This window comes from Streptomyces sp. NPDC088733 (assembly GCF_044751185.1).
GTDB lineage: Bacteria > Actinomycetota > Actinomycetes > Streptomycetales > Streptomycetaceae > Actinacidiphila.
Genome location: NZ_JBIVLH010000030.1, coordinates 56913 through 113979 on the forward strand (window position 1 = coordinate 56913; position 57067 = coordinate 113979).

49 protein-coding genes and 2 pseudogenes (2 of these 51 only partly in view) are annotated in these 57067 nt (G+C 71.5%); 25 read left to right on the plus strand and 26 right to left on the minus strand.

All coding sequences use genetic code 11. The annotated features are described in order from the left end of the window. Both ACIP64_RS36125 and murQ read left to right on the plus strand, forming a co-directional pair. Window positions 1-686, plus strand: the 3' portion of a protein-coding gene (locus ACIP64_RS36125) for a MurR/RpiR family transcriptional regulator (RefSeq protein ID WP_401595565.1). It extends 274 nt beyond the left edge of the window; only the last 686 of its 960 coding nucleotides appear in the window; its start codon lies off the left edge, out of view; the stop codon is at window positions 684-686. A 58-nt stretch (window positions 687-744) separates the two neighbouring features. Then, window positions 745-1650 (plus strand): N-acetylmuramic acid 6-phosphate etherase, encoded by a 906-nt coding sequence (gene murQ, locus ACIP64_RS36130; protein ID WP_401595568.1) that lies wholly within the window; start codon window positions 745-747, stop codon window positions 1648-1650. A gap of 97 nt (window positions 1651-1747) precedes the next feature. On the opposite strand, the gene ACIP64_RS36135 is transcribed toward murQ, so the two are convergent. Next, window positions 1748-2602, minus strand: a complete 855-nt coding sequence (locus ACIP64_RS36135) for a hypothetical protein (protein ID WP_401595571.1) — start codon at window positions 2600-2602, stop codon at window positions 1748-1750. 138 nt (window positions 2603-2740) lie between these two features. After that, window positions 2741-3712, minus strand: coding sequence for a TIGR03557 family F420-dependent LLM class oxidoreductase (locus ACIP64_RS36140; RefSeq protein WP_401595574.1), 972 nt, complete (start codon window positions 3710-3712; stop codon window positions 2741-2743). Window positions 3713-3999: 287 nt separating this feature from the next. Between ACIP64_RS36140 and ACIP64_RS36145 the strand changes: the two genes are divergently transcribed. Next, the gene (locus ACIP64_RS36145) at window positions 4000-4173 is read left to right on the plus strand and encodes a CsbD family protein (RefSeq protein WP_360903657.1); all 174 of its coding nucleotides are present in this window, start codon (window positions 4000-4002) and stop codon (window positions 4171-4173) included. Window positions 4174-4496: 323 nt separating this feature from the next. Here the strand turns inward: ACIP64_RS36145 and ACIP64_RS36150 are convergent, their stop codons facing one another. Next, window positions 4497-5495, minus strand: a complete 999-nt coding sequence (locus ACIP64_RS36150; RefSeq protein WP_401595578.1) for an alpha/beta fold hydrolase — start codon at window positions 5493-5495, stop codon at window positions 4497-4499. A gap of 318 nt (window positions 5496-5813) precedes the next feature. Between ACIP64_RS36150 and rph the strand changes: the two genes are divergently transcribed. Further along, window positions 5814-8444 carry a rifamycin-inactivating phosphotransferase gene (rph, locus tag ACIP64_RS36155; protein ID WP_401595580.1) on the plus strand — a complete coding sequence of 877 codons (2631 nt, stop codon included), beginning with the start codon at window positions 5814-5816 and terminating at the stop codon, window positions 8442-8444. Window positions 8445-8483: 39 nt separating this feature from the next. Here rph and ACIP64_RS36160 read toward each other — a convergent pair whose 3' ends face one another. Continuing rightward, window positions 8484-9581, minus strand: a complete 1098-nt coding sequence (locus ACIP64_RS36160) for a hypothetical protein (RefSeq protein ID WP_401595582.1) — start codon at window positions 9579-9581, stop codon at window positions 8484-8486. 77 nt (window positions 9582-9658) lie between these two features. Between ACIP64_RS36160 and ACIP64_RS36165 the strand changes: the two genes are divergently transcribed. Beyond that, complete coding sequence (locus ACIP64_RS36165; protein ID WP_401595584.1) at window positions 9659-10081, plus strand: MarR family winged helix-turn-helix transcriptional regulator; 423 nt, start codon at window positions 9659-9661, stop codon at window positions 10079-10081. Between the two features lie 130 nt (window positions 10082-10211). Here the strand turns inward: ACIP64_RS36165 and ACIP64_RS36170 are convergent, their stop codons facing one another. Then, the gene (locus ACIP64_RS36170) at window positions 10212-10838 is read right to left on the minus strand and encodes a class I SAM-dependent methyltransferase (RefSeq protein ID WP_401595587.1); all 627 of its coding nucleotides are present in this window, start codon (window positions 10836-10838) and stop codon (window positions 10212-10214) included. A 62-nt stretch (window positions 10839-10900) separates the two neighbouring features. Between ACIP64_RS36170 and ACIP64_RS36175 the strand changes: the two genes are divergently transcribed. Together ACIP64_RS36175 and ACIP64_RS36180 are read left to right on the plus strand one after the other, a co-directional pair. Next, the gene (locus tag ACIP64_RS36175; RefSeq protein WP_401595589.1) at window positions 10901-11563 is read left to right on the plus strand and encodes a TetR/AcrR family transcriptional regulator; all 663 of its coding nucleotides are present in this window, start codon (window positions 10901-10903) and stop codon (window positions 11561-11563) included. Window positions 11564-11790: 227 nt separating this feature from the next. Continuing rightward, window positions 11791-14154 carry a glycosyl hydrolase family 95 catalytic domain-containing protein gene (locus ACIP64_RS36180; RefSeq protein WP_401595591.1) on the plus strand — a complete coding sequence of 788 codons (2364 nt, stop codon included), beginning with the start codon at window positions 11791-11793 and terminating at the stop codon, window positions 14152-14154. Between the two features lie 82 nt (window positions 14155-14236). Here the strand turns inward: ACIP64_RS36180 and ACIP64_RS36185 are convergent, their stop codons facing one another. From ACIP64_RS36185 to ACIP64_RS36205, 5 genes and pseudogenes are all read right to left on the minus strand, one after another. After that, the gene (locus tag ACIP64_RS36185; RefSeq protein ID WP_401595593.1) at window positions 14237-14584 is read right to left on the minus strand and encodes a hypothetical protein; all 348 of its coding nucleotides are present in this window, start codon (window positions 14582-14584) and stop codon (window positions 14237-14239) included. Then, window positions 14574-15032: a hypothetical protein gene (locus ACIP64_RS36190; protein ID WP_401595596.1), complete on the minus strand. Its 459-nt coding sequence runs from the start codon at window positions 15030-15032 to the stop codon at window positions 14574-14576. The genes ACIP64_RS36185 and ACIP64_RS36190 overlap by 11 nt, the downstream gene beginning before the upstream one ends. A gap of 128 nt (window positions 15033-15160) precedes the next feature. Then, window positions 15161-16087 carry a phosphotransferase gene (locus ACIP64_RS36195; RefSeq protein WP_401595599.1) on the minus strand — a complete coding sequence of 309 codons (927 nt, stop codon included), beginning with the start codon at window positions 16085-16087 and terminating at the stop codon, window positions 15161-15163. A gap of 209 nt (window positions 16088-16296) precedes the next feature. Further along, a pseudogene (locus tag ACIP64_RS36200) lies at window positions 16297-16544 on the minus strand (transposase); the annotation flags it as partial. Between the two features lie 26 nt (window positions 16545-16570). Beyond that, the gene (locus ACIP64_RS36205) at window positions 16571-17290 is read right to left on the minus strand and encodes a DinB family protein (RefSeq protein ID WP_401595601.1); all 720 of its coding nucleotides are present in this window, start codon (window positions 17288-17290) and stop codon (window positions 16571-16573) included. A 677-nt stretch (window positions 17291-17967) separates the two neighbouring features. On the opposite strand from ACIP64_RS36205, the gene ACIP64_RS36210 reads away from it, so the two are divergent. After that, entirely contained in the window at window positions 17968-18228 is a 261-nt protein-coding gene (locus ACIP64_RS36210; RefSeq protein WP_401595604.1) for an Imm51 family immunity protein, read from the plus strand. A gap of 11 nt (window positions 18229-18239) precedes the next feature. Here the strand turns inward: ACIP64_RS36210 and ACIP64_RS36215 are convergent, their stop codons facing one another. Further along, window positions 18240-18779 (minus strand): hypothetical protein, encoded by a 540-nt coding sequence (locus ACIP64_RS36215; protein ID WP_401595606.1) that lies wholly within the window; start codon window positions 18777-18779, stop codon window positions 18240-18242. A gap of 482 nt (window positions 18780-19261) precedes the next feature. Here ACIP64_RS36215 and ACIP64_RS36220 point away from each other — a divergent pair, with 482 nt between their 5' ends. The 5 genes from ACIP64_RS36220 to ACIP64_RS36240 all read left to right on the plus strand — a co-directional run bounded on the left by ACIP64_RS36220 (window position 19262) and on the right by ACIP64_RS36240 (window position 25620). Continuing rightward, window positions 19262-20599, plus strand: coding sequence for an FAD-binding oxidoreductase (locus ACIP64_RS36220; RefSeq protein WP_401595608.1), 1338 nt, complete (start codon window positions 19262-19264; stop codon window positions 20597-20599). 360 nt (window positions 20600-20959) lie between these two features. Beyond that, complete coding sequence (locus ACIP64_RS36225; RefSeq protein ID WP_401595611.1) at window positions 20960-22501, plus strand: alkaline phosphatase D family protein; 1542 nt, start codon at window positions 20960-20962, stop codon at window positions 22499-22501. Further along, window positions 22494-23756 carry a hypothetical protein gene (locus tag ACIP64_RS36230; RefSeq protein ID WP_401595613.1) on the plus strand — a complete coding sequence of 421 codons (1263 nt, stop codon included), beginning with the start codon at window positions 22494-22496 and terminating at the stop codon, window positions 23754-23756. Before ACIP64_RS36225 ends, ACIP64_RS36230 begins: the two co-directional genes overlap by 8 nt. Window positions 23757-23933: 177 nt before the next feature. Beyond that, a complete protein-coding gene (locus tag ACIP64_RS36235; protein ID WP_401595687.1) occupies window positions 23934-24716 on the plus strand; it encodes a maleylpyruvate isomerase N-terminal domain-containing protein in 783 nt (260 codons plus the stop codon). A 244-nt stretch (window positions 24717-24960) separates the two neighbouring features. Beyond that, the gene (locus tag ACIP64_RS36240) at window positions 24961-25620 is read left to right on the plus strand and encodes a hemerythrin domain-containing protein (protein WP_401595615.1); all 660 of its coding nucleotides are present in this window, start codon (window positions 24961-24963) and stop codon (window positions 25618-25620) included. Between the two features lie 100 nt (window positions 25621-25720). Here ACIP64_RS36240 and ACIP64_RS36245 read toward each other — a convergent pair. Together ACIP64_RS36245 and ACIP64_RS36250 are read right to left on the minus strand one after the other, a co-directional pair. After that, window positions 25721-26071 (minus strand): annotated as a pseudogene (locus tag ACIP64_RS36245) (transposase); the annotation flags it as partial. Then, window positions 26059-26298: a hypothetical protein gene (locus tag ACIP64_RS36250; protein WP_401595617.1), complete on the minus strand. Its 240-nt coding sequence runs from the start codon at window positions 26296-26298 to the stop codon at window positions 26059-26061. The gene ACIP64_RS36250 and the pseudogene ACIP64_RS36245, both read right to left, overlap by 13 nt. 487 nt (window positions 26299-26785) lie before the next feature. Between ACIP64_RS36250 and ACIP64_RS36255 the strand changes: the two genes are divergently transcribed. After that, window positions 26786-27568 carry an IclR family transcriptional regulator gene (locus ACIP64_RS36255; protein WP_401595620.1) on the plus strand — a complete coding sequence of 261 codons (783 nt, stop codon included), beginning with the start codon at window positions 26786-26788 and terminating at the stop codon, window positions 27566-27568. A 135-nt stretch (window positions 27569-27703) separates the two neighbouring features. Here the strand turns inward: ACIP64_RS36255 and ACIP64_RS36260 are convergent, their stop codons facing one another. From ACIP64_RS36260 to ACIP64_RS36270, 3 genes are all read right to left on the minus strand, one after another. Then, window positions 27704-28783: a PP2C family protein-serine/threonine phosphatase gene (locus tag ACIP64_RS36260; RefSeq protein ID WP_401595622.1), complete on the minus strand. Its 1080-nt coding sequence runs from the start codon at window positions 28781-28783 to the stop codon at window positions 27704-27706. A 181-nt stretch (window positions 28784-28964) separates the two neighbouring features. Further along, window positions 28965-31736 carry an AAA family ATPase gene (locus ACIP64_RS36265; RefSeq protein ID WP_401595624.1) on the minus strand — a complete coding sequence of 924 codons (2772 nt, stop codon included), beginning with the start codon at window positions 31734-31736 and terminating at the stop codon, window positions 28965-28967. A gap of 139 nt (window positions 31737-31875) precedes the next feature. Continuing rightward, the gene (locus ACIP64_RS36270; RefSeq protein WP_401595627.1) at window positions 31876-32487 is read right to left on the minus strand and encodes a PadR family transcriptional regulator; all 612 of its coding nucleotides are present in this window, start codon (window positions 32485-32487) and stop codon (window positions 31876-31878) included. Between the two features lie 70 nt (window positions 32488-32557). Here ACIP64_RS36270 and ACIP64_RS36275 point away from each other — a divergent pair, with 70 nt between their 5' ends. From ACIP64_RS36275 to lepB, 3 genes are all read left to right on the plus strand, one after another. Further along, window positions 32558-33256 carry an ABC transporter ATP-binding protein gene (locus ACIP64_RS36275; RefSeq protein WP_401595629.1) on the plus strand — a complete coding sequence of 233 codons (699 nt, stop codon included), beginning with the start codon at window positions 32558-32560 and terminating at the stop codon, window positions 33254-33256. Window positions 33257-33261: 5 nt separating this feature from the next. After that, entirely contained in the window at window positions 33262-36063 is a 2802-nt protein-coding gene (locus tag ACIP64_RS36280) for an FtsX-like permease family protein (protein WP_401595690.1), read from the plus strand. An 87-nt stretch (window positions 36064-36150) separates the two neighbouring features. After that, on the plus strand, window positions 36151-36903 hold the full coding sequence (gene lepB, locus ACIP64_RS36285) for a signal peptidase I (protein ID WP_401595631.1): 753 nt from the start codon (window positions 36151-36153) through the stop codon (window positions 36901-36903). Between the two features lie 21 nt (window positions 36904-36924). On the opposite strand, the gene ACIP64_RS36290 is transcribed toward lepB, so the two are convergent. Further along, entirely contained in the window at window positions 36925-39348 is a 2424-nt protein-coding gene (locus ACIP64_RS36290) for a SpoIIE family protein phosphatase (protein ID WP_401595633.1), read from the minus strand. A 490-nt stretch (window positions 39349-39838) separates the two neighbouring features. On the opposite strand from ACIP64_RS36290, the gene ACIP64_RS36295 reads away from it, so the two are divergent. Both ACIP64_RS36295 and ACIP64_RS36300 read left to right on the plus strand, forming a co-directional pair. Further along, on the plus strand, window positions 39839-40522 hold the full coding sequence (locus ACIP64_RS36295) for a hemerythrin domain-containing protein (RefSeq protein WP_401595635.1): 684 nt from the start codon (window positions 39839-39841) through the stop codon (window positions 40520-40522). Window positions 40523-40751: 229 nt separating this feature from the next. Next, window positions 40752-41747, plus strand: coding sequence for a helix-turn-helix domain-containing protein (locus ACIP64_RS36300; protein ID WP_401595638.1), 996 nt, complete (start codon window positions 40752-40754; stop codon window positions 41745-41747). Window positions 41748-41754: 7 nt separating this feature from the next. Here the strand turns inward: ACIP64_RS36300 and ACIP64_RS36305 are convergent, their stop codons facing one another. The 3 genes from ACIP64_RS36305 to ACIP64_RS36315 all read right to left on the minus strand — a co-directional run bounded on the left by ACIP64_RS36305 (window position 41755) and on the right by ACIP64_RS36315 (window position 44731). Further along, window positions 41755-42543 (minus strand): alpha/beta hydrolase family protein, encoded by a 789-nt coding sequence (locus ACIP64_RS36305; protein ID WP_401595640.1) that lies wholly within the window; start codon window positions 42541-42543, stop codon window positions 41755-41757. Between the two features lie 322 nt (window positions 42544-42865). Continuing rightward, the gene (locus ACIP64_RS36310; RefSeq protein WP_401595642.1) at window positions 42866-43459 is read right to left on the minus strand and encodes a GNAT family N-acetyltransferase; all 594 of its coding nucleotides are present in this window, start codon (window positions 43457-43459) and stop codon (window positions 42866-42868) included. Window positions 43460-43486: 27 nt separating this feature from the next. After that, complete coding sequence (locus ACIP64_RS36315) at window positions 43487-44731, minus strand: MFS transporter (RefSeq protein ID WP_401595644.1); 1245 nt, start codon at window positions 44729-44731, stop codon at window positions 43487-43489. Between the two features lie 134 nt (window positions 44732-44865). On the opposite strand from ACIP64_RS36315, the gene ACIP64_RS36320 reads away from it, so the two are divergent. Next, on the plus strand, window positions 44866-45828 hold the full coding sequence (locus ACIP64_RS36320) for a LysR family transcriptional regulator (protein WP_401595646.1): 963 nt from the start codon (window positions 44866-44868) through the stop codon (window positions 45826-45828). A 12-nt stretch (window positions 45829-45840) separates the two neighbouring features. Here ACIP64_RS36320 and ACIP64_RS36325 read toward each other — a convergent pair whose 3' ends face one another. Continuing rightward, window positions 45841-46050: a hypothetical protein gene (locus ACIP64_RS36325; RefSeq protein ID WP_401595648.1), complete on the minus strand. Its 210-nt coding sequence runs from the start codon at window positions 46048-46050 to the stop codon at window positions 45841-45843. Window positions 46051-46374: 324 nt separating this feature from the next. Here ACIP64_RS36325 and ACIP64_RS36330 point away from each other — a divergent pair, with 324 nt between their 5' ends. Together ACIP64_RS36330 and ACIP64_RS36335 are read left to right on the plus strand one after the other, a co-directional pair. Next, window positions 46375-47037, plus strand: a complete 663-nt coding sequence (locus ACIP64_RS36330) for a class I SAM-dependent DNA methyltransferase (RefSeq protein WP_401595651.1) — start codon at window positions 46375-46377, stop codon at window positions 47035-47037. A 185-nt stretch (window positions 47038-47222) separates the two neighbouring features. After that, the gene (locus ACIP64_RS36335; protein WP_401595654.1) at window positions 47223-48389 is read left to right on the plus strand and encodes a CapA family protein; all 1167 of its coding nucleotides are present in this window, start codon (window positions 47223-47225) and stop codon (window positions 48387-48389) included. 6 nt (window positions 48390-48395) lie between these two features. Here ACIP64_RS36335 and ACIP64_RS36340 read toward each other — a convergent pair whose 3' ends face one another. From ACIP64_RS36340 to ACIP64_RS36350, 3 genes are all read right to left on the minus strand, one after another. Next, window positions 48396-49355: a GNAT family N-acetyltransferase gene (locus ACIP64_RS36340; protein WP_401595657.1), complete on the minus strand. Its 960-nt coding sequence runs from the start codon at window positions 49353-49355 to the stop codon at window positions 48396-48398. A 58-nt stretch (window positions 49356-49413) separates the two neighbouring features. Then, window positions 49414-50499: a hypothetical protein gene (locus ACIP64_RS36345; protein ID WP_401595659.1), complete on the minus strand. Its 1086-nt coding sequence runs from the start codon at window positions 50497-50499 to the stop codon at window positions 49414-49416. Between the two features lie 99 nt (window positions 50500-50598). Then, window positions 50599-51381, minus strand: coding sequence for a DUF899 domain-containing protein (locus ACIP64_RS36350; RefSeq protein ID WP_401595662.1), 783 nt, complete (start codon window positions 51379-51381; stop codon window positions 50599-50601). Between the two features lie 467 nt (window positions 51382-51848). Between ACIP64_RS36350 and ACIP64_RS36355 the strand changes: the two genes are divergently transcribed. The 3 genes from ACIP64_RS36355 (at window position 51849) to ACIP64_RS36365 (ending at window position 55668) form a co-directional block, all read left to right on the plus strand. Beyond that, on the plus strand, window positions 51849-53879 hold the full coding sequence (locus tag ACIP64_RS36355; protein WP_401595664.1) for an ABC transporter ATP-binding protein: 2031 nt from the start codon (window positions 51849-51851) through the stop codon (window positions 53877-53879). A 104-nt stretch (window positions 53880-53983) separates the two neighbouring features. Continuing rightward, window positions 53984-55135 carry a bifunctional class I SAM-dependent methyltransferase/NUDIX hydrolase gene (locus ACIP64_RS36360; RefSeq protein WP_401595666.1) on the plus strand — a complete coding sequence of 384 codons (1152 nt, stop codon included), beginning with the start codon at window positions 53984-53986 and terminating at the stop codon, window positions 55133-55135. Window positions 55136-55173: 38 nt separating this feature from the next. Further along, window positions 55174-55668, plus strand: a complete 495-nt coding sequence (locus ACIP64_RS36365) for an NUDIX domain-containing protein (RefSeq protein WP_401595667.1) — start codon at window positions 55174-55176, stop codon at window positions 55666-55668. Window positions 55669-56322: 654 nt separating this feature from the next. Here ACIP64_RS36365 and ACIP64_RS36370 read toward each other — a convergent pair. After that, entirely contained in the window at window positions 56323-56769 is a 447-nt protein-coding gene (locus ACIP64_RS36370; RefSeq protein ID WP_401595670.1) for a nitroreductase family deazaflavin-dependent oxidoreductase, read from the minus strand. Window positions 56770-56925: 156 nt separating this feature from the next. Next, window positions 56926-57067: the final stretch of a hemolysin family protein gene (locus ACIP64_RS36375; protein WP_401595673.1), read on the minus strand. It continues 887 nt past the right edge of the window; 142 of the gene's 1029 nt are visible here — the last part of the coding sequence; its start codon lies off the right edge, out of view; it ends in the stop codon at window positions 56926-56928.

Here is a 57067-nt window from a genome sequence, read left to right on the forward strand (position 1 = left end):
CGCTGGCCGCGGCCGCCGCCCGCGAGGACGCGCTCGGCGGCGAACGCCCGGCACCGGGCACCGACATCAGCGCCACCGACACGCTCGACCAGATCGTCAGCAAGATCGTCTACAACGAGATCCGCGCCCTGGAGGACTCCGGCGCCGAACTCGACATCGAGGTGCTGGGCCGCGCGGTCGACGCCGTCGCGGGCGCCCGCCGGGTCGACATCTTCGGAATCGGCGCCAGCGCGTTCGTCGGCCAGGACCTGCACCAGAAGCTGCACCGCATCGGCCACATGGCCTTCATCTGGACCGACCGGCACGCCGCCCTCACCGCGACCGCCCTGCTCGGCCCCGGTGACGTGGCCCTGGCCATCTCCCACTCCGGGGAGACCGAGGACACCGTCGAGCCGCTCCAGGCCGCCGCCGAACGCGGTGCCACCACCATCGCCCTGACCAACGTCGCGCGCTCCTCCCTCGCGGAGAGCGCCGACCTCGTGCTGACGACATGCGCCCGGGAGACCCCCTTCCGGTCCGGCGCGACCGTCAGCCGGATCGCCCAACTCGCGCTCATCGACTGCCTGTTCGTCGGCGTGGCCCAGCGTTCCTACGACGCCACGACCGCCGCGCTGCAGAAGACCTACGGGGCGGTCCAGCGCCGTAAACGCCCTCAGCCGCCGCGCCGCACCCCGGCCGCCGACTGACCGCCGGCCCTCCCCCAGCACCACCCCTGAGCACCACCCCTGAAAGGACGACCGCGCCGTGGACCTCAGCACACTCGGCACCCTCGGTACCGAGATCCGCAACGACCGGACCGCCGAACTGGACCGCATGCCGGTCTCCGAACTGCTCTCGGTCATGAACGCCGAGGACCAGACCGTCGCCCTTGCGGTGCGCGACGCGCTGGCGCAGATCGGTGACGCCGTCGAGGCGATCACGCACTCCCTGCGGCGCGGCGGCCGGCTGATCTACATCGGCGCCGGCACCAGCGGCCGGATCGGCCTGCTCGACGCGGTCGAGTGCCCGCCCACCTTCGGCACCCCGCCCGAGCAGGTCATAGGTCTGCTCGCGGGTGGCCCGGGGGCGTTCATCGTCGCCGTCGAGGGAGCCGAGGACGAGCCCGCGCGGGCGGTCGCGGACCTCGAGGAGATCGGCGTGAACGAGCGGGACACGGTCGTCGGCCTCGCCGCGAGCGGCCGCACCCCGTACGTGGTCGGCGGACTCCAGCACGCCGCCGCCGCGGGCGCCGTCACGGTGTCGGTGGCCTGCAACCGCGACGCTCTCGTCAGCCGCTACGCCGACATCCCCATCGAGGTCGTCACCGGCCCCGAGGTCCTCACCGGCTCCACCCGCCTCAAGGGCGGCACCGCCGAGAAGATGGTCTGCAACATGCTCTCGACCGCCTCGATGGTGCGTCTGGGCAAGGTCTACGGGAACCTCATGGTCGACATGCGGGCGACCAACGGCAAGCTCGTCGACCGGGCCCGCCGCATGGTGTCCCAGGCCACCGGCGCCGACGCGGACTCCGTCGCCCGGGCCCTCGACGCCGCGGGCGGCCACGCCAAGACCGCCATCGTCATGCTCCTCGCCGGCTTCACCGCCGAGGAGGCCGCCCAGCGTCTCGCCCAGGCGGAGGGCGACACGCGGACGGCCGTCGGGCACTCCTGACGTACCTGACACGCCAGGAGCGGCACGCCGTGCGGGCGTCCCCGCAAGCCGGGGCGCCCGCACGGTCGTGCACCGCGGCGCGCCGCGATACGGAACGTCACCGACCCGACGCGCGCACGTCCGTGACGGCCCGCAGGACCTCGGCGCGCCGGGCGTGCGCACGTTCGTAGCCCTCGATCCACGCCAGTTCCGTCGGCGACAGGCCGCGCAGCCGGCCGGCGATCTCCCCCGTGGACAACCGGCCGTAGCGGGCGATGGGCAGCGCCTCCTCCCGGCTCGCGGCGCCCTGCGCGTTGTCGGCCGCCTGGCGCACCCCGGCCAGGCCCGCCACCACCCAGTCCCCGGTCGCGCGGTTCCACAGGGCCGTGGCCTTGCGGGCCACCGCGCCCAGAACGCCTCCGAGCGGCGCCTTGCCGCCGCCGTCGGCGAGGGCCGCGGCGTGTTCGGTGAGACTGGCCCCCAGGATCTGCAGGACCTGCTGGTTCTCGCGGCGCAGGGAGGCGAACAGCTCCAGCGCGACGTCGTCGTGGGCGCGGGCGGCGACGGTCTCCCCCGCCTGGCTGCCGGCCAGAGCGCGGGCGGTGATGCCGTACTCGTCGGCCGTGTTCTTCAGCAGGCGCCTCTCGTCGGCCGGCCCGCGCCCGCGCAGCACGGCCGCGCCCATCCGCGAGGCCATGACCAGGGGCATCCGTCCCACCAGGGCGGCGTCCTGAGCGATCCGCCGGGCGGGGCCCAGCAGGTCCGTCCGCATCCGGCGCCCCCGCAGCCGCTGGAGGCAGCCGTCCATCACCGCCATGCAGGCCTGCGCGTAGGCCACATGGTCCTCCAGCACCTGCCGGTGCGGCCCCGCCGGGGTGACCGCCAGATCCGCCACGAAACGCTCGATCACGGCGGAATGGGCCCGCCGGGCATCCTCCAGCACGGACGTGAGGGCATCGGTCGTTGCAGCCATCGCAGGTCCTCGAATGCGTCGTGAGGCGGGCCGTCGGCACACCGGCCGCCGCCCCGAGGGGCCCGCGCTGCCGGCTTCGCTCCATCCTGCGGGCAGCCATGGCAATCCGCGCGGCGAGCGCGCGGACGGCTCGCGGCGTCAGTCGACGGACATGCCGTCCCGCAGCCGGGGAAGCACCTCCGCGCGGTAGAAGTCGAAGAACTGCTTCTGGTCGGGGCCGATCTGTTGGACGTAGACCTCGTCGAAACCGGCCTCGGAGTAGGCCCTGACCGCTGCGACATGGTCCCCGGTGGCATCGCCGCAGACGACCGCGTCGGCGACCATGTCCTCGGTGACCAGGCCGGCCGCCTGCTCGAAGTGCTCCGGGGTGGGGAGGATCTGGGCCAGTTCACCCGGAAGCTGCTCGCTGGGCCACAGCCGGTGCGCGGTCTTCACCCCGCGCGCCCGGTCGGTGTCCCAGCACACCTTCAGTCCGCCGATGACCGGCTTGCCCCCGCCGCCGGCCCGCCGGAACTGCTCCACCAGGGTCGCGTCGGGAGTCATCGTCACGAAACCGTCCCCGATACGGCCGGCCAGCGCCGCGGCCTCGGGCCCGAAGCCCGAGACGTACAGCGGGACCGGCTCCGCGGGGAGGGTGTACAGGCGGGCGTTCTGCACGGTGTAGTGCGTGCCGTGGTGGGTGACGCGCTCCCCGGTGGAGAGCTTCCTGATGACCTGTACGGCCTCTTCGAGCATCTGGAGGCGCTCCGCGGCCTCGGGCCAGGCGCCGCCGAGGATGTGCTCGTTGAGGGCCTCACCGCTCCCCAGGCCGAAGCGGAACCGGCCACCGGTCAGCACGGCCGCCGTCGCGGCGGCCTGGGCGTTGATCGCCGGATGCACGCGGACCGTGGGGCAGGTGACCAGTGTGGTGATCGGCAGCGACGTCACCTGGGACAGGGCTCCGATCATGGACCAGACGAACGGGCTCTGCCCCTGCTCGTCGTTCCACGGGTGGAAGTGGTCGGAGACGGCCAGCCCCTCAAAACCGGCCTGCTCGGCCATGCGGGCCTGGTCGAGCAGTTCCGCTGGGGTGAACTCCTCGGAGGAGAGGAAGTATCCGTAGGCGGTCATGCGTGTCCCTTCCGGCAGGTTGAAGATCAGACAAGACCGGGTCGGCGAGAGTGCTCCCCCACGGGCGCCCGAGTGCGCCGCTTCCGTGGCCCCACCCGATTCTCCCCACGGGGCGTGCTCGCGGGCGCAGGCACGCTACGCGCGCGGTCCGGTTACGCCGCAGGGGTCAGGGACGGCCGCCCGCGACCCCCACCCCCCTCCGAGCGCCATCTCCCCATGTTTGCGGAGGCTTTCAGCGGTCAGACGAACCCACAGCACACGACGTCGACGCCAGGGAAGGTGACAGCATGGCCGGCAACGAGAAGGCCAGGGCCAAGACCGAGCAGACCGTCGGCAAGGTCAAGAAGACCGCCGGTGAGGCCGTGGGCAACGAACGGCTGACGGCCGAGGGCCGCGCCGAGGAGGCCATCGGCGACGCCCGTGAGGCCAAGGAGAAGATCAAGGACATCGGCCGGCACTGACCGCCGGTACACGGAGTCCATCGCGTTGGGGGCGGCCCCCGCAGGGAGCCGCCCCCACGCGTGCCGGGATTCCGGCGCCTGCGCGGCGCGAGGTGCCGCCGATGGGGTGAAAGCGCGGGGCGGCCCGCCGCGCCATGTGGGCACGTCACCCCTGGTCGACTTCAGTGGAGGCAGCGCACCGGTGTCATCGTCGCTGTCGGTGCGCATCGCGGAGCCCGTCAGGCCGTCACAACCCCGAGCGGGCTCCGCGCCTGATCACCGCTCCCCGGAGCGCGCACCGTGCGTACGGCAACGGCGCCCGCCCGCTCCGGCCCCCGGGGACGCTACTTCTGCAGGAAGCCCCGCAGCAGGGCGGTCACTTCCCTCGGCTTCTCCTCGGTCACCCAGTGCCCCGAACCCGGGACGACGCGTCCCTCGACGTTCGCGGCGTACTGCCGCCACTGCTGCGCGATGCTGTCGCCGAACGATGCCTGGGCGCCGATCGCCAGGACGGGCATCGTGAGTTTGCCCTGGGCCGCGAACTTCTCGTTCTGGGCGACGTCGTCGCGGAGCCGGCGCCACACGCGCATCCAGGCCGCGGTGCGGCCGGGCTGCTTCAGGTAGTGGGCGTAGAAGTCGTAGTCGGCCGGGCTGAACGCGGACCGGACCACCAGATGCTGCGCGATGAAGCCCTGGATGAAGGTGCGCTCGTGATCGGCGATGAGCTCCTCGGCGAGAGGCGTCTGGAAGAAGCCGAAGTGCCAGACCGACGGGGTCTTCGGGCTGGCCGGCAGAGCCGGCAGGCTGTAGATGCTCCGGTCCGGGATGTGACCCTCCAGCACCGCCATGCGGCGCACCTCCGACGGCCACTGGGCCGCGTAGGCGTAGGCGACGTACAGGCCGACGTCGTGGCCGACGACCTGGACGCCGTCGTTCAGCCCCAACTGCTTCAGCAACTGGTGAACGTCGTCGGCCATCCGGGCGGTCCCGTAGCCGCTCGTGGGGATCCCGGAGTCGCCGATGCCCCGCAGGTCGACGGCGATCACGGTGTGGTCCTCGGAGAGCGGGCCCATCTGCGGCCGCCACTCGGCCCATGTCTGGGGGAAGCCGTGGATCAGCACCACCGGTGAGCCCTTGCCGCCCTTCACGTAGTGCATCCGGAAGCCGTTCACCGTCGCGTACTTGGACTGGAAGCCGGGGGGCGGTGCCGCCTGCGGCCACTGCTCGGCGGCGGCACCGGGACCGCCCGGACCACCGCTCCAGGCGGCGAAACTCACGACGCCGGAGATCGTCAGAACGGCCACCAACGCCGCCATGAGTGCGATCAGCTCATTGCTTTTCACTCGTCGAACGCCCACGTTGCACCAATCCGGGACCGATGTGTGGTCATGCGAGTCCGCCGCAGCGCGGAGCGATTCGTGCGCGCACTCGGTACCGGCGGTCAATCGACGCTAAATCGGCCCCCGGTGCGGTGCAACTTCGTGCCGCCAGGGGGGGGCTGCCCGTCCGGGAGTGGCACGGAACGGTGCGGCAAAAGCAAAGGCAAGGAGAGAGCTCTCCTTGCCACTCTCAACTTATAGCGCACTGGGGGGCTTGCGGCAAGGCCCCGGTCGTGCCGCAGAATCGTCGGCCGATGTCAGAACGTGCGGAAATGAGGGTGCGTGCGGGATCAGCAGGGCGACAAGGCAAGCAGGGACGAGTACGTGCTGGGGCTTCAGGAGGTCGACGAGACGCAGGTCGCGGTCGTCGGCGGCAAGGGAGCGCACCTGGGCGGGCTGTCGCGGATCGAGGGCGTCCGCGTGCCCGACGGCTTCTGCGTGACAACGGCCGCTTTCCGGCGGGTCATGGCGGACGTACCGTCGTTCGGCGACCGGCTCGACGAGCTGTCGCGCGTGGACCCGGACGACCGGGCGGCGATCAGGACGCTCAGCGCGGCGATCCGCCGGGCCGTCGAGGAGACCGCCGTCCCGGACGGTCTCGCGGCGGCGATCACCGGCGTGGTCGCCGGGCTGGGTGAGCGGGCCGCGTACGCCGTCCGGTCCAGTGCGACGGCGGAGGACCTGCCGACGGCCTCCTTCGCCGGCCAGCAGGACACGTATCTGAACGTCGTGGGGCCGGCGGAGATCCTGCGGCACGTCAGCCGCTGCTGGGCCTCGCTGTTCACCGAGCGGGCCGTGACCTACCGCCGGCGCAACGGCATCGACCACCGCACGGTCCACATGGCCGTGGTGGTGCAGCGGATGGTCTTCCCGGATGCGGCCGGCGTTCTGTTCACAGCCGATCCCGTCACCGGCAACCGGAAGGCCGCTACCGTGGACGCGGGCTTCGGTCTCGGGGAGGCCCTGGTCTCCGGACTGGTCGACCCGGACGTCTTCACGGTACGGAACGGCGAGGTCGTCGCCAGGACGATCGCCGCCAAGGAGCGTGTCGTGCAGCCCCTTCCGGCGGGCGGTACGCGGGAAGTCGCGATCGACGCGCGGCGGCGGGAGCAGCCGGCGCTGACGGACGCGCAAGTGGTGCGGCTCGTGGAGCTCGGGCGGCGGATCGAGACCCACTTCGGCCGCCCGCAGGACATCGAGTGGTGCCTGGTCGACGACGGCTTCCGGATCGTCCAGAGCCGGCCGATCACGACGCTGTTCCCCGTTCCGGAAGCCGGCGACGAGGAGAACCATGTCTACGTCTCCGTCGGCCACCAGCAGATGATGACCGACCCCATGAAGGCCCTGGGGTACTCCATGTGGCAGCTGACGGCCATGGCGCCGATGCACGAGGCCGGCGGGAGGCTGTTCGTCGACGCCACCCGGCGCCTGGCCTCCCCCGCGAGCCGCGCCGCCCTCCTGGACATCATGGGGAAGGGGGATCCCCTGGTCAGGGATGCACTGGAAACCGTCCTCGACCGGGGCGACTTCGTCCCGTCGCTCCCGGACCCGGCCCCGGCTCCCGGCGGGCCGCCGGCCGGGGGCGCGCCCGAGCCGATCGGGAACGATCCGGCCGTCGTCACCGAGCTGATCGAGCGCAGCCGGGCGTCGGTCGCCGCCCTGGAGCGCGACATCCGGGCGAAGACCGGTCCGGCGCTGTTCGACTTCCTGCTGGAGGCCTTCGCCGAGCACAAGCGGGCCCTCGGTGATCCCTTGAGCATGCAGGCGATCATGGCGGGGATGGAGGCCACCTGGTGGCTCAACGACAGGCTGCGGGAGTGGCTGGGCGAGAAGAACGCGGCCGACACGCTCACACTGTCCGCCCCCGACAACATCACGTCGGAGATGGGGCTGGCGCTGCTCGACGTCGCGGACGTCGTCCGCCCGCGCGCCGAGGTGGTGGCGTTCCTCCAGGGCGCCTTGGACGAGGGCTTCCTGGACGAACTGCCCAAGGTCCCCGGCGGGACGGAGGCGCGCGACGCCATCGAGGCCTACCTCGACCGGTACGGCATGCGCTGCGTCGGCGAGATCGACATCACCAGGCCGCGGTGGCGCGAACGCCCCACCGCGCTCGTGCCCGTGATCCTCGACAACGTCAGGAACTCCGGGCCCGGCGCGGCCGGGCGGCGCTTCGAGGAGGGGCGACGGAAGGCGGAGGAGAAGGAACGGGACGTGCTGTCGCGTCTGCGGGCCCTGCCGGACGGGGAGCGGAAGGCCGGCGAGGCGAAGTGGATGATCGACCGGGTCCGTACCTTCATCGGCTACCGGGAGTACCCGAAGTACGGCATCGTCAGCCGCTACTTCGTCTACAAGCGGGCCCTGATGGGCGAGGCCGAGCGCCTCGTGCGGGACGGTGTGCTGCCGGAGCAGGAGGACGTCTTCCACCTGACGTTCCAGGAGTTCCACGAGGCGGTGCGCTCCCGGCGGGTGGACGGCGGGCTCATCCGGCAGCGCAAGGAGGCGTTCCGCTCGTACGCCGCGCTCACACCGCCCCGGGTGCTCACCTCGGACGGTGAGGCCCTGAACGGGGCCTACCGGCGCGACGACGTGCCGGCCGGCGCCCTCACCGGTCTGCCGGTGTCGGCCGGGACCGTCGAGGGCAGGGCCCGTGTCGTCCTCGACATCGGGGACGCCGACCTCGCGGCGGGCGACATCCTGGTCACCACGTTCACGGACCCGAGCTGGTCGCCGCTGTTCGTCGGCATCGCGGGCCTGGTGACGGAGGTGGGCGGCCTGATGACGCACGGCGCGGTGATCGCCCGGGAGTACGGCCTGCCGGCCGTCGTGGGCGTGGAGAGCGCCACCCGGCTGATCCGGGACGGGCAGCGGATCCGCGTGCACGGGACCGACGGGTTCGTCGAGATCCTGTCCTGACCGGCGGCGCAGGCAGTGGCCGGGGTCGGGGTCCGGGCGTCAGACGGCCACGGCCTCGCCGATCTCCTCCTCGGCCTCCCGTTCCACCGGGGGCAGCGCGGCGGGCGGCGCACCGGCCCGGCGGGTGCGTCGTTCCGCCGCGTCCGCAGCGGCCAGGGCGATGAGTCCGGCACCGAGCCAGAGGACCAGCGAGGTGACCCGGCCGGCCAGGCCGGCGCCGGAGGGGAAGTAGAGGATGCTGCGGACGCCCTCGACGAAGCCCGCGCCGTTCCAGAAGGCGTGGAGGGCGCCGAAGAAGCCGTTCTGGAGTTCGGGGCGGAAGATGCCGCCCGAGGTGGTGAAGTTGAGCATGACGAAGAGGGTCATCATCGTCAGGGTGGTCCACCGCTTGAGGAAGGTGTGCAGGCCGACACCGATGGCGATGATGCCCGCCGAGTAGAGCCAGGCCATGGCCCACACGGCGGCGAGGTCGTGATCGACGATGTCGAACACCGGCCCCGCGAGCACGGTGCCGATGACGCTCACCACCAGTGAGGTCGCCAGGCCGATGGCGGCGCGGGTCCACAGCCGCAGCGCGGCGCCGGCCGCGCCGATCGCGGCCACGCTGGCGTAGGAGCCGATGCTGATGGTGACCAGGACGAAGAAGAGGCCCTGCCCTGTCGGGTCGCCGTGCGAGGTGGGCGCGACGTCCGTGACGTCCAGGGCGGTACCCGTGCGGTCGGCCACCAGGCGGAAGACGGTCTCGGCGGCCGTCGCGGTGGTGTCGGAGTTGGCCTTGGCGACCAGCAGGCGCGGATGGTCCGCGGACGGCAGGTAGGCACCGGCCAGGTCGCGGTCCATCAGCTGGTGCACGGCGGCGCCACGCGTGGGGACGGTCGTGACGTCCAGCGCGTCGCCGGCCTTGTCCTTGAGGGTCTGCGCGAGGACCTGCGCGCGCGGTCCGGTCCCGACAACCGCCACCTTCATCCCGTGCGGCTCGGGGGCGTGAAAGGCACCCAGGTAGGCGAGGCCCATGCCCAGGCACATCAGCAGCGGGGTCACCAGGTGGAGGGCTATGCGCCCCACGCTGTGGCGCAGACGGGGGGCCGCGTGAGCGTGGGCCCCTCCCGAAGCGGCGGCGGCCGAGGATGCGGTCATGGGGAACATACCTCTCGATGTGATTGGTAAATGCAACCTTCTTTCTTGTATAGTACATCTATATGGAGGAGGCCCGGATGCCCGCACGCGAGAACGCCATCGACACGATCCAGCGCGAACTCACCGCGTTCGCCCGCCGCGCCCGCACGCGCGCCGCGCAGATCCACCCCGAACTGTCACTGGTGGCGTACGGCATGCTCGACTACATGACGGAGCGCGGCGGCTGCCGCGGCACCGACCTGGCCTGCCACTTCCTGCTCGACAAGTCCACCGTCAGCCGCCAGACCGCGGTGCTGGAGCGCGCCGGCCTGATCGTGCGCGCCGCCGACCCGAACGACCAGCGCGGACAGATCCTCCACCCCTCCGAACAGGGCCTGCGCCTGCTGGCCGAGGCCAATGAACGACGCCGGCAGGCCTTCGCCGGACGCTTCGCCGACTGGGACGACACGGACGTGCAGCAGCTCGCCGACCACCTCCAGCGCTACAACGCGGCCGACTGAGCCCTCACGCAGAGCGCCCCCGGTCAGGCCCGAAGCGCCGGTGTGTGACGCGGCCACGGCCGGCCGGATCCGCCGGGCGGGCGGATCCGGCCGCGTCAGCGACGCCTGCCGCGCGGGGGCACGGCGGCCCTCACGCCTGTGCGGAAGTGCGGCGCAGCGTGAACCAGAACGTCGGGAAGGGGTTCGTGCCGGGGGTCACGTCGGTCAGGTGCCACCCGGCGAACCTGGTGCTGAGTTCGTCCGCGGTGACGCCGGGGACCGGGTCGTCCAGGGCTCCGGGGCCGTAGCCGAACATCAGCAGGCGCGCTCCCTCCGCGGCCCGCTTCGTGAGGCCGTCCGCGTAGGCGTCGCGGCGGTGCGGGGGGATGCCGCAGTAGCAGCTCAGGTCGAAGAAGAGGTCGTACGGACCGGGCACGCCCACCTCGTCGAGCCGGGTGGCGTCCCCGCACAGCACCGCGATGTCCACCCCCGCCGCGTCGGCCTTCTCACGGGCCTGCCGGACGGCGCGGTCGACCAGGTCGACGGCCGCGACGTGCCAGCCGTGCCGGGCCAGGTACACCGCGTTGGTCCCGGTGCCGCAGCCGAGTTCGAGGGCGCGGCCGGGCGGGACCGCGTCCGGGCCCTCCACGAGGGCGATCAGTTCGGGCGGCGTGACACCGCTGTCCCACGGTGGTTTGCCGTCCCGGTAGTAGTCCTCCAACGCGCGGCGCAGGGCCGCCTCTTGGTCGAGTTCCGCAGCGGTCCGAGGCTCGCTCACGACTGCCCTCCAGAAATCTAGAGTCCAACTCTAGTGACTGACTCTAGAGATAGACTTCCCCCATGGACGCGGTCAAGGGTTCCGGCCAACGCACCGTCAAACTCCCCGACAAGCGGGCCGAACGCTCGCGGCGCACCCGCGAGAGGATCGTCGCGGCGGCGCGGGAGTTGTTCGTCGCGCAGGGGTACGGGGCGACGAGCCTTCAGGAGGTCGCCGACCACGCAGGGGTGGCCGTGCAGACCGTCTACTTCGTGTTCCGAAACAAGCGCGCGCTGTTCAAGGACGTCGTCGACACGTCCATCGCCGGCGATGCGGAACCGGTCGCCACGATGGACCGGCCCTGGTTCCGCGCGGCATGCGCCGAGCCCACCGCCGTCGGCCAACTGCGCGCCCACGTACAGGGCGTCGGCGGGATCCTCGGCCGGGTCGGCCCGATCATGCCGCTGATCGCGGCCGCCGCGGCCACCGACCCGCAGATCGCCGCGGAGTGGGCCGCCGACCCGGATCCGCGGTACACCGTCCAGTACGCCGCCGCGGAGGCGCTGGTCGCCAAGCCCGACGTCCGCCCCGGCATCGATGCGGCCCGCGCCGCCGACCTGCTGTACGGGCTGCTCAGCCCCGAGCTGTACCTGATCTTCGTGCGCGACCGGGGCTGGTCCCCCGGGGCCTGGGAGGAATGGGCGCGCGCGGCGCTGACCGCCGACCTCTGCATCGTCCCGGAGTAGCCGCACTCGGCACCACACACTGCAGACATCCGATCTACTCCCGCGAGAGCGCCCCGACACTGGGCCTATCGTGCCGAAATCACGGACTAAATAGGGACAATACCCGCACCCATCGCAAGAAAGGTCGGACTAATTTGGCCTCCAGGCGTTGACGTGCCCAAGGCAAGTTGATTATTTATGAATACTTCTCGTGGGCTCCCCGCAACCCCTGGAAAGGACCCCTTGCCGTGTCCGCTTCCTCCCGCCGCGACTTCCTCCGCATCGCCGGCGTCACCAGCGGAGGTATCGCCCTGTCGGGCGGCCTCTCCCCGTTCGCCGCACACGCCGCCCCCGCCCGCCCGACCAGCGTGGACCTCGTTCCCGACGGCCAGGCCACGACGCTCTGGTACCGCACGCCCGCCAACGAGGGACGGATCATCCAGGAGGGCCTGCCGGTCGGCAACGGCCGGCTGGGCGCGCTGACCGGCTGCGACCCGGCGGACGACTTCCTCTACCTGACCGACGGCGCGTTCTGGTCCGGCGGCGCCAACGACACCCCGACCGACGACGGGCAACTCCCGTACGGTCCAGACGACTTCGGCAGCTTCGGCCTGCTCGCCAAGCTCCGGATCGCGCTGCCCGGCCACTCCGGTGACGCGGTCACCAAGTACCGCCGGCAGCTCGACCTGAGCAACGGCGTGGTCTCGGCGACGTACCTCCACAACGGCAGCGTCCACCGCCGCGAGGTCTACGCCAGCCACCCGGACGACGTGGTCGTCATCCGCCTCTCCGGCGGCCCGCACACCGGTACCGTCTCCTTGGCCGGCACCCACGGCGAGACCACCACGGGCGGCAGCGGGCAACTCGCCTTCAATGGCGCGCTGAAGAACGGCCTGCGCTACGCCGCCGCGGTGACCGCGGTCAGTTCCACGGGCCGGGTCAGTGTGGACGGCGACAAGCTGTCCTTCGCCGGCTGCCGTGAGCTGCTGATCGTGGTGTGCGGCGGCACGGACTACTCCCCCGACGCCGCGAAGGACTTCCGCGAGCCGGGCACCGATCCCCTGGCCGTGGCCCGCGCCAAGGTCGCCGCCGCGGCTAAGGTCTCCGGCAACGCGCTGCTGCGGACGCACGTCGCCGACTACCAGCGGCTCTACAACCGGTTCGCCATCGACCTGGGCGAGTCGTCGGCGCTGCAGCGCTCCCTGGACTCGTGGTCGCGCATCGCCGTCAGGTACACCGACGCGACGACGCCCGACCCGGAACTGGAGGCCGCGTACGTCCAGTACGGCCGCTACCTGACGATCACCGGCTCCCGCGACTGGCTGCCGATGAACCTGCAGGGCATCTGGGTGCACAACAACAACCCGGACTGGTACGCCGACTACCACACCGACATCAACATCCAGATGAACTACTGGCTCGCCGACCCGGCGGGCCTCGGCGAGAACTCCCTCGCCCTCGCCCGGTACTGCGTGTCCCAGCTGCCCGTCTGGACCGACGTCACCAAGCGGTTGTTCAACAGCGACCGCAACCGGTTCCGCAACAGCTCGGGGAAGATCGCCGGGTGGGCGGTCGCGTTCTCCACCAACATCCACGGCGGCAGCGGCTGGGCCTGGCACCCCTCAGGCAACGCCTGGCTGTGCAACTCGCTGTGGCGGCACTACGAGTACAGCCAGGACCGGGAGTACCTGGAGCTGATCTACCCGGTCCTCAAGGGCGCGGCCGAGTTCTGGCAGGCGCGGCTGATCACGACCACCGTCAAGGACGAGGACGGGACGTCGCACGAGGTCCTGATCGACGACACCTCCTGGTCGCCCGAGCACGGCCCGGACGGGAAGGGCAACACCTACGGCCAGGAACTGGCGTGGGAGCTCTTCGAGGAGTTCAAGACCGCCTCCCGCGTACTCGACCGGGACACCGGGATGGCCGCCGAGCTGGACGCGATGCAGGCCAGGCTCTACCTGCCCCGGGTGAGCCCGAAGACCGGCTGGCTCGAGGAATGGATGACCCCCGACAACCTCGGCGAGGTCACGCACCGTCACCTGTCCCCGCTCATCGGCTTCTACCCGGGCGACCGGATCGCCTCCGACACCGCTTCGCCGGCGCTGCTCGACGGGGTGCGGGCGCTGCTCACGGCCCGCGGCATGGACAGTTACGGCTGGGCGTGCGCGTGGCGTTCGCTGTGCTGGTCGCGGCTGAAGGACGCCGAGAAGGCCTACCAGCTCTATCTGACCGTGCTGCGGCCGTCCATCACCAACAGCAACGGCACCTCGGCCAACTGGTTCGACATGTACAGCCAGGGCAGCTACACGATCTTCCAGATCGACGCGAACCTGGGCGGTGCCACCGCCGCGCTGGAGATGATCCTCTACTCGCGACCGGGCGTCATCGAGCTGCTGCCCGCACTTCCCGACGCCTGGGCGGCGAAGGGTTCGGTGACCGGAGTGGGCGCCCGCGGCGGCTTCGAGGTGGACCTCGCCTGGCGCAACGGCAAGGTGACCGAGGCGACCGTCCGCAGCACCGGCGGAACCACGACCGAACTGCGCGCGGGCGCCTTCCGCAAGCAGCTCACCGTCAAGCCGGGGAAGTCCGTGACGGTACGGATCCCGTAGGTCGTCGGCGGTACAGGGGGGGGTGTGCTCCGGCCGGTTGGAGCACACCCCCTCGGCCGTCGCGGTCAGCCGGGGCGTGGGCTCAGCCCAGCGGGGCGCCGATGTCCAGATCCTCCGCGAGCTTGCCCACAAGCGCTGGGGCGAGTGCAGGGACGTACCGATCCGCCCACAGCTCGACGAGAGCGAGGAAGCCGCTCAGCTCGGTGTGCACGGTCTGAAGCATGCCCAGCAGCTCAACGGCGGGAATTTCGATGGGCCGCTCATCGGCGCTGTCGGCCCACAGCCGGAGGAACGAGCCGGCGTGCTCGACGGCGTCGATCGCTGGGGTGCCGTTGCCCGAAGCCGCCGCGTCCTGCCCGAGTCGCCCAGAGCTGTACGGGCCCGGATCCGCCGCCCAGCGGCATGCGTAACGCTCGGAACTACGTCTCATTCCCACGGAAGTAGGAGTACGGCGCTACGGACACGCCCTCTGAAATGGCACGTTCATCGTCCTCGCCGGCTGTTGGATCGAGGTCGCCTGCCCACAGTGAGTCCATGGACCACACCGCGAAGCCGGCATGGAAGTCGTGACCGATGTCGGAGCGGGTGCTGGTGTACCCGCGGGCATGGAGTTCAGAGACGACATCATCGAGAAAGCGGTAGGTCAGCTGGACTCCGTCGAACTCGGCTTCGGCATCCCCGCCCCCGCCGCCATGACTGATCTCAACGAGTTCGACCGTGCCGTCCGCCGCATAGGTGATCACCAGCATTGGCGAGGTGTTGCAGACCGCGCGCTCGCCGCCGGGCCCGTGATGCGGCAGCCCGACGCGCTCCTCGACTCGCGAACGGTGCTCGCCGATTTTGACGAGGTCGACACCACGTCCGGGGATGACCTCCATGCCCCGATCCTGCCAGGGGCCGGAGCCGGGGCGGCGATACCCCCTCTGACACCTGCAAAGTCGACACCGTGCTCGCACACGCGCGGTCAGTGGCATGGGCCGACGTTCAGTCCTCGCCACAGCTGGTATCACTGGGTGTGTCGCCACCAGTAGCGTCCGACGACGAGCTCCTCGAGTTCACGGAGCCTCGCAGCAGCCATCTGCGCGGAGGCACCAGGGTGTTCGATCGCGGTACGGAGGTCGGAAGCGAGGTAGCTCGCCTCACGGACCTCGCATCCTGCTCGAAGAGTCTCCGGAGAGGTCGTCGTCGCGCGGGCGATGACGTCGAGTACGGTCTCCATGTGCGGCCCGCTGAATCGGGCCAGGAAGAACCAGTCATCGACCGGTTCGCCGAAGCGGGCCCATTCGAAGTCCAGCAGGGCCGTCACGCTTTGGTCGCACGCGAGCCAGTTGCCCCAGTGACAGTCCGCGTGAACCGGAACAACTGCTCGTGCATGCAGCGGTGCCCGCTCCGCGATCGCCGTCAGGCCGTCGAGCAGACGGCGAGGCACGGTTCCGTGCTGGTCGAGGGCGGCGAGGCTCTCAACCTCGGCAAAGAGCGCGGCCCGGCTGGTGAACCCGCCGTGGTCGAGAGATTCTCTGAGCGTGCGTTCGACGTGGGCCGTGGGCATCCAGCTGTGCAGTGCGTCGAGCCGCTGGACTGCCTCCTCCGCCAAAAGACGCGCGGTCACACCGTCGACACCGGGCATGCCCATACCGGGAGCCGCCCCCGGCATGCGGGCATAGCAGGCGTAGCGAACGTCCCGAGTCCCCAGGTGATGAAACCCGCTGCCGAGCAGAGGGGCCGTCAGGCCTAGTGGCAGGTGGGGCGCGAGCGTGATCTCCCGGTTCAGTCGCGCGTGGCCGTCGGCATCGATGATCTTCACGACGACGTCCGAGCCGACAAACACGTGATGGGAGCTGCTCTCAGCGGTGGTCATGACACCGGGGTCACGTCCGAGGGTCGCTACCGCGATCGCGCGAGCGGCATCGTGAGCCTGCCGCAAGTCGGTCATCAGTACTCCAGCCGTTGACGGTGATCTTGCTGGTGAGCTCGACGAACAGGCGGTGGGGCCAGCAATGATCATCGGTGCGTGACGACTGAGGATCAAGCGGATGCCGCGAGTCACAGCGTAGTGCCCGCCTGTTGGCGGGGGATGTTCGATCAGCTGATGAGCGGCATCGCGGGCCCCCTGACCTGATCCGCAGCGCGCGGTCATACCGCGCCATGGGGCTTGACGGATTTTCGCAGCCGCGATCCACGGTGTGAGCAGATGGGCGGTATGCCGGGCACAGGGGGCGAGCCCCTGGATGTTGCGGGTGTTGGCTGCGGAGACTCCGATGGAGAGGGGCTGACCGGTCCCCCCATACCCGGGCTCGGCTCCACTCGGTGAACCTCCGGCGTGCGGTCGGCCCGGACGGGTCAGACCCAGGCGGCAGTTGCCGCCAGGTACACCCCGCCGTGGCCAAGAAGCCGCCGGCCGAGTTCACACCCGGCCCTACTCAGCGTCCTGTGCCTCGATCAGGTCGAGGTCACGGACGCAGAAGCCGTGGTGCTCGAAGGTCTCGTTGAGCACCGTGCGGAGGCACTGCCGCACCAAACGGCCCCGGGCGTAAGGCGGCCAGACATCGTCGTCGGGCACCGGCGCTCGCGCTGCGAGCTGGACAGCGGTGACCTCGTCGAGCCAGGCGTCGAGCTCGGCGGCCTGCGCCTCGCGCACGCTCACGATTTCGTCGAGGCCCGGATCGAGCGAGAGGTCGAGCCCGTGCGCTTCACGGTAGGGCTCAACGGTCGGCCCGATGCCCATCGGCGTGAACAGCTCCGTCGAGCCCAGGCAGCAGCGGCGGAACCACGAGTCGTGGACGAAGACCAGGTGGCGCATCGTCTCCACCGCCGACCACTCGTCGTTCACGCTGCGGCGCTCGATGCCGGGCGTACGGCGGATTCTCTCGATCGTGGCGGCCCAGCCCGCATGGAGCTGACGCGATGCCTCGCGCAGATCAGCAGGGTCCTCCGAGCGGATCAGCACCCGCACCGGATGACGCCGGTCGAGCTCTGCCTCGACGTACTCGGTGACCTCGACACCGTTCACCACAAGGTTGGTGACGAGCCCGTCGATCACGGCATCCTGCATGACGACGCCGATCAGGCGTGCCCCGGTCAAATCGCACTCGCGGAACTCCACACCGTGGAGATCCTCATCAACATACCGCGTCATGCTTCGCATACTAGGTCCGAGCACCGACAAGCCAGCATCCCCGGATCGCGACTTGCGGGACAGGCATCAGACCCAATTGGTGCCCGAAAGTGGGGCGAAGTCATCAGAGACTTCTGCTGCGGATCGACGGCGATACCGCACGCTTCCGGTATTGAGCCGCGTCGGGCCGCCCCTGGGCCGTCCGAGGCAGGCCGACGTTGACAGACGACAACCGAGGCTGATGGTGTGCCCTCAGGTCACGATGGTCGGCCAGGAGAGACGCCCACGTGAGAGACCTGCTGCTCCACTTCCACAAGAGCTGTGCGCGCAGCCTTCGAAACGGCCGCCGGCGACCGATCCGGCCGCGTTTAGGATGATCGCATGGGGTCAGTCGTGGCGACGGGTGCGTGGTTGTATGACGGCACGGTGCCCACGACAGTCCGCGTAGTGATGCTCGACTACGACTTTTGGTACGCCGTCGGAGAGGCAGACGGAACCCTGCAGCCCGGCGAGGCACACGAAGTACGACCCCAACCGAGCCTTCGCCACCTCGCCAACCCCGGCAGTCTGACGCTCAGACTTGACCCGCAACGACATGAGATGTCTCTCGCCCGATGGCAGCTCCAGCCCAAAGCCTCTGCACACCGACCGTGCACCAGGGCGCAGCGTCGGAACACGGCCATCAATACCATCGCCGCATGAGCGAACCATCAGCCCTGGCACCGTTCCACCTGGACGAGGGCCGCGAATCCGAGCCCTCCCACTGCCTCTACCTATTCGAAATCGACATGGAGCAGGTCGCTGACGTCTTCGAGGGGCACAATGCCGAAAGCCACGGTCACGGCTGGGAAGGCCTGGCCGAGTCACTGGTCCGCTCCCGCTTGCCGGAAAGCGTCGACAAGCTCCACTGCCGAACTTTCCACCTATTGCGGGGTAACGACCCAGGGCGTGGCGCCTGACTTCCTCTGCATCAGCATTCAGGGATCTGTGCGGTCATGGCGAGCAACAATTGCTTTCGCAGATATTCCAGGAACTCCCAGAAGTCGACTGCAATTAGCCCCACGCCCGATTCATCAACGTCGTAGGTGGCACCGACGAGAGACCCGCCAAACAGTCGGTACACCTTTCCGTCGGTGGACGTCAGGGCGTACAGGCCACCCCCGCCGTCAGACGCGAACACGATGACCGAGTCAGTAACGGCCCCAATCACCTCGGCCGGCTGCCAGTCTCCGCGCCCAGCAACGACCTCTTCAGCGGAATTCACAAAGAATCCATTACCAACATCGGGCCACGATATCCGGAGTACCCGCTCATAGAATTTCAGCAGATCGCCAGGAGCCCCCATGGCCGAGAGAGCCCGGCGGGCATCAGACTCGGCTAGTGATGTCAGCATCAACTCGTTCGCGTCCGGCTCGTATCCGTACCACACCTCAAAGCCCCTCGAAAACTTCGAGGAGAGTCCCGCCATTTCCTCGACCCAGCTACTTATTTTCTCGCCAGTAGTAGGCACCGTACGTACCCCCTGTCGATCTGCGACCAGATTTCGTGACTGTAGATCAGACCGGGGCGCTGCCGCGCTGTCGTTTCGTGCGCGACCCGGTCCCGGGCACGCTCGACGCCAAGATCCTCAGCAGAGCCAAGGTCATTCGCGCCGACTCCCCCGACGTCCGGTGGTGGCCGGGCCAGGTCCAGGCACACACACCTGACGCGGAGCACTCCGCGACGTGGCGAAGGACCCGAAGCAAAAAGCCTACTTGGTTGCTTCAGCCCCACCCCCCAATGTCCGAATTAAGGTGCTTTTGGGCTGAATGGGCGTGGCAACTCAGGTCGGGCAGTGTGAAGGTTGGGAGCGAGTACGGGGCTTCCGGGTGTACCCGGGTGTCGCGGCTCCCGGGTATTCACACGAGTAGCGGGAAGTGTGCCATGGCTTTCGGCAATTCATCCATTTCACCGGTCCTGTCGGCGGATGCCGCGGCGGCCCTCGATGCAGCGGTGACAGGTTCGGTTCTGCTGCCGGGCGACGCCGGATACGACGACGAACGCGTGGTCTTCAACCTGAATCACGACCTGCTGCCCGCGGTGATCGTGGTGGCGGAGAACGCGGCCGATGTCCGGGCGGCCGTCACGTTCGCGGCGGGACAGCGCCGGCCGGTCGTGGTGAAGAGCACCGGCCACCAGATGGTCGGCCCGGCTCTCGGCGCCGTCGTGATCGCTACTCACCGGATGAACGACGTGAACGTCGACGCGGCCGGCCGCACGGCCCGAGTCGGCGCCGGAGCGGTGTGGTCCGAGGTCGTCAAGAGGGCTGCCGAGGCCGGGCTGGCTCCGCTGAACGGGTCCAACCCCACGGTGGGCGTTGCCGGTTACACCCTGGGCGGCGGACTCAGCCCGACCCTCGGCCGTTCCCAGGGCTACGCCGCCGACCACGTCCGCTCGCTCGACGTGGTGACCGCCGACGGCGCACTACGGCATGCCGACGCGCGCTCCGAGCCCGAACTGTTCTGGGCACTGCGCGGCGGCAAGGGCAACTTCGGGGTCGTCACCGCGCTGGAATTCGACCTGTTCCCGGTGTCCCGGCTCTACGGCGGCGCCCTCTACTTCCCCGGTGAGCGGATGGCCGACGTGCTGCGCGCCTGGACTGCCTGGCACCCGGGCACGCCCGAGACCATGGTCTCCTCGTTCGCCGTCCTGCGGCTCGCAGGGCAGACCGAACTGCCCGTGCCCCTGCACCGGCAGTTCCTGGTGTCCGTTCGGATCGCCTACAACGGCACCGTCTCGGACGGCGAGTGGATGGTGGCGCCGCTGCGGGCGGCGGCCCCGGCCGTCATGGACACCGTTGCGGACATGCCCTACACGAAGGTGGCGACGATCCACAATGAGCCGGCCGAACCAGTGCCCTACTACGAACGGAGCATCATGCTGCGGGAGTTCCCCTCACTGGCGCAGCACCGGCTCGTCGACCTCGCCGGCCCGGGCTCCGGGAGCACCCTGACGATGGTCGAACTGCGCGCTCTGGGCGGCGCATGGGACCGGGAACCGGCCGTGCCCAACGCCGTCGCGACCAGGGGACTGCCGTACGTCCTGCTGGGCGTCGCGGGCGGTCCGGTCTCGCGGGAGCAGCAGCTCAAGGACTCCGTCGCCGTGCTGCTCGACGGCATGGAGCCCTGGCGGGGCGACCGGCGGTTGGTGAACAACCTGGCGCCGGACGAGGCTGCCGACGCCCCCGCGGTCTATGGGCCGGAGCGTTACGAGCGGCTGGCGGCGGTCAAGAGGACCTACGATCCAGCGAACATGTTCCGGCTCAACCACAACGTGGCGCCGGCTGCCTGACCGGACACTCCGCGTGGCGTACACGGCGGGCCGGGAGACGTGTTCCGGACGGCATCGCGGAACCTGACGTCCCCCGCGGCGAGCGACACAACGGCCGGTCACGACGTGCACCCACTGGTCGAGGCATGCCAAAAAATGAAGGACGGGTTGCGTGCCGGGGCGCTCATTGGACGGGTGGTTAACGGACGCCGGGAATGTGAACAGCGCGGCTGGACCACAACGGCTGATCAGCGGCCGAGCCCCCGTTCCGGCGCCCGCGACATGCCCATAAAAGCGCACCAACTCGCTGCCTGGGTATGTCACTTGACCGCCCCCGTCGCAGGGCGGGAAGTTCACCCGGGTCCACGAGCATCGGCGCCCATGAGCAACCTCAGTCGCCGCATCTTCATCCTAGGCGGGCTCACCACAGCGAGCGTCGCGGCGCTCCAACTCGGGGCGACGGCCCAGCCGTCGGCCGCCGCCTCCACTCCCTTCCCCTTCACGCTCGGTGTCGCCTCCGGCGAACCGGACGACAGCAGCGTGGTTCTCTGGACGCGTCTGGCTCCCGCACCGACCAACGCGGACGGTCAGGGCGGCATGCCCAACGCCGACGTCGCCGTCGACTGGCAGGTGTCGACCAACCAGAACTTCACCACCCTCGTCAGCTCCGGTACGTTCACCGCGCGCTACACCCAGGCCCACGCGGTGCACGTGCTGGCCGGCGGACTCGCTCCGGACTCCGAGTACTACTACCGGTTCCGGGCGCAGGGATTCATCTCCCCGGTGGGCCGGACCCGCACCGCGCCGGCGGTGAACACGGTCGGGCGCGACTTCACGATGGCCTTCGCCTCGTGCGCCCACTACGAGCAGGGCTACTACACCGCCTACCGCCGGATGGCCGACGACCGCCCCGACCTGATCCTGCACCTGGGCGACTACATCTACGAGGGCGGCGCCACCGCCGGCGCCGTGCGCCAGCACCTCGGCAGCGAGATCGTGTCGCTGGCCGACTACCGCCGCCGCTACGCGCTCTACCGCAGCGACCCCGACCTGCAGGCCGCGCACGCGATCGCGCCGTGGCTGGTCGTGCCGGACGACCACGAGGTGGAGAACAACTACGCCAACATGGTCCGCGCCGACAGCAGCCCCGCGCTGACGGCGGCCCAGTGGACCGCGCGCCGCACCGCCGCGTACCAGGCCTACTTCGAGAACATGCCGCTGCGGGCCGCCGCGACGCCCTCCGGCAACAGCATCCAGCTCTACCGCCGGGTCCGCTGGGGCACCCTCGCCACGTTCCACATGCTCGACACCCGCCAGTTCCGCGACGACCAGGCCTGCGGCGACGGCACGAAGGTCTGTGCCGACGCCGATCTGCCGTCCCGTTCGATCACCGGCGCGGCTCAGGAGGCGTGGCTGCTCGACGGACTCGGCCAGCGCCTGGGCACCTGGGACCTCATCGGCCAGCAGGTCTTCTTCGCCCGCAACGTGAACTCGGCCGGCGCGATGAACATGGACGCCTGGGACGGGTACCGGGGCAGCCGGGCGCGGATCCAGCAGGGCATCATCGACCGCGGCGTACGCAACCCGGTCGTCCTCACCGGTGACGTGCACGCGTCGTGGGGCAACAACCTCAAGGCCGACTACGCCAATCCGTCGTCAGCGACGATCGGCTCCGAGCTGGTCTGCACCTCCATCACCAGCACCGGCAACGGAAGCGCCACGACGACGATCCCCAACGGATCGCTCAACCCGCACCTGCGCTTCTACTCCGAGCGGCGCGGCTACGTCCGCACCCACATCACGCCGTCGCAGCTGACAGCCGACTTCCGGTCGGTGGCGACGGTGACCGAACACGGCGCGGCGGCAACCACCGCGCGGACCTTTGTCATTCACGACGGACAGCCGGGGTTGGCCGATGCGTAAGCTCTCCGTACTCGGCGCGGCCGTCGCCGGCTTCGCCGCGGTCCTCGCCATGGTCTCCCCGGCCTCGGCGGCCGGGCCCTCGTCCTGGGCGACCGCGAACAGCGACTCCGCCGGTGACCAGGACACCTCCTCGATCGCGGCCAACCGCCTCGGCGACACCGCGGTGGTCTGGGAGGACGACCGCGACTCGACCAACCCGGGCGACAACGCGCACAGCGACGTGTGGGTGCGGATGTACCGCAACGGCGTCTCGGCCTACGAGAAGAAGCTCTCGGCCGGCGGGACCGCGGGGGTGGCCTGGCGCCATCTCGAGCCGGACGTGGGCATCGACGACCGGGGCAACACCGTCGTCGTATGGGCGGAGGACCCGGACGGCAACGGGTTCTACAACATCACCTACCGGGTGCTCTCCCCGGCCGGTACGCTCCTCGGCTCCGGCCAGGCCAACGCGAGCGCCGACGGCCAGCAGATCCATCCGCGCGTCGCGGTCGACCCGGACGGCGCGCCCAACAGCACCACGGCGGTCGCGTTCTCCGTGGTGTGGGAGGACATCCAGGGCACCGCGGCGGCGACGGTGAAGGCCGCCGGGTTCACCGGGACCACGACGAAGGCCTACGAGGTGACGGTCAACGCGGCCGGCGGCGCGCACCACAACCCCGACATCGCGACCTCCGCCTCGGGCGACGCCGTCGTCGTCTGGGACGAGGACACCGACAACAACGGCTTCTACCAGATCGGCCTGGTGAAGCTGGCCAAGGCGAACGGGGCGGTCACGCTCAGCCGCCGCAGTGCCAACAGCCTCGGCGACGGGCAGCAGCAGCGCCCGGCCGTGGCCGCGAACTTCAACGGCGACTTCGCCGTGGCGTGGGAGTCCGATCACACCGGGACCCGTGGTGTCTGGGCCCGGTCGTTCACGGCGACCGGCACCGCCGGCTCGGCCGAGGTCGAGGTCTCCACCGGAACCGGAGCGGGCAACCCCACCGTCGGCATCGACGACCAGCGCGACGCCGTGGTCGGTTGGAGCGTCGCCGGCACCGATCCGGCGGTCTGGGCCCGGGGCCTCAACCCCGACGGCACCTTCGCCGGCCGGTTGCCGGCCCAGTCCGTCAGCCAGGTCACGACCGGCCGGCAGGAGCAGCTCTCGCTGACCTCTTCCCCGTTCGGCACCCTCTCCATGGCGTACACCGACGACAACGACGGCAACACCTTCGACCAGGTCCTGCTGAGTCTGGGGGCGACCAACTCGGACTGGTGACGTCCGCCGGGCCACGCCGACTGGGCAGATCCGGCAGCCGGTTCCGGAACCGCGCAAGAACGCGGCACTCGGAACCGCTGCCGGATCCTCTCCGGGCGCCGGGCCGCACGCCCGTGACGGGGCGGCAAAAACCGCTGTCCCGTCGCCGGAGCACCGTGGTAGACAACCGGCGTGAACATGACTTTGGACTTCCCCGATCTGCTGCGGCTGATCGACGAGCGGGCCGCCGCCTTCCGCGCCGCCGTCGCCTCCGCGCCCAGCCTCGACGTGCAGGTGCCGACCTGCCCCGAGTGGACACTGTTCGATCTGGTGCAGCACATCGGTGAGGGACGCCACGCCTGGGCGGCCACCGTCGCCGCCGGACCCGGCGCCCCGGGGAAGGCCGTACCGGTCGACGTCCCTGACGTGCCCCGGGAGCGCGAGGCGCAGCAGGACTGGCTGGCGGGCGCGACGCGGGAGTTGCTGGACGCCCTGCGCGAGGCCGGCCCGGACCGCGGTTGCTGGACGTGGTGGGGGGATTCCCAGTCGCCGCAGACCTGCGGTGCCGTCGCCCGGCACCAGCTCCAGCAGCTCGCGGTGCACACCTACGACGCGCAGCTCACGGTGGGCGGCGCCGAGCCGCTGCCGGAGGAGGTGGCACTCGACGGGGTCGACGAGTTCCTGTCCACCTGCTGCGCCACGACGAGCGCCTGGCCGCACGAGCCCGCCATCGTCGACTACCACGCCACCGAGGGCCGCTCCTGGCGGCTGTGGCTCTCCGCCGACGGCGCGCGGACCGCCCGTATCCCCACACCCGGCGCCACGTCCGCGACCCCGGACGAGACGGTCGACGCCTCCGCCCGGGGCACGGCCCACGAGCTGGTCATGGTCCTGTACGGCCGCATTCCGGCGGACTCCCTCAAGCTCGAGGGCGACCCGCGCCTCTTCGACCTGCTCCAGGAATGGGACCCAGGCGCCTGAGGAACCGGCGGCGGCGTCAAACGACCCGCGCTGCCCCCGCACATCAGGGCTGTTCGACCCATGCGGTGGTCCGGCACCGCTGGCACAGTGGCCTGGGCAGAAGAGCCCGGCATCGCGCCGCGACGCCGTGGGCCGACGCGGCCACGTCGCGCGCAGTCCCCCGTACCGGCTGCGCGGCGGCGTCCGCGACGCTGCCGGGCAGCACGACACGGAAGAGACAATGGCTCCACTCGTCAATGAACCCATGGCCGACACCCGTGGGATGAGCGCCGTGCACACCGCGCTGCACCGCGAATTCAGGCTGCTTCCCGACCTCGTCCGGTCCGTCGTCCCCGGCGACACCCGTCGCGCCGAGACCGTCGGTGCCCACGCGGCGCTGCTGTGCCGGATCCTGCGCACCCAGCACGAGGGCGAGGAGCTGCTGCTGTGGCCCAGGCTCCTCGAACGCGCCGGTGTGGAGGCGGAGATCATCGTCTCGACCGTGCGGCAGCAGCGCCGGGCCGTCGCGGGTCTGCACGCGGAGGCGACCGGGCTGCTCGCGGGCTGGCGCAGCGACGGTCGGAACTCTGCGGGCCTCGCGGGGGCGTTCGAGCGGCTGGCGACCCTGCTCCTCAGGCACATGGCCCTGGTGGAGAAGGAGGTGCTGCCGCTGTCGGAGCGGCACATCACCGCGGCCGAATGGCACGAGCTCGGCGTGCACGGGATGGCCGGCATCGCGAAGAGGGATCTGCCGCTGGTCTTCGGGATGGCGTTGTACGAGGGGGATCCGGAGGTCGTCCAAGCCGTCCTGGCGAACGCCCCGTTGCGCGTCCGGCTCGCCGTCACCGTGCTGGGGCGGCGTCGTTACGCGTCCCACGCCCGGCAGGTCCACGGAACGGTCACGCCCTTTCGCGTCGGTTCCTGAAGCACCTGCCGTCGGCCGCCGCGCCGCCGCAGTGAACAGCGAACCCGTCGGGCGTGGGTGGCGGTGGCTGGGCGGCGGGGACGACGGCCCGCGGGCGCCCGCCCTCCGCCGCACGGACGCTGACGGATTCGATCGCGAAACACGGCCAGTCGAGTCCGCTGCGGGCGCTGAGTTCGTCGAGGAGGACCTCGCGGAGCCGTGCCCAGACCCCCTCCCGGCTCCACTGGGCGAAACGCCGGTACACCGTGGGCCAGGCGGGCCCGAACACCGGCGGCAGTTGCCGCCACGCACACCCGGACGTGGCCACGAAGATGATGGCGGCCAGGGCCTCGCGGTCACCCGCCCGCCTCCGGCCCCCGCCCTGCGCGCGCTCCACCTCGGTCGGCGGCACGACCAGCCGGAACAGAACCCACAGTTCCTCCGGGGCCAGCCGCGTCGTCAGGTCTGCCATGGCCGGCTCAACGCCCTCACGTCACGGGCCCAGGCCCAGAGGCGGGTGAGCACCACCGCCACCGCTCCCACGGTGGCCGGCGGCGCGATGCCGTGGGCGATGCCAGGGACCAGGCACAGCGCGCACGCCACGCAGACGGTCACGGCTCCCATGACGGCCAGGTGGCGGCCCGCCCGCCCGTCGTCCCATGCCGCGTCCATCTCTGTCGTCTCCTCCGCGTCCGGCATCGGCGTCGTTCCTTCCCGATCGTTCCCGGGCATGTGCGTCTCCACCGTAGGCAGCGGCCCCGCCGGATTCCTTGCCCGAGAGCGCACCGCACCTTGCCTCTGGCTGCGCCCGGAAGAATCGGGAACCGAGCGGGAGACACCGAACGAGCACGGTACGAATCAGCCGCGGAGAGAGGCCAAAGAAAACACGCCCATAAAGCTTTTCGCAGGGTAGACAAGGAAAGCCGACGGGCACCATAAACGCATGGACCGCCGCCGGTCTTCCCGACCCCCGCAATGCGGCGGAACGCGGTACATCGGCCAAAAGGATCAACAAGGCCGGGAAAAGCGCTGTTCAGCAGTGCCCGGCATCAGCGGAGACACCGAGCGGCGATTCACTCGGTCCATGTCATCATCTGCAGTCATCACGCGACTACTTGAATGATACACCAGCCTATCACCGTGGCCGCTTCAATCCCAGCGGGATTTGCGCGCGGAGGATACGAACATGACAATCCATCACTCAGCTGAACCACACCCCGCCCCGCAGATCCTCCAGGAGGCCTTCAGAATTCTGGACTGCTTCTCCGTCGACACACCGTGCCTGCACCCCTCGGAAATCGTCCGCATGACGGGCATGCCGTCATCGACGCTGACCGGGATCCTGCACGCACTGGTCGAGGAGAACGCGCTCCAGCGCGAGGGGGCCTTCTTCTGTGTCGGTCTGCGGGTGATCCGGTGGTCGGCGTCCGCGGACGTGGCCTCGGACCTCATCACAGCGGCCAGGCCCGCGGTCGCGGCACTCCGCGACAAGACCGGTGAGTGCTGCGGCCTCCACATCCGCCGGCACGGCAACCAGGTCACCGTGGTGTGGGCGAACTCCACGCACCCGCTCACCCCTCACGGCTACGTCGGCCAGGTCAGGCCCCTGTGCGGCAGTGCGGCGGGCAAGGTCTTCATGGCCTACGAACCCCATGCCCTCCGGCTCGTCCTGGACGCGGGACTGACCGCCTACACGCGCAGAACGGTCGTCCAGCCCGAGGCCCTGCACCGGCAACTGGACGAGATCAGGCTGCGGGGCTGGACCTTCGTCTGCGAGGAGCACGAAATGGGCCTGAACGCCCTCGCCGCCCCCGTCTACGCCACCGACGGCACCGTGACGGCCGCCGTCACCCTCGGGGGGCCGACGCAACGGCTGACCTCGGACCGGGTGGAGGGACTCGCCCGGCAGGTGACGGACTGCGCCCTGGACATATCGCGCTTCCTGGCGACGAGCCGGTGGTCCGGGTGAGTCCGTCCGCCGGACCCGGCCGGCGGCACCGCCCGTCCCGGGCACGACGAAGCCGGCGTCCCGCGGGGAAGTTCCCCGCGGGACGCCGGCCCGCTCCCCCGCCCGGCCACCACCGCAGGCGGTGGCGGGCCGGTCCTACCCCAACCGCCCCCTCTCCTCGGGGCGGGAGTCGCCGGCCGCCCCGGTGAGCGCTGCGGCATCCGGCTTCTCGACCCGCGTCAGCGCGACCATCGCCAGATCGTCATCGGGAAGCGCCCCGGTGTGCGCGACGAGGTCCTGGAGGATCTCCGACAGCGCGTCGGGCAGGCAGACGCGACGGGCCGCGCTCTGCCGGGTCCACTCCCAGGCCGTCGCGCGCTCCAGCAGCGGGTAGCAGCGCCCGGCGGCGTCACGGGCCTCGATCAGCCCGTCGGTGTAGAGCAACAGCGCGTCCCCGGCAGCCAGTTCGAAGCGCTCCTCGATGGCACCCACGTCCTGGAGGCCGTGCAGGCCCAGCGGGGGCGACGAGCAGCCCGAGACCAGGGCCACGGAACCGCAGTGGGCCCGGACCGGCGGGGGATGGCCCCGGTTGACCATGCGCACCTGCCGCTCGCCGTCCGGGACTTCCAGGAGCAGAGCGGTCACGAAGCGTTCGTCCCGGGCCCGGGTGCCGTCGGTGCTGTCGTCGGTCTCTGCCAGGTGGCGCAGGAAACTCTGCTCCAGGCGCCCCGACAGCTCGGTCAAGGTGGTGGTGCAGGGGGCCCATTCACGGAAGGCCCCGAGCACGGCCGCGACGTCCTCGAACGTGGGCAGGCCCTTGCCGCACACGTCACCGATGATCAGGCGTGTCGCGCCGCCCGTCCGGGCCACGGCGTACAGGTCACCGCCCACCTCGCTCCGGCCACCGCACGCGCGGTAGACGGAGGCGATGCCCAGGGCGCCGATACGCCTCGGCAGCGGCCGCAACAACACGCGCTGGACGGTGTCGGACACCGCGCGCGCCTGCGTGGCCGTGGAACGGTACCGGTTCTTCAGTCGGGCCAGGATCGCCGCAACCACCCCGGTGGTGATCACCGGGGCCAGGCCGCACGCGTAGCTCGGATGGTGCAGCGGCAAGGTCGCGCAGAGCGCGCTCACCCCGCAGACGGCCAGGGCCCCCAGGATCCCTGCCACAGCCAGATGGTGTCCCGGCTGCTTTTCGCCCCGCTCCTCCTCGAACCTGTCCATATGCGTCATCTGCGTCACTCCTCCACGGTCGTCCCGGCTCCACTGAGGGTGGGCCACTGTCGACCGTAGGTTCGTGACCGGTCCTGCTCCTTGCTCCGTGACGCACGGTGCCTTGCCCATCCCTGCAGCCCCCCGGGACGCCGAGGCGCCGCCGGCACGTGCCCGTCCGGCGGCGCTCGACGCGCGCGGTTCAGCGCTCGCCGAGATTCATCAGGGCATCGCGCAGTGCCGCGCGGGAGGCGATCCCGAGTTTGGGGAAGATACGGCCCAGATGGCCCCCCACGGTGCGCGGGGAGAGGTAGAGCCGCTCGGCGATCTGCTTGTTGGTCAGACCGGTGGCCGCGAGATGGGCGATCTCCAGCTCCTGCGGGGTGAGCATGACGGGCTCCGGTCCCTCGGCGCGCCTGGTCATCCCCCCGCTCGCCTGCAGCGTGCGTGCCGCCCGGTCCGCCCAGGGCCGGGCACCGAGTTCCTCGAAGGCCGCCAGGGCCGCGCGCAGCGAGGCCCTGGCCTCGGTGGTCGATCGCGCCTTGCGAAGGCGTTCGCCGTAGGCCAGGGTCACGCGTGCCCAGTCGAAGGGCCATTGCTGGACACCGGGGTGGGACAGGGCCTGCTCGAACAACTCGATCGCGGCCTCGTCCGCTTCGGCCGCCATGGCGGCCGCGGCGTCGACGAGCATGGCCCTGCGCGGGGAGAGCCGGGCGATCCCGGCGCTGCGGACCGCCCGGACATGGGCGGCCGCCTCCTCCCGCCGGCCGGTGCGGACCGCGGCCTCCACCAGGTCCACCACCACGAGCAGTGCCACGGGGGTGTACGGGGCCAGCTCGCCGGCCGGGCTGACGGCCGCCGCGTGCCCGTAGACGCGCTCGAAGTCGCCCTCCGCCTGCCGGATCAGCACCTGGACGTGCTCGGCCAGGGTCACCAGATGGAGCGCGCCGCGCGATGTCCCCCACAGGGCCATCGCCTCGGCCGCCTCCCCGGCGGTCGCGGCGTCGCCGCGCGCCGCCGCGACCACGGCCCGGTAGTACACGAAGTACCAGGAGAGGGCTTCGAAGGACAGCTCCTTGCACAGCCGCACCCCCTGGTCGGCCAGCGCCGTCGCCTCGTCCCACCTGCCGGTCAGGAACGCGTCCGTGCACAGCAGCGGCAGCACGAAGATCTGCTTGCGCCCCTGGGGCGAGATGCGCGACACGGAGTCGCGCACATCGGCGAAGCGGTCGGCGGTGAGGCTGACGACACCGATCCGCGTGATCCGCGCCGGACTGGTCTCCTGGGGCAACCCGGCGATGAGTTCCTCCAGGTCGGGTTGCGCGGGCAGGGCGGTGCGCGCGGGGTCGCCCTGCGTCGCGACGTAGACGGCCAGCAGCCGGGGGACGTCGGCCCCGAGTCGGTCGAGGATCTTCTCCAGGGGGACCCACAGCTCCCGGCGGCCGCCGAGGCAGCACAGCAGGACCAGGAGGTGGAGCGCCTCGTCCAGCGCGAGATCGCAGGCGTCGTAGGAGCGGTCGAGGCTCTCGATCGCCTTGAGCAGCGTCTGGTGGGCCGTGTCGATGTCCCCCTCGCCGTCGAGCAGCCGGTGGACCGAGACGGCGGCCGAGTAGAGCAGCGCGCGTTCGTCGGTGCCGACGCGCCGGGCGTCGTCGATCAGCCGGGAGGCCGTGATCAACTCACCGGAGGCGTCCGCCCGTACGTAGGCGGCCGCGGAGAGCCGGCGCGCGCGGTCGGCGGCGCCGGGGGACAGGTGCGCGGCCTTGGTGAGGGCGCGGATCGCCGCCGTGGCGTCGCCCCGCCGCACGAGGCGGTGGGCGCTGCCCTCCAGCAGGGCGGCGACGCACTCGTCGAGTTCCGTGCACGCCTCCCCCAGGTGGTACGCGCGCCGGTCGGGCCATTCGTTCAGCACCTCGGCGAGTTCGCGGTGCACGGCGCGGCGCTCAGTGGGGGTGGATCCCTCCAGCACCGCGGTACGGATCATCGGGTGCAGGAACCTGAGGCGATGGCCGAACTGGTCGATGTGCACGAGTCCGTGGCACTCGGCGGCCTCGAGGTCCGTGGGACCGGACGCGGAGCAGAGCCTTTGCACGGCCGCCTGGAGCACCGCGACGTCCCCCGTCTCCTCCAGCGCGGAGACCAGAAGCAGTCTGCGGGTGGCCGCCGGCAGCGCCGCGACCCGCGAACCGAAGGCCTCCCGGAGGCGGCGGCTGAGCGGCAGCGGGTCGGGCAGGCGCTCCAGCCCGGCGCGCTGCGGTCCGCTGAGCGCGGCCGGGAGTTCCACCAGGGCCAGCGGGTTTCCCTGCGCGGCGGCGATGACGCAGTCCAGCGCGCATCCGGCCAGGTCCGGATGGCGGAGACCGGCCAGCAGCCGTGACGACTCCCCGTCCAGCGGCGGGATCTCGTACTCGGCGCGTCCACCGCTCTCGAGATGGCCGCGCTTCCCCGGGTGGGTCGCGGCGAGGAACGTGATGCGGCTGCCGGAGAGCCTGCGTGCCACGAACTGCAGCACGGCCGTGCTGGCCGGGTCCACCCACTGGAGGTCGTCGACGATCAGCAGGATGGGTGTCTCGGCGGCCGCGCCGCGCAGCAGCACGAGGGCGGCGTTGGAGACCAGGAACCGGTCCGGCGGCGTTCCGCTGCCGAAGCCCAGCGCCACGCGCAGCGCGTCCCGGTGCGCGCCTTCCAAGGTCCCGGAACTCTCCTCCCAGACGGGGAAGAGCAGCTGGTTGAGGCCCGAGTACGCGACCTCGCTCTCGACGGCCGTGCCCCCCGCGCGCAGCACCCTGGCACCCGCGGTGAGGGCCCGCTGGCCGAGCAGGTTGAGCAGCGTCGTCTTGCCCACTCCGGGCTCTCCCGACAGCAGCACCGCACCGCCGGAGTCGACCGAGCCGAGCAGAGCCTCGACCCGCTCCACATCCTCATCACGACCCACCAGTGCCGGAAGGCTGTTTGCGTCGGCCGTGTACACCATGGACTGCATCGGATGGTTCGTGCTCCCTGGTTCAGGCGGGCGCTCTCGATCCGGGACGCCTGGCGTCCGGCAGGGTCGAAAGCATCACCTTCTCACCATGATCTGTACTGGAAAGTGTTACATGACACGAGAAGAGACCTCATGCGGACAGTGTTTCCTTTCGTCCGCTTTGCTCCTCACCGCTCGCACTTCCTGACGGGGATGCGTCACCACGGGTGCCCAGCCCGGTGTTGATGAGTGGTGTGAGCCGCTGCACCGCGTTGTCGACGACGTTGAGATCGGCTTTGGTGTGGGCGATGGCGGCGTCGATGAGCAGGGCGACGAGGGGGTCGTCGGCGTGGGTGCGGCGCAGGCGCGCGAGTCCGGCGAGTTCTCGCACGTAGGTCTGCCGCTGGGCCTCGACGAGGGTGTCCAGGGCGTCGGCCCCCAGGGAGGCGGCGCCGAGGAGCTTGAGGAACAACTCGTCGCGGAAGCCGCCGGTGCGGGTCCAGGCGGCGGTGGCCCACTCGGTCAACTCGTCCTGGCCGGTGGGGGTGAGCTGGTAGCGCGTCTTGTCGGGCCGGTCGGTCTGGGCGACCTGGGAGCGGGTGACGTAGCCGTCGCGGACGAGGCGGTCGAGGATCTGGTAGAGGTGGCCGATGTTGAGGCCGCCCCATTGCGGACCGATGGCCTGCTCGAAGCGGCCCTTGAGCTCGTAGCCGTGGCTGGGCCCTTCGGACAGCAGAGCGAGCACCGCATGATGCAGTGGCACTTTCACACCCCCTATGTATTGTGACAATGTACCGCTGCATTGCGGCAATGCAGGAGGGTGGGAAGGGCTCATGGGTGTGACCTTGCGGGGGGTGACCCGCCGTTACCCGGGGATCACGGCGCTGGACGGTGTCGACCTGGTGATCGCCGACGGTGTGTCGGTCGCGTTGACCGGGCCGTCGGGCGCGGGCAAGTCCACCGTGCTCCATGTGATCGGCGGAATGGACCGGCCGGACTCCGGGACGGTCGAGGTCGACGGGGCCGAACTCACCGCGTCCCGGCTGGACGCGCACCGCCGCCGCATCGGCTTCGTCTTCCAGCGGTTCCACCTGCTGCCGGCCCTCACGGCGCTGGACAACGTCCTGGTGCCGGTGCTGCCGCGCCGGGTGGACTTCGACCGGCGGGCCCGCGCCATGGAACTCCTGGACGCCGTCGGCCTGGCCGGGCGTGCCGGCGCGCTGCCCTCGCAACTCTCGGGTGGCCAGCAGCAACGGGTCGCGGTGGCCCGGGCGTTGATCAACCGTCCGGGACTGCTGCTCGCGGACGAGCCGACGGGCAATCTCGACAGTGCCACCGGAAGGGAGATCATCGACCTGCTGCTGACGCTGAGCGAGCAGTACGCCATGACGATGCTGATCGCCACTCACGACGCCGAAGTCGCCGCGAACTGCGACCGGATCGTCCGGCTCCAGGACGGCCGGATCACCTCCGACCAGCAGGTGACACCCGCCGCCGACGTGCTCGACCGCCTGGGGGGCCTGCGTCCGTGATCGCCATGATCCTCTCGCAGTTGCGGCGCCACCGCGGCCGCGCGCTGGCGCTGGCCGCCGGCATCCTGGTGGCCGCCACCAGTTTCACCCTGCTCACCTCGACGGTGACGACCAGTCAGGCCCGCACCACCGACACCGTCCGCAAGAACGCCCGCTCCGCCTACGACGTCCTCGTCCGCCCCCACGGCAGTCAGGGCGCCGTCGAGCGGGCCGACGGCCTGGTCGAGGCCAACTTCCTGTCCGGGATCTACGGCGGGATCACCCTGGACCAGTACGACGCCATCAAGGACATGGCCGGAGTACAGATCGCCGCGCCGGTCGCCAACCTCGGCTACCTCATGGTGCAGGGCACCATGAGGATCGACGTCTCCACGTTCCTCGATCCGGGCGCGCCCGCCCAGATGCTGCGGATCCGGCCGACCCTGACCGCGGGCCCGAACCAGTACCGGACCGCGGACCAGTACGTGTACGTGAGCCGCAACCCGATCAAGCGGCCCGCCGAGCTTCCCCACGATTCGTCGCCGGAAGACCTGCTCCAGGAGGACACGGGGCACGGCGTGTACTCGGTCTGCTGGTACTACAACTACAACAAGACCGACCTCCACATTCAGCACTCCGACGACGGCGGCTACGAACCGCTGGAACCCAGTTTCATCCCGGAGGACCGTCGCGAGGAGTCACCGTTCGACCGCGACATGAACGCGTGGCTGACCTGCCGGACCGGCCACGAAAAAGTGGCGGCCGAAGTCCCGGTCTCCTATCCGGTGCTGCTGTCGGCGATCGACCCCGTCGCCGAGAACCAACTGGTGGGCCTGAACCAGGCGGTCACCTCCGGCCGTGTGCTCACCGACCGGGACAAGCCCGTCTGGGGAAACAAGGAGCGTTGGTCGGCGGAGTCCTCCTACTGGAAGGTCCCGGTCCTGCTCAACGACCGCACGCTGACCGCCGGCACTCTCGACGCCCGTGTCGAACGCCTCCAGGCCGGCGACCCGGCCCTCCTGCCCGCGAAGCTCGGCAGCCCCGCCGCCCACGACTTCGTCAACGGCCTGCGCGGAACGCCCGTCGGCCACGCCACCGCGAAGATCGAGAAGGGCTACCCCGAGAAGTTCGCGTATCCGCCCACGCTGTCCAACTACTGGACGGTCGGCCCGGTCGACTACCACCGCACGGCGCACGGCCTGGTCCCGCGGCCTCGTGCCGGCCAGTCGCCAGAGATCTGGCGGACCAATGTGAACCGCCAGTTCGTCGACCTCGTCCCCGAGGAGAACACCGGCACCCAGTACCGGAAGGTCACCAGCCACCCCGGCACTTTCTGCCTCGGCTACCTCACCTGCGACCACGAGGACTACGGGCGGACCTCGATCCCGTATCTGGTCCCGGTCGGACGCTACGACGCCGGCGAACTGCCCGGTTTCTCCTCGCTGTCGCAGGTGCCGCTGGAGACCTACCGCTCGCCAGAGGTCACGGGCGCCGACAAGGAAGCGCGGACCGCCCTGCACGACCGGCCGCTGGCCCCCGACCGCAACCTCGGCGGCTACCTCACGGCCCCGCCCACCATGCTCACCACCCTCGACTCGATCCCCACCCTCACCAAGAGCCGCCGGCAACCCTCCCTGCAGGACAAGGCACCCGTCAGCGCCATCCGCATCCGGGTGAGCGGCGTCACCGGTGTCGACCCCGCCTCGCAGGCCCGCGTCAACGCCGTCGCCGGACACATCCGCACCGCCTTCCCCGGCCTCCAGGTGGACATCACCATCGGCAGCTCCCCGGCGCCGCAGACCGTCGCCCTGTCCGGCATCAACGTCCGCGAGTACTGGACCGCCAAGGGCGTGGCCCTGCACATCCTCAAGGCCGTCGACACCAAGAGCGCGGTGCTCTTCGTGCTCGTACTCGTGGTGTGCGCGCTCTTCCTCGCACAGGCCGCCCTCGCCTCCGTCCGCTCCCGCCGCATCGAGATCGGCACCCTGCGCTGCGTGGGCTGGACCTCCTCCGACATCCTCCGGCTGGTCCTCGGCGAACTCGCCGCCATCGGGCTCGGGGCGGGCGCCGCCGGCTCCCTGCTCGCCTATGTCCTGGGCGCCCTGCTCGGGCTCCCCGACGCGGGTACGAAGGCCGCCCTCGTCCTGCCCGTCGCCCTGCTGCTCGCGGTCACGGCCGGAGCGTTCCCCGCCTGGCGGGCCACCAGGCTGCGCCCCCTGGACGCCATCAGACCCCCGGTCACGGCCGGCGGCCGGACCGCGCCGGTCCACTCCCTGATCGGCCTCGCCGCGCGCAACCTCCTGCGTGTCCGCGGCCGCACCCTGCTGGGCGCGGCCGGACTCGCCCTCGGCGTCGCCGCGTTCACCGTGCTCCTCGCCCTCACCCTCGCCTTCCGCGGTGAGGTCGCCGGCTCCCTGCTCGGCAACAGCGTGGTCGCCCAGGCGCGCTCCGCGGACTACCTCAGCGTCGCCCTTTCCCTGCTGCTCGGCGCGGCCGGGGCCGTGGACGTGCTCGTCCTGTCGCAGCGCGAACGCGCCGCCGACCTAGCCGTCCTGCGCGCCACCGGATGGACGACCCGGGAACTCGCCCGCCTCACCCTCTACGAGGGCATCCTGCTCGCCCTGCTCGGCGGGCTCACCGGCGCGGTCGCGGGACTCGCCGCGGTCCTGGCCATCGGACGGGGTGTGCTGGAAGGACACCTGCTGACCGTGGCCGGTGCCGCCGGCCTGGCCACCCTCGCCGCCATCACCCTCGTCAGCGCCGCCCTCGCCTTCCCCATCCGCGCCCACTCCCGCATCGCCCCCGCCCACCTCCTCGCGGCGGACTGACCGGTCGTGACGCAAGATGACGATGTCCAGGAGCGCGCGGCACCCACCGCGGTGCGCCGTACACCCGTTCAGCGCGAAGGAGCAGCCATGACCGTCGGGGAAGACGACCGCACCGGCACCGCGGGGTCCGGTGACGACGGCACGGCGGCAGCCGGCCGCAAGCGGCCGCGCACGGTCCGTGAGCCGCGCCCCTGGTGGCAGGAGCTGCCGATCCTGATCGTGGTGGCACTGGTCCTGGCGCTGGGGATCAAGACCTTCTTCGTCCAGGCCTTCTCCATCCCCTCGCGCTCGATGCAGAACACCCTCCAGGTCGGCGACCGGGTGCTGGTGGACAAGCTCACCCCGTGGTTCGGCGCGCAGCCGGAACGCGGTGAGGTCGTGGTCTTCCGGGACCCCGGCGGCTGGCTGGACGACCGGTCCGCGCAGCGGAGCGCCCCCGCCCCGAACGCGGTCACGAAGGTCCTGGCCTTCGTCGGGCTGATGCCCTCGGCCGACGAGAAGGACCTCATCAAACGCGTGATCGCGGTCGGCGGCGACACCGTGACGTGCGAGAGCGGCAAGCCCGTCGAGGTCAACGGGAAGCCCCTGGCCGAGCCCTACATCTATCCCGGGGCCACACCGTGCGACGATTTCCCGGTCGGCACCGTGAAGGTCCCGAAGGACCGCCTGTGGGTGATGGGCGACCACCGCGACGACTCCGGGGACTCCCGCGTCCATGTCCAGGAACCGGGCGGCGGCTTCGTGCCCGTGGACGACGTGATCGGCCGGGCCTTCGCCGTCGCCTGGCCGGTGCCGCGGTGGTCCACGCTTCCGGTGCCCGTCGGCTTCGACGGGGGATGACACCCGGTGGCGCGGCGCGCGTCACGCCCCGGGTGCCACGTCCTGCTCGGCCCAGACGATCTTCCCCTCGCCCCGCGTGTAGCGGGTGCCGCGCCGTCGGGAGAGCCGGTTCACCAGGAGCAGCCCGCGGCCGCTCTCGTCCGTGGGGCGGGCGTGGCGCAGGCGCGGCAGGCTGTTGCTGCTGTCGGAGACCTCGCAGGTCATGACCTGGTCGCGAATCAGCCGCAGGCCGATGGGCCCCCTGCCGTGGCGTATCGCGTTGGTGACCAGTTCGCTGACGATGAGTTCGGTGGACGGCACCAGATGCTCCAGCCCCCACCGCGCCAACTGCCGGGTGGTCAGGGCCCGTGCGCTGCTCACCGCGGCAGGCTGGAGGGGAAGGTCCCAGGAGACGACCTGACAGGGGCCGAGGACGCGGGTCTGCGCCAGCAGCAACGTGACGTCGTCGTCGGGCGGGTGTGTCGACAGGGCGTCGACGACGTCGGAGCACTGCACGTCCAGCGAGCGGCCGCGCCGGGCCAGGACCGTCGTGAGGCGGTCGATGCCGGCGTCGATGTCCCGGGTCCGGGACTCGACCAGGCCGTCGGTATACAGGGCGAGCACGCTGTCCTCGGGCAGTTCGAGTTCCACCGCCTCGAAGGAGGACACGCCTGCCCCGAGCGGCGTTCCGGGGGGAAGGTCCGGGAAGGTGATGCGGCCCTCGGGGTCGATGACGGCGGGCGGCGGATGGCCGGCCCGTGCCATGGTGCACGTCCGCGTGACGGGGTCGTAGACGATGTACAGGCAGGTGGCCCAGAGGACTTGGGCAGGCGGTCCCTGGACGTTCTCGTGCTCCTGGGTGATGCGGGTGACCAGGTCGTCGAGATGGGTGAGCAACTCGTCGGGGAGCAGGTCCAGATAGGCCAGCGCCCGAACCGCGGTGCGCAGCCGGCCCATCGTCGCGGCGGCCTCGATGCCGTGCCCGACCACGTCCCCCACCACCAGCGCCACCCTGGCGCCGGACAGGGGGATCACGTCGAACCAGTCGCCGCCGACTCCCGCGACGATGTCCGCGGGCAGATAGCGAGAGGCCACCTCGACGGCCGATCCGCCCGTCAACTTCCGGGGCAGCAGGTTGCGTTGCAGGGTCAGGGCGAACGCGCGCCCGCGGGAGTAGCGGTCGGCGTTGTCCAGGCTCGGCGCGGCACGGGCCACCAGTTCCTCGGCCAGCAGCAGATCGCCCTCGTCGAACGGCGCCGGATTCCTCGACCGGGCGAAGACCGCCACGCCCAGCACCTCGTCGCGGGCTCGTATCGGTACCGCCATGAGGGCGTGGATCCCGTACGTGCGGGCCTTCTCCGCCCAGGGGTCCTGCGGGTCGAGGCAGGAGGGCTCCAGGACCGTGCACGCCGGCTTCCCCGTGGACAGGACACCGGCATAGGTCGAGTTCGCGGGCGCGAGGATCACCTCCCCCGGTGTCCACAGGGGTTCGCACGGCCCCTCGTGGATCGAGGCCAGGGCGACCCGGCGGAACACGGGGACGGGCCCGTCCACCAGGGCCGGATGGAACAGCACGTCGGGGCCGAGCCCGCCCGGGTCCGCAAGGTCGACGATCGCGAAGTCCGCCAGCGCCGGCACCGCGACGGCGGCCAGTTCCTGCCCGGTCCGCGCGACGTCCAGGGTGGTCCCGACACGGCTGTCGGCCTCGCTCAGGATCGCCAGGCGTTCGCGGGCCCGGTCCCGTTCGGCGACGTCCACCCACATCGAGCACACGCCCACGGGGCTGCCGTCCGCGCCGTCCAGACGGAAGTACGAGGCCTCGAAGGGGCCGCAGGTGCCGACCGCCGAGAGCCACTCCGGGTACTCGAGGTCGAGCGCCGGGGTCCCGCTGTCCAGCACCTTCCTCATCACCGCCTCCAGCGCGCCGGACTCGGCGCCGGGCCGCACTTCCGTCAGCCGCCGGCCGAGGCGTGTCACGGGCGGTATCCCGTCCAGGAGTTCAGCGGTGTCGTTCACCCACACGCAGCGCAGCCCCGTGTCGCGGACACAGATCGCGACCGGTGCGCTGCCCAGGAGCGACGACAGCGGGAGCCCGCTCACCGCGGGCGAGTCCGCCACCCCGTCCACGCGGGTCGCCGAGACCAGCCATCGGCAACCGTCCTGCCGTCCGGACAGCCGGGAGACGCGCAGCCCCACGTCGAGCGCCCGGCCGTCCCTGTGGCGCACCCCGACCGTGCCGGCCCACGCCTGCGGCAGCACGTGGGAGCGCCGGGCGAGCGCGGATGCCGCGGCCCGGTCGCCGGGCGAGGCCAGCATGGCCGCGGCCGGCCGCCCCACCGCGTCCTGCGCGGAGTAGCCGAGGAGGTGCCGGGCGGACTCGACCCACCCCGACACCGAGCCGTCCGCACCGAGTATCGCGATCGGTGTGCAGACGACCTCCGAGACCCCCCAAAAACGCTGCGTCAAGCCGTTCTTTGCGTGCTGTCATCGGAGATTCCTGACTGATGTAGATCCTCGACAAGCCATGGCGTGGGCGTGCTCGCCGAATTGTGCTCGCAGGAATGCGTTCACGTCGCATTCAAGAAGGAGGACTGTGAGTCGGATTACAGTGTGCCCCCGCGGGAACTGCGACGCGGACGATTTCCGTGCCGCCGGCGGTGGATTGCGTGGAGGGACAAAGACCGTGCACGCACGGGCAAAGGGCGCGGGACGGACCCGGCGCGGTCGCCCGGCCTGCGGCGGCCGACTCGAACAGCACACGGGGGCAGGGCCGAACGACCCGGGCGTCGGCCGCGCACGAAGGGCATATGACCCATGCGCGACCATCGGCGCCGGTGACACAGTGGCCCGGGCAGCGACACGGCAGGGCTCTCCCGTCCGCGACAGGCATCGCCCGCCGGCTCCGTGCTCGCCGCCCGCCCCCACACACAGCAGACGGCAGGACAAGGAACGCACCATGGCACCACACGTCGTTGAACCGATGGCCGATACGCGCGACATGTACATGGCCCACACCGCGCTGCGCCGCGAGTTCATCCTGCTTCCCGGCCTCGTCCGGACCGTGGCGCCGGGCGACATCCGGCGCACGGAGGTCGTCGGTGCCCACGCGGACCTGCTGTGCCGCATCCTGCACACCCACCACGAGGGCGAGGACCTGCTGCTGTGGCCCAAGCTCGTCGAGCGCGGCGGTGCGGAGGCCGCCGCCGTCGTGCCCACGATGGAGGAGCAGCACCACGCCATCGACACCGCGCACCAGGAAGTGACCGCACTGCTCGGAGGCTGGCGCTCCACCGGGCTGCGCGGCGCGGAACTCGCCGAGGCGCTGGAGCGCCTCGCGAGCGTGCTCCTGGAGCACATGGCCCTGGAGGAGAAGGAGATCCTGCCGCTCGCCGAGCAGCACGTGACCGCGGCGGAGTGGCACCGGCTCGGCGAGCACGGGATGACGGCCACGCCGAAGAAGGACTTGCCACTGGCTTTCGGCATGGCGATGTACGAGGGCGATCCGGAGGTCGTCAAGGCCGTACTGGCGACGGCCCCGCTGCCCGTCCGGCTGATCGTCCCCGCGCTGGCACGCCGCCGGTACGCGTCCCACGCCAAGGCCGTCCACGGAACCGCCACGCCGCCCCGCATCGGCGCCTGACAGTCCTGGCAGGCCCGCGACCGGATCACGCGCGCATTTGCCCGGAGGAGGTCTCCGGGATTTGCCGCAACCCCGGATTCGCATTTCTGCGGGTGTCCCGCAGTCTCGCCCAAAACGCCTTCCGGGACCGCGGCCGGACTTTACGGTGGCAGCGTAAGGGGTTCCCCCGGAACCACGTACCACGCCGGTTCCTGGGACCCAATGCCTCCTGGCAATTCGCGAGGGCATCGTGATCCAAGCATTCTCCACGGACATCAAACCGCCCGACGAGAGGACCGACTACTGGACGGACGCCGTGGGCAAGGCGTTCATCCAGCTGGAGGTCCGCACGCGGGGGGAGGCCACGATCCACGGCACCATACGGCGGGCATGCGTCGCGGGCGTCCAGGTCGGGTCCCTCGAGGCGAGCCCGCAACGGATGACCCGGTCCGCGCCGCTCATCGCCGCGGACGGCGACGACTCACTCGTCGTGAGCCTGCAAAGGACGGGGGCCGGCGTCGCGACCCAGGACGGCCGGGAGGCGCCGGTCGCCGCCGGCCAGCTCGTCATCCTCGACACCCGCAGGCCGTACGTCCTGGACTTCGCCGGCCCGGTGCGGCAGCACGTCGCCACCGTCCCGCGCGAGATGGTGGACCTCCCCGACTCGGCCCTGCGCCTGGCCACCGGCCGGACCTACTCCCCCGGCCAGGGCATCAGCGGCATCCTCGCGTCGTACGTGAACGGACTCGTCACGATCACGGACAACTGCATCTGCGCACCGGCGCCGAAGGAATTCCTCAAGCAGGGGATCGTCGACGTGCTGACGGCCCTGGTCACCCTGGAGGGGAACGTCAAGCAGGAGGCCACGCCCGCCGTGGAGGCGGCCCTGCTGCTTCGCCTGCGCACCTACATCCGCAGCCACCTCAACGACCCGTCACTCTGCCCGGCCTCGGTGGCGGCGGCGCACCACATCTCGGTGCGCTACCTCTACCAGCTCTTCCAGGGCGAACCCATGACCGTCGGCCGGTGGATCCAGCGCCTGCGGCTCGAGGCCTGCCGGAGGGACCTCGTACGTCCCGAACTCGCGGGGCAGACCGTGGCGGCCATCGCGCACCGCTGGGGCTTCGCGAGCCACGCCCACTTCAGCCGTACTTTCCGGGCGGTCTACGGATCGTCGCCGGCGGAGTGGCGTCAGGCCGGCCTCCCGCAGGCGGCTGCGGTACCCGACGCCGTCCATCGTCTCTGACGAGCCGTCAATTCGTAAGGCTGGGCTGCCCGGCCGGTCCGAGCACGTAGCGGCCGGCCCACGCGGCGAGCACGGTCGCCACGTACGCGGCGTCGGCGACCTTGGTCAGCAGGTGGTCGGCCCCGTCGAGAGCGATGAAGGACTTGGGGTGGCGCGCGGTGTCGAAGATGTGCCGTGCGTTGTCGACGCCCACCAACTCGTCCGTCGGCGAGTGGAAGACGAGCAACGGGGCTCTGAGGCCCGCGATGCGCTCGGTCTGCGGCTGGGTGGCGAAGTCGTCCAGGAAGTTCCGCTGGATGCAGAAGGTGCGGCCCGCGAGCACGACCTCGGCCTCGCCCTCCCGCTCGATCTCGTCGCGGTCGTCCCCGAGCAGGTGCAGGACGTGAGCGGGGCTGAAGGGTGCGGCGATCGTGGCGACGGCCCGTACCCGGGGGATGCGGTGCCGTGCGGCGAGGACCGCCGCACCACCGAGCGAGTGCCCGATGAGGAGGCCTGGGGCCTTGTGGTGGGCCTCCAGGTATTCGGCGGCGTGCACCAGGTCGTCGGTGTTGGAGCTGAAGTGCGTGTTGCCGAACTCTCCACCGGAGCCCCCGAGACCGGTGAAGTCGAAGCGCATCACCGCGATGCCGAACTCCGTCAGCGCCCGTGAGATACGGGTGGCCGCGACCTGGTCCTTGCCGCAGGTGAAGCAGTGCGCGAACAGCGCGTACGCCCGCGGCTCGCCCTCGGGCAGTTCCAGCCGCGCGGCCAGCGCGGCGCCCTGCGACCCCGTGAACTCGACCCTCTTGGTGTGCATCGGTGTGTCCTCCGGCTCTGCGGCTCCGGGCGGCGGCGGGCTGCCAACGGACCGAGGTTGCTAGGGCGTGTTTCGAAAATCCCTCCCCCAGCTACCGCTGGGAGGTGCCCCCATCCCGCGACGCTCCCCCAGCTTCGCTGGGAGGTGCCCCCAGGCACGGCACTCCCCCAGCCTTCGGCCGGGGGTGCCCCCACGCTGCGTTGTCGAATCGTCCGAGTAGCCCACTACGAGGACGACTCTCCGCCTTGCGATGCACCGCACCTGGGGGTACCCCCAGCGGTAGCTGGGGGAGCCGCGGGACCCGCCCTCCGGGCGGCCGGCGCTACTTTCGAAACACGCCCTGGGAGGACTCTACGACGGCCCCGGTCCGCGCCGCGTAGCAGCGGATCGGCACCATCCGCCCCTGCCCCCAGCGCTGTTCGAGCTCGGACAGCAACTCCCACCCCAGGCGCTCGTACAGCGCGACCGCCGCCGTGTCGGAGGCCACCACGTCGAGCACCGGGTGCAGGCCGAGCCGCCGGGCCTCCCGCTCGGCCCGGCCGAGCAGCAGCGCGCCGAGCCCGTGCCCCCTCGCCCCCGGGTCGACGAACAGCCGGCTCACCACCGCTGTCCCCTCGCGGCCGGTACCGCTCCGGTCGCCCCACAGCCCGGGGGCCGTGTCCCCCTCCGCGGGGCGGGAGAGGCCGACATGGCCGGCGAGGCGGCCGTCGAGGACGGCGACCCAGGCCCCCAGCCCGGTGGCCCGTGCGACCCAGTCGCCCGGGCGGTCCGGCCAGTCGACCGGGTAGCCGTCGCTGTGATGCACCCGCGCGAGGACCCGGACGCACTCCTCGACATCGCCGTCCGTCCTGGGCCGGACCGCGCGGTCCGGCCGCCCGCCGCGCGCCGCGGTGCTCTCGGTGCTCTCGGTGGTCATGCGGGAATGGAATCACGAGTCGCCGCGTCAGGTACGGCTCGGCTCCGGCTCTGGAGCGGGGAGACGCGCTGCCGCGCCGCGCGGGAGCAGCAGGGGTGTCGCGAGCAGGAGCACACCGGCCAGGCCGACGGCCGTACGCGGGCCGAGCAGGGCACCCAGCACACCCCAGACGGCCGTCAGAAGCGCCGTCGACGCCTTGGTCGTCACCGCCCAGGCGGACAGCGTGCGGGCGACCCGGTCGCTCGCGGTGCGTTCGAGGCGGGAGGTGGCGTACACGGGGTTGAAGACCCCGCAGCAGAAAATGAGCCCCAACTCTATGCCGATCACCAGCAGCAGCCCTCCGGTGCCGGGCCCCACAAAGGTCAGGCCGACGGGCCAGAGCGCGCGCAGCGCCCCGGCCGCGACAAGGACCCGGTGCCAGCCCCACCGGTCGACGAGCGGCCGGGCCAGCCGCGAGCCGAGCAGCCCGCCGATCGAGGGCGCCGCGAAGGCGAGTCCGTAACTCCACGGCGTGAACCCGAGCCGGCCGAGCATCAGGACGGCGAGCAGCGGCTGGGTCGCCATCACCAGGCCGTTGAAGAGCGCGGTGTTGAGGAACAGCGGACGCAGTACCGCGTCGGCGAGGATGTACCGCCAGCCGTCGAGCAGGTCCCGCGCCCGCATGCGCGCCCCCTCCCGGTGCGCGGGCCGCGGCTCGTGCCCGCCCGTGGCGCGGATGCCCAGGGCCGACAGCAGGTAGCTGACCGCGTCGGCCACGACCGTCGCCATCGGACCGAGCAGGCCGATCGCCGCGCCGCCCAGCGGCGGTCCCACGATCGTGGTCGTCCAGGCCGTGGACTCGAACCGGGCGTTGGCGACGAGCAGGTCCCCGGCCGGCAGCAGCGTCTTCAGGTACGCGCCGGAGGCGGCACGGAAGGTGATGTCGGCGGCCGCGACCACGACCGAGACCAGCAGGAGCTGAAGGAAGGTGAGCACGCCGAGCGCGAACGCGGCCGGGATCGTCAGCAGCGCCGCGCACCGCACCAGGTCCGCCGCGATCAGCACCGGCCGCTTGCGGCGGAACTCCACCCACGGCCCGAGCGGCACCGCCACCACGGCACCCACCGCCGCGCCGGCGGACGCGAGCGCGGCGACCTCGGCCGACCCGGCGTGCAGGACCTGGATCGCGATCAGCGGGAACGCGCCGAAGGCGAGCCACGTGCCGAGCGCGCTGGTCCCGTACGCCGCCCACAGCCACCCGAACGGCCGCCCCAGCCGGTGCCCGCTTCTCATGCCCGACGCCCTCCACCCCTCGCCCGCACCACGCGATCCGCGGTCGCCAGCATCAAAGCGAACGGCGTACCGGGGGATCAAACAACCGTCGGACCACCGGACACAACCAATGGTTGTGACCTTAGGGTGTCGGCATGGACCTCGACACCGTACGGACCTTCGTCGCCGTCGCCGAGGCGGGGCAGTTCCAGGAGGCCGCCGCCGGACTCGCGGTCACCCAGCAGGCCGTCTCCAAGCGCGTCGCCGCGCTGGAACGCGACCTCGGCGTGCGGCTGTTCACCCGTACCCCGCGCGGTGCCGAGCTCACCATCGACGGGCAGGCGTTCCTGCCCCACGCGCGTGAACTGCTGCGCGTCGCCGAGCGCGCGGCCTCGTCCGTGCGCACCGGCCGCCGCCCGCTGCGGGTCGACATCCTCGCCTCGCGCGGCGCGGCGTCGGGCCTGATGCGCGGCTTCCACCGCGCACGGCCCGAGATCGAACTCGACGTGGTGATGCTGCCCGACATCGACAGGGCGGTCGCCGCCGTCCGGTCCGGCGAGATCGACGCCTCCTTCCGCGCCGTCGCCTCGCCCGGCAGGCCGCTCCCCGAGGACATCGCATCCGTGCGGGTGCACGACGAGCCACTGGAACTGCTGACCGGCCCCGGCCACGCGCTCGCGGACGTGGCGTCGGTGACGGTCCATCAGCTCGCCGGGCACCGCATCTGGATGCCCGGCGTCGTCCCCGGGACCGAGTGGGCCGCCTACTACGACGCCCTCGTCGCCGAGTTCGGCCTCACCATCGAGACGACCGGCCCCAACTTCGGCTCCGACGCGCTGCTGGACACCGTGGCCGGCACCCCGGCACTGGCCACCTTCATCGGCGCGGGCATGCTCCCCCAGTCACCGACCGGAGCCGACCCCACCGGCTGGCCCGCCGGCCACGGCCTGCGCCGCATCCCCGTGACCGACCCGACGCCCGTCTACCCGCACTCGCTCCTCTGGCACCGCGACAACCCCCACCCGGCGCTGGCCACCCTCCGCGCCCATCTGGCCACCACCGCGACCGGCCCCGACGCCGCCGGAACCTGGCGGCCGGACTGGGTGCTTCCGCGCTGAACGCCGCCGCAATCACGCGTCGCCTTCGAGGAACGCGTCGACCCGGACGTCCAGCCAGGCGAGACAACCCCAGATCAGCACGGCCAGCGCCGCCGCGGCCGCCCCGCCCGACACCGCCGTCCGCGCACGCGTACCGGCCCGTCGCCGGAGCACACCGCTCGCCACCGCCCACACCGCCAGCGTGACCGCGGGCAACCCGACCAGCATGAACGGCAGTTCCACATACAGCAGGCTCCAGTCCCGTCGGCCTTCGAAACCCCCCTGAAGAGCCGGACGGGCACCCTGCAGCCACACCCCGAGCCCGACACACGCACTGGCAGCCGCCACGAGGCAGCCCACGGCACCCATGGGTTCTCTTCGCTCTCTCATGCCCCCACCGACGCACACTGCCCAACGCGCAGTTCCCGCGCCGCGCCGCCGACTCGGCGCCGGACCGCCCAGTGGCCCCAGCGTTCCGCCCGCACGGCGCGAGGTGCCGAGCGGCAGGCGAGACGGAAGATCGCGAATCCCGCTCCCGCCACGGCGCCAGGGGCTAGGGTCGCGGCTATGGCCGAGACCGACGCCCTCAGCGCCACCCGCGAGGCCTACGACGCGGTTGCCGCGCTGTACGCGGAACGGTTCCGCGACGAGCTGCGCAACAGGCCCCTGGACCGCGCCGCCCTGCGCGCCTTCGCCGAGACCGTGCGCGCGAGCGGCGACGGCCAGGTCGCCGATCTGGGGTGCGGACCCGGCCATGTCACGGCCCACCTGCACGCATTGGGCCTGCCGGTGTTCGGCGTCGACGCCTCCGCCGCGATGGTCGCGTCGGCGCGCCGGTCCTATCCGGACCTGCGGTTCGACGTGGGCTCGATGACCGCGCTGGACATCGGCGACGGCGCACTGGGCGGCGTGCTCTCACGGTGGTCCGTCATCCACACCCCGCCGCACGAACTCGCCCCTGTCCTGGCGGAGTTCCACCGCGTGCTGGCACCGGGCGGTCATCTGCTGCTGGGTTTCTCGGCCAGCGAGGACGCGGCCCACCCGACGCAGGTCTTCGACCACGCGGTCGCACCGGCCTATCGGTGGTGGCCCGATCATCTGGCGGCGATGCTGCGCCGGTCCGGACTGGCCGAGGTGGCCCGGATCGTCCGTGAGCCGCAGCCGGCCGATCTTCGGCAGTTCCGCGAGGTCCACCTGCTCGCCCGCAAGGCCCCGACGCGGCCCGCCTGACCGGCGGCGGGACCGCGGGCCTGTTGCGTTGCCGTTTCGCGACCTTACGGGCTCAGGGCGGTCTCATTCCGGAAGCAGGCTGGAGGGCCTGTCCATCCAAGGGCTCCGTGACGCGCGCTGATTCGGCGGCAGCGCGTTCTGCGCGCGAGCGGACCCCCTGAACGAATCGATCGTACGGTTGTCCGATGCATGAACCGCAGTCGCGCCATGCCGCCCTCCCCGGCCGGCAGCGGCGTCGCAGACACACCACGCTGGGCGCGGCGATGATCGTCGTGGTGGCCGCGGCGACGGCCTACCTGGTGTCGAGGCCCGGCGAAGCCCCTACCGACAACGCCGCTCCGCCGCAGCTCAAGTCCTCGGCACTCCCCCGAACTTCCGCCACCGCACCCCCCGCCCGCCACCGCGAACCCGGCACGGTCACCCTCGCCTTCGCCGGTGACGTCCACTTCACGCAGCGCACGGCGCCGCGGCTGGATGCCGACCCCGCCCTCGGCCCGCTGTCCCCCGTGCTGTCGGCCGCCGACTTCGCCATGGTCAACCTGGAGTCGGCGATCACCACCCGCGGGACGCCGGAGCCGAAGCTCTACCACTTCAGGACACCGCCGCGGGCGCTGGACGCGCTGCGCCGCTCGGGCATCGACGCGGTCACCATGGCCAACAACCACGCGGTCGACTACGGCCCCGAGGGGCTGGCCGACACCCTCTCCGCCGCACACGACTCGCCGATCCCCGTGCTGGGCATCGGCGCGAACGACACCGAGGCCTACCGGCCGTACGTCACCGAGGTCAACGGTGTGCGCCTGGCCGTGCTCGCCGCCAGTCAGATCCAGGACCTCACCAACGCCACGTTCCGTGCGGGGCCGGAGCGTCCCGGGATCGCCTCGGCTCTGGACCGGTCGCGGCTCGTGAGCGCGGTCCGCGCGGCACGGGCACGCGCCGATGTCGTCGTGGTCTACCTGCACTGGGGCACCGAGGGGCAGAGCTGTCCCGGACCCGAGCAGCGCTCCATCGCCGCCGACTTGTCCGCCGCGGGCGCCACGGCGGTGGTCGGCACCCACGCCCACGTCATGCTCGGCTCCGGCATGCTCGGACCGACCTACGTGGCCTACGGCCTCGGCAACTTCCTCTGGTACGGCTCCTCTCCGTACCCGCACTCGGACGAGACCGGCGTGACGACCCTCACGGTGACGCACGGCTCGGTCACGGCCGCCGACTTCACTCCCGCGCTCGTGGACGGCCACGGCGTACCGGAGCCGCGGACCGGCGCCGCGGCGCAGAGCATCAGCGACCGCTACGAGCAGCTGCGGCAGTGCACGGGACTCACGCCGGCTCCCCGGCAGCAGGGCCGTTGACGGCCCTCAGCCCCCGGTCCGGGTCCCGGTCATGATCAGCGGCGCGTCCCGCGAGACCGGGCGGAATCCGACCCCGTAGTACAGCTCCCGCGCCTGGGGACGGCCCGGTGCGCCCAGGCAGGCCACCGTCATGTGGGCGGCCCCGGCCGCCCGCGCCAGACGCATCCCGTGCAGCAGCATCGCCCGCGCCAGGCCCCGCCGCCGGTAACCGGGGTGCGTCCCGACCGGCTCGAACTCGGCGGTCCTGTTCACCCCGTCGAGCCACATGATCGTCGAGGACGCCATCGTCCCGTCCGGGGCCTCCACCAGGAGGTGCAGGTCGCCGCGGTACGAAGCCGTCCGCCGGACGCCTTCGTAGCCCTCGGCGCTGTACGTCGAGGGGGCCCAGGCGTCCACATGGGCCTGGACCGCGGCGTCCGGCCCGGCCTCCTCAGCGGTGCGGAACCGGAATCCGTCCGGCAGCACCGGCTGCTCCACGTGGTCGAGGCCGCGCTCGTTGAGCTGGGTCCAGGACCCGGCGTCGCCGAGCGCGGCCGGGTCGGTCACGTAGCCGTGCGCGGCCCATCGATTCAGGGCGAACTCGTCGGCGGCGCCCGGCATCACCGTGCGCTCGATGTCGCCCGCCGTGGCGTCGTACCAGTCGATCACCTCGTCCACCAGGCCCGCGTGGCCGGGATCGACCTGGTACGACAGACAGGCGTCGGTGATGTCGCTGACCGACCCGTCGCTCCGCCGCACCTGGCGCGGGAGACGGGCCCAGCCCCAGGCCACCAGGTCCCCGCCGGAGAACCACAGCCGGCACGGCCAGCTCGCACCCTCCGTGCGGTGCCCCTTGCCCCAGTTCCAGGCCAGCTCGCCGAAGGTGGCGTCGCTGTTCACCAGGTCCGGGCGCACGGCCGTGACACGCTGTGCCAGAGCCTGCATGCGCTGTACGTCCGCGGCGGTCAGCAGCTGCGAGTTCGCCATGGTGCGTCACTGTGCCAGCGGGCCGCGGAGCCGTCGAACCGTTTTCCGGTCCCGCCGGTCAGCGGACTGACGCCGCGTGGGTCCCGTCGCCGAACGAGGTGCGGGCGAACCAGGTCCGCGTCTCGTCCTCGGACAGGACGCGGGTCAGCTCGGCCGTGCCCGGGAGCAGCGGGAAGAACCGGTCGGCGTTCCAACTGCGCCGGTACATCGGCTCGTCGAGGACGAGCAGGCGCCGCCCCTCCACCACCGGGACGTCGTCGGGCAGCCCCTCGTTCCAGATCCGCTCGCCGTCCGGGGCGAGGAGTTCGAAGGCACCGGTCGCAACGGTCTCGGTGCGTCCTCGTGCGGGCCGCGGGTCCGTGGCCAAGCGGACGCTCTCCGCCGAAGGCGCCGTGCCCGGCACGTGGCCGCCGCCGACGAGGACATGGGCGAGCAGCGTGTGCAACTGGAAGTTGTCCGCGATACCGCCGATACGCACCTCGAAGCCGGTCCCGGCGGGTCTGTGCAGCACCAGCAGGGGCTCGTCGTCCAGGACCGCGAGCGCGTACACCAGGCACTTCAGGTCGTGGCATTCCAGGGCCGCGAGTTCGCGAGCGGCCGGAAGCAGCCCGGCGGAGTGCAGGCGGCGCATCTCGGCGCTGCGGCACAGCACGGCCAGCGCGGGCGGCTGCCACTCCTCGACCGAGCACCAGGCCAGTGCCAGCCGGGTGGCCTCGTGCGGGTCGCCGCCCAGGCGGGCCAGGAGGGCGTCGTCGATGATCTTCTGGTCCGGCTCGGGCAGTTCGTCGCCGGTCGCTCCGGTGGCGGTCCAGCGCCGGGCGAACTCCAGGGCGTCGCGCAGGTCCTGGTGGACCCCGCCGAGGATCGGCTCCGCACAGGCCGCCGGATCGGCCCCGCTCTCGACGCAGAATCCGGCCGCCATCGCCAGCATCGGACGCGGGCCGGTGGGCGGGAAGGCCGGGAGCAGCGCGGCCAACCGGGGCCCCGCAAGGACGCGTTCGGCCTCCTGGGACGACTGCAGAGTGTTGATCGTGGCTATGAAGGCACGCTCGGTGCGGGCACCGTCGCGGGCCGCCACGCCCTGCTCGAGCTCGGACACGACATCGGCGAGGCCGGGGGCCTCCCGCTTCCTCTTGAAGATCACCGGAACACCTTAGCGACGGGCTCCGACAGCCGCCGCTCAGCCGTCGAGCGGCCACCTCCTGCACGCGGGTGACCGCTCGACAGACGCCCGGCAGCGGCGTCAGTGGTGGTGACCGGAGCGGCCGAGGGTCTCGACGGGAGTCGCGCCCGGCCTCGACCACTGCGGCACGGGGCGGCTGGTCGGGCCCCAGGTCGCCTTCCCCTCCGCGTCCGAGCGCCAGTACCAGCACGCGGCGAACCCCGCGGGCCGGCCCTCGGGGTTGTCCTCCCACGCCTCGCCTCGGCCGTACGGCGTCATGTCGAGCAGGCCGAAGGACCCGTTGACAGGCTCGTTGCCGCGGCCCGTCGTGGAGTACGTGAGGAACACGCGGTCGCCGTCGCGCAGGAAGCTGGTCAGACAGCCCATGGGGCCCCCGATCGGCGCGTCCACGCCGCGCACCGAGTACCAGGGCTGGGTGTAGCCCATGAAGTCGACGTAGGGCGCCACTTCCTCCCAGCGGCCGGTGGTGAGGATCGCGAACGAGACGCCGCGCGCGTTGAGGTAGACGGCGTCCTTCAGGTGCCAGGCCGTGGTGGTGCAGCCCTCGCACTGCCCCTGGTGCGGCGCGCCGTCGTGCCACATGTGCTTGTAGACCACGAGCTCGTCGCGCCCCTCGAAAAGGTCCAGGAACGCCACCGGGCCGTCCGCTCCGACGACCTCGGCCGTCCCGTCGAACTCCACCATCGGCAGTGCTCGGCGGGCCGCGGCGATCGCGTCGCCCTCGTGCGTGTGGGCCTTCTCGCGGACGAGCAGTGCGTCACGCGCCGCCTGCCAGGTCGCCAGGTCGACGACCGGCGGCCGGCCGGGAAGCGCGGTGGCCGGGTCACTCGGCGTGGTCGTCATGGTGTCCTCCGTGGTGTGTGGTGCGTCGGCGTCCAGTGCCGGTCACCACAACAGACTCCCGCCGGGGCCGGAACTCATCGGGCCGGGCACGGGGGAACGAATCCGGGCGCGGCCTGGGAGGGACGCCCCGTCCAGTCGTGCGCGGACGGCCGCAGCAGCGGGGGACGTCATCGCTCAGGCGGGTGGTGTCCCCCAATCGAACGAGTTTGAGAACCGCGTGCCGCGGCCCGCGCCCCCGAGCCGCCTCACTAGAACATACGTTCATGAAATGTCCCCGGGAGCAGCCGTAACGGGACCCGATCCGGCGCGTTTTTAGAGCACCAGTGCCACATCGCCGCCCAGATGGAGGACGCCATGCATCCCGTACCCGCTCCCGCGTCTCAGCCCTCCGGATTCGAACAGCGGCGGCGGCCCGTCGCGGACGCGCTCACCCTCGCCGCGGCAGGACCGGATGCGGGGTGGGCGGCATGAGCGAGCCCGCAGAGCCCGCGGAGCCGGCGGCCGGCCGCGTCCCGGGACCGCGGACCGACCCGCTCCCCCTGCCGCCCCCTCCGGCGGCGGCCGCCGGCCGGCAGGACGGCGACCACGACGGCGACATGACCGAGAACATGGAGGAGGCCTACTGGTCGGTGCACGACGGCGCCGCCGCCAGTGCCAGCGTGCGCCAGGTCCTCGTCCGCCTGCCGAAGATCACCGCGCTGATCGGGCGGCTCGCCTGGCAGGCCGACCGCGCCGCCACCACGACGGTCGTCGTCTGCCAGCTCGCGTCCGCCGCCATGAGCGCCTTCGGCCTGCTCGCCTCGGTCGCCGTCCTGCACCACCTGTTCGCCGAGGGCCCCACCCCCGACCGGGTGGGCGCCGCCCTCCCGCAGATCCTGCTCGTGGTCGGCTTCCTCGCCACCCGTGCGCTGCTGGAGGCGGCCGTCGCGACCGCCCAGGCGCGCGTGACCCCCAAGATCCGCACCGCGCTCGAGTGCGACTTCCTCCGGCTGACCGCGCACGTGCGGCTGGAGGCCGTCGAGGACGCCGACTGGCACGACGAGGTCCACCGGGCGAACGACCGCGGCCTGTTCTACGCCCGCCAGATCGTCGGCCAGGTCGTCTCCCTCGCCTCCGCCGCCCTGGGCCTGGCCGGGACCGCCGGAGTGCTCAGCGTCCTGCACCCCGTGCTGCTGCCCCTGCTCCTGCTGTCCGTCCTGCCGGTGGGCGCGGCCGCCGTCCGCAGCGCCCGCGCCCGCTTCCACTCCTTCAAGCGCTGGAACGCCCTGCAACGCCGGATCAGGGTGTTCTCCTGGCTGCTGCTCGACGTGGAGGCGGCGGCGGAGCTGCGCTCGGACACCGCGCAAGGCGCGCTCCTGGACGAGCACTTGAGGCTGACCGAAAAAATCGCGGAGGAGGACACACGGCTGGGGGTGCACTCCGCGCTGCTCAACCTGGCGGGCCGTTCCGTGGGCGGTCTGGGCACCGGCATCACCTACACCGCCCTCGCCGCGATGCTGATCGCCGGATGGCTGCCCCTGGCGGCGGGCGCCGGCGCCGTCCTCGCCATCCAGGCCGGGCAGGCCTCACTGATCCGGCTCGTCGAGGTCGCCCACCTCGTCTACGAGCAGGCCATGTGGGTCGACGACCTCCTCGCCGTCCAGGAACGCTGCCGCAGGCTCCTGCCCCGCGAGGCCCGACTGGCCGCGCCGGACCGCGTGGAGACCATCGCCTTGCGCGACGTGCACTTCACCTACCCGGGCAAGACCGCGCCCGCCCTCAACGGCATCACCATGGCACTGCGCGCCGGGGAGACCGTGGCGTTCGTCGGCCTCAACGGCTCGGGGAAGAGCACCTGCGCGAAACTCCTGGCCGGGCTGTACGAGGCGCACAGCGGCAGCGTGTGCTGGGACGGCGTCGACGTCCGCACGATGGACTCCCAGTCGCTGCACCGCCAAGTGGCCTGCGTCCTCCAGGACCCGGCCCGCTTCCCCTTCAGCGCCCTGGCCAACATCACCGTCTCCACCGGCGAGTTGACCACGGCCGACCCGCAGCGCGCCATGGACGCCTCCCGGGCCTCCGGCGCCGACACCGTCATCGCCGACCTGCCCCGCCAGTGGCAGACGCTGCTGTCCAAGCGGTTCAAGGGCGGCCAGGAGCTGTCCGGCGGGCAGTGGGCGAAGGTCGCGGTGGGCCGCGGCCTGTACAAGAAGGCCCCGCTGCTGCTCCTCGACGAGCCGACCGCCAGCATGGACCCGCCGTCGGAACACGCCGTGTACGAGGCGGTGCTGCGCGGCCGGCTCCGCGACGACCAGATCACCGTGCTCATCTCGCACCGGTTGGCGAGCGTCGTCGACTGCGACCGCATCTACGTCTTCGACGCCGGCCGCATCGTCGAGTCCGGCTCCCACGACGACCTCATGGCCGTCGGCGGCGTCTACGCCGGCATGTTCACCCTGCAGGCCGGCGGCTACCGGCCGCGCACCACCCCGACGCGGACGGAGGGGGTGACGCCGTGACGGCGGGAAGTTCCGCGCCCGTGCCGGACCGGGGGTCGCCGGCCGCCACGGGGGAGGTGAGCGCCGGCGGAACCGCGTTCACGTCGACCCGCGAGGAGCGATCCGTGGCACACACCCGGGCCCAGTGGTCCCGGCTCCACGACGACGGGCGCGGATTCAGGTCGCTGGGCGACGAGGAGAAACGCCTGCTCGCCCGGCATGCCCCGGCGCGCGCGGCTGGTGGGCGGGCGCTGGACGTGGGCTGCGGCACGGGCGAACTCGCCGTGTTCCTGGCCTCCATGGGCCACACCGTGGACGCGGCGGACTTCGCCGAGGGCGCCCTCGCCCGGGCCAGGGCGGAGCACGCCGACGTGGGCGCGGTGCGCTGGCTGTGCCTCGACGTCGAGCACGACAGCCTGGACGGGCTGGCGGAGGACTACGACCTGATCACGATGCGGCTGGCCGTCGCCTTCATCCACGACCGGACCCGTGTGCTGCGCCGCCTGGCCGCGCGCCTGCGGAAGGGCGGTGCCCTCGTGGTCATGAGCCCGGTCGCGGAACGCACACCGGCCGAACGGCGGCACATCGCCCTGGACGAGGACGAGTTGACGCTGCTCACCGAAGGCTTCGAGGAGTCCGGGCGGCATGACACCGGGTCCCTGGCGGTCCTCGTACTGCGCGCTCCTCGTGCTTCGTTCACCGCGGTCGAGAAGGGACGTCCCGAGCCGCAGACGGTGTTCGGCGCCGCGACGGTCGTCAGCGACGATGCCGGGCGGGTGCTCCTGGGGCGTTCCACCGGAGGGATGTGGGAACTGCCCGGGGGCCGGATCGAGACACGGGAGTCCGCGACAGCCGCGGCCGTGCGGGAACTGGCCGAGGAGACGGGGCTTCTGGCCTGTGAGGAGAACGCATGCCTGCTGATGTTTCTCCACGACGATGTGGCGGACGTGCGCCGCGTCACCGCCGTGGTCCGCGTGACCGGCTGGGAGGGCACGCTCGCCCTGCCGGAACCGCACGGGTTCCTGCGCTGGGAATGGCACGAACTCCCCGCCCTTGCCGGGATCGGCCCCCTTTTCGCCCCGTCGGCCCAGGTTCTCGACGCGGTCTGGCCGGGGCTGCTGCCCGGGCTCCCGTCCGTCCGCTCGTACAGACTGGCCGACGCTCCCCCGCCGGTGCCCTGTGAGCCACCCCGGGCCGCATGTCTGCGCGAGCGGATGGCGGACGCCGTCGGCTTCCTCTCCCGCCTCCCCGCCGACGCCCGGGACCGTATCCCGTGACCGGGCACCGCAACATCCCCCTTCCTCCAGGAGGACACATGAGCGGAACCTGGCTGCCGCCGGTGCAGTACGTCGCCCAACTGCCCAAAGCCACCGTCTACGGCTGCTTCTTCATCACCGATGAGGAGGACCGGCCGATCCAGTTGCGCTCCGTCCGGAGCCCGACGACGTGGCAGTGGCCCGGCGGCAACATGGATCCGGGCGAGACGCCCTGGGAGTGCACCGTCCGGGAGGGACTGGAGGAGACGGGCCTGGAGATCGCGCGGACACCGCGTCTGCTGGGCATCCATGTCCTGATGCCGCGTCCGGACTGGCCCGCCCACAAGATCGGTCTCATCTTCGACGGCGGCCGGCTCACCCCGGAGCAGATCGCCGGCATCGTGCTGGACCCGGCCGAGCACGTCGAGCTCCGTGTGCGGTCGTTGGAGGAGTGGCGGAGGGAGATGAACGACGCCGCTTTCCGGTACCTGGAGGCCGTCTTCCGGGCACGGCGCGACGGCATCCCCTGCTACCACGAGGAGCCCGAGGCCTGAGGTCCGCGCCGGCCGCGCGGCCCGGTGCGCGGACAAGGGCCGCGCCCGCGGTCCCGGTGGGGGTCGCGGGCGCGGCGGCGAACCGGGCACCTGCTCCGCGGGCTACGTCCTGGCGGAAGGTCCGGCGGGGGATGCGTAGCGAGCGCCGCCCGGGGGCGGCGCCTCTGCCGAGGTCGGCACCGGTACGGACTGCTCCCCTACGGGCTGGCAACGCGGGCACAGTTCATGGCGGCCGAGGTCGGTGATGATGGTTCCCCATCCGCGACAGTGGGTGCAGTCGCGGGCCAGAGCGGGATCGGCGTGGGGAGCGGGGCTTGCCCCGTGGGTCATACGGCGCTTCCTCCGATGCGTTTCTTGTGTCGCCTTGCATCATGTGTACGTGATCCGCACCACACCCGCCAAATACGCGTTCGACGGCTGTACGTCGATCCGTATCCGGTCGGCCGCGAGCGCAGCGCGGCGGCGCGGGAAGTCTGCCACGAACGAGCGCCATTTGTCCGGGGTGCGGACGGCGCCGTGCGGACCGGCGATGCGCCGGACGGCACTCACCACAGGGCGGCAACGAAAGATCCCGCAGGTGGCGCGGGAGGGAGGAAGGGCGGAGTACCCCGGCGCGCACCCGTGGTGGTCACGGGTGCGCGCCGGGGCGGGCGCTCAGTGCGGCTTGGGCGCCGGCTCCAGGACGAAGACCGGGATCTCACGGTCGGTCTTCGTCTGGTACCCCGCGTAGTCGGGCCACGTCGCGATCGCGCGCTCCCACCACTCCGCCTTCTCCTGGCCGGTGACCTCCCGCGCCGTCATGTCCTGGCGCACCGGTCCGTCCTGGAGCTCGACCCGGGGGTCCGCCATCAGGTTGTGGTACCAGACCGGGTGCTTCGGGGCGCCGCCCTGGGACGCGACCACGGCGTAGCTCCCGTCGTGCTCCACGCGCATCAGCGGGGTCTTGCGGATCTTGCCGGACTTCGCGCCGAGCGACGTCAGGATGATCACGGGACGGCCGCGCAGCATCGTCCCCTCGGCACCTTCCGAACCCTCGTACAGCTCGACCTGATCACGGACCCACTGCTCCGGGCTCGGCTGGTACTCCCCGACCAAAGGCACGCCGTTCTCCATTCTCCGAGTGAAACTGTCGACGCACCAACACCGTGCGCCATCGCGCGCATTCCCTGCCGCACCACCCGCCACACGCCGTTCACACCGCCCGTCAGCCGGACGGCGGCGGACGGCGGCGGACGGCGGCGGACGGCGGCGGGCGCCTCAGCCCGCCGGGGCCGGGGCGGCGGGACCGACCAGTTCCTCCAGGACGTCCTCCATGGTCACGTAGCCCAGGAGCGCCCCGTCCGCGTCGGTCACGGCGGCGAGGTGGGTGCCGGCCGAACGCAGGGCGGAGAGGGTGTCG

What these genes read in the sequence shown, in the direction of transcription:
- ACIP64_RS36135 (WP_401595571.1), bottom strand. Translation starts at nt 2,602, where the DNA reads ATGGCTGCAACGACCGATGCCCTCACGTCCGTGCTGGAGGATGCCCGG.
- ACIP64_RS36140 (WP_401595574.1), bottom strand. Translation starts at nt 3,712, where the DNA reads ATGACCGCCTACGGATACTTCCTCTCCTCCGAGGAGTTCACCCCAGCG.
- ACIP64_RS36145 (WP_360903657.1), top strand. Translation starts at nt 4,000, where the DNA reads ATGGCCGGCAACGAGAAGGCCAGGGCCAAGACCGAGCAGACCGTCGGC.
- ACIP64_RS36160 (WP_401595582.1), bottom strand. Translation starts at nt 9,581, where the DNA reads ATGACCGCATCCTCGGCCGCCGCCGCTTCGGGAGGGGCCCACGCTCAC.
- ACIP64_RS36165 (WP_401595584.1), top strand. Translation starts at nt 9,659, where the DNA reads ATGCCCGCACGCGAGAACGCCATCGACACGATCCAGCGCGAACTCACC.
- ACIP64_RS36175 (WP_401595589.1), top strand. Translation starts at nt 10,901, where the DNA reads ATGGACGCGGTCAAGGGTTCCGGCCAACGCACCGTCAAACTCCCCGAC.
- ACIP64_RS36185 (WP_401595593.1), bottom strand. Translation starts at nt 14,584, where the DNA reads ATGAGACGTAGTTCCGAGCGTTACGCATGCCGCTGGGCGGCGGATCCG.
- ACIP64_RS36190 (WP_401595596.1), bottom strand. Translation starts at nt 15,032, where the DNA reads ATGGAGGTCATCCCCGGACGTGGTGTCGACCTCGTCAAAATCGGCGAG.
- ACIP64_RS36195 (WP_401595599.1), bottom strand. Translation starts at nt 16,087, where the DNA reads ATGACCGACTTGCGGCAGGCTCACGATGCCGCTCGCGCGATCGCGGTA.
- ACIP64_RS36205 (WP_401595601.1), bottom strand. Translation starts at nt 17,290, where the DNA reads ATGACGCGGTATGTTGATGAGGATCTCCACGGTGTGGAGTTCCGCGAG.
- ACIP64_RS36210 (WP_401595604.1), top strand. Translation starts at nt 17,968, where the DNA reads ATGAGCGAACCATCAGCCCTGGCACCGTTCCACCTGGACGAGGGCCGC.
- ACIP64_RS36225 (WP_401595611.1), top strand. Translation starts at nt 20,960, where the DNA reads ATGAGCAACCTCAGTCGCCGCATCTTCATCCTAGGCGGGCTCACCACA.
- ACIP64_RS36230 (WP_401595613.1), top strand. Translation starts at nt 22,494, where the DNA reads ATGCGTAAGCTCTCCGTACTCGGCGCGGCCGTCGCCGGCTTCGCCGCG.
- ACIP64_RS36235 (WP_401595687.1), top strand. Translation starts at nt 23,934, where the DNA reads ATGACTTTGGACTTCCCCGATCTGCTGCGGCTGATCGACGAGCGGGCC.
- ACIP64_RS36240 (WP_401595615.1), top strand. Translation starts at nt 24,961, where the DNA reads ATGGCCGACACCCGTGGGATGAGCGCCGTGCACACCGCGCTGCACCGC.
- ACIP64_RS36250 (WP_401595617.1), bottom strand. Translation starts at nt 26,298, where the DNA reads ATGCCGGACGCGGAGGAGACGACAGAGATGGACGCGGCATGGGACGAC.
- ACIP64_RS36255 (WP_401595620.1), top strand. Translation starts at nt 26,786, where the DNA reads ATGACAATCCATCACTCAGCTGAACCACACCCCGCCCCGCAGATCCTC.
- ACIP64_RS36260 (WP_401595622.1), bottom strand. Translation starts at nt 28,783, where the DNA reads ATGACGCATATGGACAGGTTCGAGGAGGAGCGGGGCGAAAAGCAGCCG.
- ACIP64_RS36265 (WP_401595624.1), bottom strand. Translation starts at nt 31,736, where the DNA reads ATGGTGTACACGGCCGACGCAAACAGCCTTCCGGCACTGGTGGGTCGT.
- ACIP64_RS36275 (WP_401595629.1), top strand. Translation starts at nt 32,558, where the DNA reads ATGGGTGTGACCTTGCGGGGGGTGACCCGCCGTTACCCGGGGATCACG.
- ACIP64_RS36280 (WP_401595690.1), top strand. Translation starts at nt 33,262, where the DNA reads ATGATCCTCTCGCAGTTGCGGCGCCACCGCGGCCGCGCGCTGGCGCTG.
- lepB (WP_401595631.1), top strand. Translation starts at nt 36,151, where the DNA reads ATGACCGTCGGGGAAGACGACCGCACCGGCACCGCGGGGTCCGGTGAC.
- ACIP64_RS36295 (WP_401595635.1), top strand. Translation starts at nt 39,839, where the DNA reads ATGGCACCACACGTCGTTGAACCGATGGCCGATACGCGCGACATGTAC.
- ACIP64_RS36305 (WP_401595640.1), bottom strand. Translation starts at nt 42,543, where the DNA reads ATGCACACCAAGAGGGTCGAGTTCACGGGGTCGCAGGGCGCCGCGCTG.
- ACIP64_RS36310 (WP_401595642.1), bottom strand. Translation starts at nt 43,459, where the DNA reads ATGACCACCGAGAGCACCGAGAGCACCGCGGCGCGCGGCGGGCGGCCG.
- ACIP64_RS36315 (WP_401595644.1), bottom strand. Translation starts at nt 44,731, where the DNA reads ATGAGAAGCGGGCACCGGCTGGGGCGGCCGTTCGGGTGGCTGTGGGCG.
- ACIP64_RS36320 (WP_401595646.1), top strand. Translation starts at nt 44,866, where the DNA reads ATGGACCTCGACACCGTACGGACCTTCGTCGCCGTCGCCGAGGCGGGG.
- ACIP64_RS36330 (WP_401595651.1), top strand. Translation starts at nt 46,375, where the DNA reads ATGGCCGAGACCGACGCCCTCAGCGCCACCCGCGAGGCCTACGACGCG.
- ACIP64_RS36335 (WP_401595654.1), top strand. Translation starts at nt 47,223, where the DNA reads ATGCATGAACCGCAGTCGCGCCATGCCGCCCTCCCCGGCCGGCAGCGG.
- ACIP64_RS36340 (WP_401595657.1), bottom strand. Translation starts at nt 49,355, where the DNA reads ATGGCGAACTCGCAGCTGCTGACCGCCGCGGACGTACAGCGCATGCAG.
- ACIP64_RS36350 (WP_401595662.1), bottom strand. Translation starts at nt 51,381, where the DNA reads ATGACGACCACGCCGAGTGACCCGGCCACCGCGCTTCCCGGCCGGCCG.
- ACIP64_RS36355 (WP_401595664.1), top strand. Translation starts at nt 51,849, where the DNA reads ATGAGCGAGCCCGCAGAGCCCGCGGAGCCGGCGGCCGGCCGCGTCCCG.
- ACIP64_RS36365 (WP_401595667.1), top strand. Translation starts at nt 55,174, where the DNA reads ATGAGCGGAACCTGGCTGCCGCCGGTGCAGTACGTCGCCCAACTGCCC.